The 57,671-nt window shown below is 39.7% G+C and carries 42 protein-coding genes and 1 other RNA gene (2 of these 43 running past the window's edge); 17 read left to right on the forward strand and 26 right to left on the reverse strand.

Annotated features, from left to right (window positions below; all coding sequences use genetic code 11):
• A protein-coding gene (locus tag HCN54_RS07030; protein WP_167597133.1) for an alkaline phosphatase D family protein crosses the window boundary here: on the reverse strand, window positions 1–697 show its 5' portion. It extends 311 nt beyond the left edge of the window; the window shows 697 of its 1,008 coding nt (coding positions 1–697); the start codon lies at window positions 695–697; its stop codon lies beyond the left edge, outside the window.
• 73 nt (window positions 698–770) lie between these two features.
• On the opposite strand from HCN54_RS07030, the gene HCN54_RS07035 reads away from it, so the two are divergent.
• The 4 genes from HCN54_RS07035 (at window position 771) to HCN54_RS07050 (ending at window position 4,220) form a co-directional block, all read left to right on the forward strand.
• Window positions 771–1,787, forward strand: coding sequence for a DHH family phosphoesterase (locus tag HCN54_RS07035; protein WP_167597134.1), 1,017 nt, complete (start codon window positions 771–773; stop codon window positions 1,785–1,787).
• Window positions 1,780–2,334: a gliding motility-associated peptidyl-prolyl isomerase GldI gene (gldI, locus tag HCN54_RS07040; RefSeq protein WP_167597135.1), complete on the forward strand. Its 555-nt coding sequence runs from the start codon at window positions 1,780–1,782 to the stop codon at window positions 2,332–2,334. The genes HCN54_RS07035 and gldI overlap by 8 nt, the downstream gene beginning before the upstream one ends.
• A gap of 2 nt (window positions 2,335–2,336) precedes the next feature.
• Window positions 2,337–3,515 carry a peptidylprolyl isomerase gene (locus HCN54_RS07045; protein ID WP_167597136.1) on the forward strand — a complete coding sequence of 393 codons (1,179 nt, stop codon included), beginning with the start codon at window positions 2,337–2,339 and terminating at the stop codon, window positions 3,513–3,515.
• Between the two features lie 204 nt (window positions 3,516–3,719).
• Window positions 3,720–4,220 carry a DUF4168 domain-containing protein gene (locus HCN54_RS07050; RefSeq protein ID WP_167597137.1) on the forward strand — a complete coding sequence of 167 codons (501 nt, stop codon included), beginning with the start codon at window positions 3,720–3,722 and terminating at the stop codon, window positions 4,218–4,220.
• A 69-nt stretch (window positions 4,221–4,289) separates the two neighbouring features.
• On the opposite strand, the gene HCN54_RS07055 is transcribed toward HCN54_RS07050, so the two are convergent.
• The gene (locus HCN54_RS07055) at window positions 4,290–5,756 is read right to left on the reverse strand and encodes an aminoacyl-histidine dipeptidase (protein ID WP_167597138.1); all 1,467 of its coding nucleotides are present in this window, start codon (window positions 5,754–5,756) and stop codon (window positions 4,290–4,292) included.
• A 150-nt stretch (window positions 5,757–5,906) separates the two neighbouring features.
• On the opposite strand from HCN54_RS07055, the gene HCN54_RS07060 reads away from it, so the two are divergent.
• Window positions 5,907–6,191 (forward strand): 4a-hydroxytetrahydrobiopterin dehydratase, encoded by a 285-nt coding sequence (locus HCN54_RS07060; protein WP_167597139.1) that lies wholly within the window; start codon window positions 5,907–5,909, stop codon window positions 6,189–6,191.
• Between the two features lie 96 nt (window positions 6,192–6,287).
• Entirely contained in the window at window positions 6,288–7,019 is a 732-nt protein-coding gene (locus tag HCN54_RS07065; protein WP_167597140.1) for a YebC/PmpR family DNA-binding transcriptional regulator, read from the forward strand.
• Between the two features lie 70 nt (window positions 7,020–7,089).
• On the opposite strand, the gene rny is transcribed toward HCN54_RS07065, so the two are convergent.
• From rny to HCN54_RS07085, 4 genes are all read right to left on the reverse strand, one after another.
• On the reverse strand, window positions 7,090–8,658 hold the full coding sequence (gene rny / locus HCN54_RS07070; protein ID WP_167597141.1) for a ribonuclease Y: 1,569 nt from the start codon (window positions 8,656–8,658) through the stop codon (window positions 7,090–7,092).
• Window positions 8,659–8,704: 46 nt separating this feature from the next.
• Window positions 8,705–8,813, reverse strand: a non-coding RNA gene (gene ssrS / locus HCN54_RS07075) — 6S RNA.
• Window positions 8,814–8,865: 52 nt separating this feature from the next.
• Complete coding sequence (locus HCN54_RS07080) at window positions 8,866–9,156, reverse strand: cell division protein ZapA (RefSeq protein WP_072981913.1); 291 nt, start codon at window positions 9,154–9,156, stop codon at window positions 8,866–8,868.
• Window positions 9,157–9,171: 15 nt separating this feature from the next.
• Window positions 9,172–9,462, reverse strand: a complete 291-nt coding sequence (locus HCN54_RS07085) for a hypothetical protein (RefSeq protein WP_072981911.1) — start codon at window positions 9,460–9,462, stop codon at window positions 9,172–9,174.
• 283 nt (window positions 9,463–9,745) lie between these two features.
• Here HCN54_RS07085 and HCN54_RS07090 point away from each other — a divergent pair, with 283 nt between their 5' ends.
• Window positions 9,746–11,437 carry a M23 family metallopeptidase gene (locus HCN54_RS07090; RefSeq protein WP_167597142.1) on the forward strand — a complete coding sequence of 564 codons (1,692 nt, stop codon included), beginning with the start codon at window positions 9,746–9,748 and terminating at the stop codon, window positions 11,435–11,437.
• 37 nt (window positions 11,438–11,474) lie between these two features.
• Complete coding sequence (locus HCN54_RS07095) at window positions 11,475–13,895, forward strand: carboxypeptidase-like regulatory domain-containing protein (protein ID WP_167598848.1); 2,421 nt, start codon at window positions 11,475–11,477, stop codon at window positions 13,893–13,895.
• Here the strand turns inward: HCN54_RS07095 and HCN54_RS07100 are convergent.
• Entirely contained in the window at window positions 13,892–15,037 is a 1,146-nt protein-coding gene (locus HCN54_RS07100) for a cysteine desulfurase family protein (protein WP_167597143.1), read from the reverse strand. The two genes, HCN54_RS07095 and HCN54_RS07100, sit on opposite strands and share 4 nt — an antisense overlap.
• 108 nt (window positions 15,038–15,145) lie before the next feature.
• Between HCN54_RS07100 and HCN54_RS07105 the strand changes: the two genes are divergently transcribed.
• Window positions 15,146–16,084 (forward strand): hypothetical protein, encoded by a 939-nt coding sequence (locus tag HCN54_RS07105; protein WP_167597144.1) that lies wholly within the window; start codon window positions 15,146–15,148, stop codon window positions 16,082–16,084.
• A gap of 134 nt (window positions 16,085–16,218) precedes the next feature.
• Here the strand turns inward: HCN54_RS07105 and HCN54_RS07110 are convergent, their stop codons facing one another.
• The 13 genes from HCN54_RS07110 to tilS all read right to left on the reverse strand — a co-directional run bounded on the left by HCN54_RS07110 (window position 16,219) and on the right by tilS (window position 35,647).
• Window positions 16,219–16,410, reverse strand: coding sequence for a hypothetical protein (locus tag HCN54_RS07110; RefSeq protein ID WP_167597145.1), 192 nt, complete (start codon window positions 16,408–16,410; stop codon window positions 16,219–16,221).
• Between the two features lie 181 nt (window positions 16,411–16,591).
• Window positions 16,592–17,329, reverse strand: a complete 738-nt coding sequence (locus HCN54_RS07115) for a toll/interleukin-1 receptor domain-containing protein (protein ID WP_167597146.1) — start codon at window positions 17,327–17,329, stop codon at window positions 16,592–16,594.
• Window positions 17,330–17,477: 148 nt separating this feature from the next.
• Window positions 17,478–18,347 (reverse strand): biotin-dependent carboxyltransferase family protein, encoded by an 870-nt coding sequence (locus HCN54_RS07120; RefSeq protein ID WP_167597147.1) that lies wholly within the window; start codon window positions 18,345–18,347, stop codon window positions 17,478–17,480.
• Window positions 18,340–19,065, reverse strand: a complete 726-nt coding sequence (gene pxpB / locus HCN54_RS07125) for a 5-oxoprolinase subunit PxpB (protein WP_167597148.1) — start codon at window positions 19,063–19,065, stop codon at window positions 18,340–18,342. Before pxpB ends, HCN54_RS07120 begins: the two co-directional genes overlap by 8 nt.
• On the reverse strand, window positions 19,056–19,805 hold the full coding sequence (gene pxpA, locus HCN54_RS07130) for a 5-oxoprolinase subunit PxpA (RefSeq protein ID WP_167597149.1): 750 nt from the start codon (window positions 19,803–19,805) through the stop codon (window positions 19,056–19,058). The genes pxpB and pxpA overlap by 10 nt, the downstream gene beginning before the upstream one ends.
• Window positions 19,802–21,025, reverse strand: coding sequence for an Nramp family divalent metal transporter (locus HCN54_RS07135; RefSeq protein ID WP_167597150.1), 1,224 nt, complete (start codon window positions 21,023–21,025; stop codon window positions 19,802–19,804). Before HCN54_RS07135 ends, pxpA begins: the two co-directional genes overlap by 4 nt.
• Before the next feature lie 240 nt (window positions 21,026–21,265).
• Complete coding sequence (locus tag HCN54_RS07140; RefSeq protein ID WP_167597151.1) at window positions 21,266–24,136, reverse strand: M16 family metallopeptidase; 2,871 nt, start codon at window positions 24,134–24,136, stop codon at window positions 21,266–21,268.
• 155 nt (window positions 24,137–24,291) lie between these two features.
• Entirely contained in the window at window positions 24,292–25,830 is a 1,539-nt protein-coding gene (locus HCN54_RS07145; protein WP_167597152.1) for a YifB family Mg chelatase-like AAA ATPase, read from the reverse strand.
• A 93-nt stretch (window positions 25,831–25,923) separates the two neighbouring features.
• The gene (locus HCN54_RS07150; RefSeq protein WP_167597153.1) at window positions 25,924–27,657 is read right to left on the reverse strand and encodes an FAD/NAD(P)-binding protein; all 1,734 of its coding nucleotides are present in this window, start codon (window positions 27,655–27,657) and stop codon (window positions 25,924–25,926) included.
• 99 nt (window positions 27,658–27,756) lie between these two features.
• Complete coding sequence (locus tag HCN54_RS07155; RefSeq protein ID WP_167597154.1) at window positions 27,757–29,625, reverse strand: alpha-amylase family protein; 1,869 nt, start codon at window positions 29,623–29,625, stop codon at window positions 27,757–27,759.
• An 859-nt stretch (window positions 29,626–30,484) separates the two neighbouring features.
• Window positions 30,485–32,329, reverse strand: coding sequence for a CocE/NonD family hydrolase (locus HCN54_RS07160; RefSeq protein ID WP_167597155.1), 1,845 nt, complete (start codon window positions 32,327–32,329; stop codon window positions 30,485–30,487).
• Window positions 32,330–32,343: 14 nt separating this feature from the next.
• Window positions 32,344–34,344 carry a protein-disulfide reductase DsbD family protein gene (locus tag HCN54_RS07165; protein ID WP_167597156.1) on the reverse strand — a complete coding sequence of 667 codons (2,001 nt, stop codon included), beginning with the start codon at window positions 34,342–34,344 and terminating at the stop codon, window positions 32,344–32,346.
• Complete coding sequence (gene tilS, locus HCN54_RS07170; protein ID WP_167597157.1) at window positions 34,337–35,647, reverse strand: tRNA lysidine(34) synthetase TilS; 1,311 nt, start codon at window positions 35,645–35,647, stop codon at window positions 34,337–34,339. Before tilS ends, HCN54_RS07165 begins: the two co-directional genes overlap by 8 nt.
• Before the next feature lie 424 nt (window positions 35,648–36,071).
• Here tilS and HCN54_RS07175 point away from each other — a divergent pair, with 424 nt between their 5' ends.
• Window positions 36,072–37,787, forward strand: coding sequence for a SulP family inorganic anion transporter (locus HCN54_RS07175; protein ID WP_167597158.1), 1,716 nt, complete (start codon window positions 36,072–36,074; stop codon window positions 37,785–37,787).
• Here the strand turns inward: HCN54_RS07175 and HCN54_RS07180 are convergent, their stop codons facing one another.
• On the reverse strand, window positions 37,788–38,741 hold the full coding sequence (locus HCN54_RS07180) for a lipid A-modifier LpxR family protein (protein WP_167597159.1): 954 nt from the start codon (window positions 38,739–38,741) through the stop codon (window positions 37,788–37,790). It lies immediately after the preceding gene.
• 99 nt (window positions 38,742–38,840) lie between these two features.
• Here HCN54_RS07180 and HCN54_RS07185 point away from each other — a divergent pair, with 99 nt between their 5' ends.
• The 6 genes from HCN54_RS07185 to cydB all read left to right on the forward strand — a co-directional run bounded on the left by HCN54_RS07185 (window position 38,841) and on the right by cydB (window position 44,669).
• The gene (locus tag HCN54_RS07185) at window positions 38,841–39,311 is read left to right on the forward strand and encodes a DUF1572 domain-containing protein (protein WP_167597160.1); all 471 of its coding nucleotides are present in this window, start codon (window positions 38,841–38,843) and stop codon (window positions 39,309–39,311) included.
• Between the two features lie 30 nt (window positions 39,312–39,341).
• The gene (locus HCN54_RS07190) at window positions 39,342–40,223 is read left to right on the forward strand and encodes a sterol desaturase family protein (protein WP_167597161.1); all 882 of its coding nucleotides are present in this window, start codon (window positions 39,342–39,344) and stop codon (window positions 40,221–40,223) included.
• 88 nt (window positions 40,224–40,311) lie between these two features.
• Window positions 40,312–41,649: an MBL fold metallo-hydrolase gene (locus HCN54_RS07195; protein WP_167597162.1), complete on the forward strand. Its 1,338-nt coding sequence runs from the start codon at window positions 40,312–40,314 to the stop codon at window positions 41,647–41,649.
• A 7-nt stretch (window positions 41,650–41,656) separates the two neighbouring features.
• Complete coding sequence (locus HCN54_RS17615) at window positions 41,657–42,094, forward strand: methyltransferase family protein (RefSeq protein ID WP_167597163.1); 438 nt, start codon at window positions 41,657–41,659, stop codon at window positions 42,092–42,094.
• 145 nt (window positions 42,095–42,239) lie between these two features.
• Entirely contained in the window at window positions 42,240–43,622 is a 1,383-nt protein-coding gene (locus tag HCN54_RS07205; protein WP_167597164.1) for a cytochrome ubiquinol oxidase subunit I, read from the forward strand.
• 9 nt (window positions 43,623–43,631) lie between these two features.
• Window positions 43,632–44,669: a cytochrome d ubiquinol oxidase subunit II gene (cydB, locus tag HCN54_RS07210; RefSeq protein WP_072981868.1), complete on the forward strand. Its 1,038-nt coding sequence runs from the start codon at window positions 43,632–43,634 to the stop codon at window positions 44,667–44,669.
• A gap of 117 nt (window positions 44,670–44,786) precedes the next feature.
• Here cydB and HCN54_RS07215 read toward each other — a convergent pair whose 3' ends face one another.
• Entirely contained in the window at window positions 44,787–46,367 is a 1,581-nt protein-coding gene (locus HCN54_RS07215) for a glycoside hydrolase (protein WP_240924956.1), read from the reverse strand.
• Window positions 46,368–46,581: 214 nt separating this feature from the next.
• Between HCN54_RS07215 and HCN54_RS07220 the strand changes: the two genes are divergently transcribed.
• On the forward strand, window positions 46,582–50,637 hold the full coding sequence (locus HCN54_RS07220; RefSeq protein ID WP_167597165.1) for a hybrid sensor histidine kinase/response regulator transcription factor: 4,056 nt from the start codon (window positions 46,582–46,584) through the stop codon (window positions 50,635–50,637).
• On the opposite strand, the gene HCN54_RS07225 is transcribed toward HCN54_RS07220, so the two are convergent.
• The 4 genes from HCN54_RS07225 to HCN54_RS07240 form a co-directional block, all read right to left on the reverse strand.
• Complete coding sequence (locus HCN54_RS07225; RefSeq protein WP_167597166.1) at window positions 50,634–54,008, reverse strand: VCBS repeat-containing protein; 3,375 nt, start codon at window positions 54,006–54,008, stop codon at window positions 50,634–50,636. The genes HCN54_RS07220 and HCN54_RS07225 overlap by 4 nt on opposite strands.
• Before the next feature lie 229 nt (window positions 54,009–54,237).
• Window positions 54,238–55,488 (reverse strand): DUF4998 domain-containing protein, encoded by a 1,251-nt coding sequence (locus tag HCN54_RS07230; RefSeq protein WP_317172010.1) that lies wholly within the window; start codon window positions 55,486–55,488, stop codon window positions 54,238–54,240.
• On the reverse strand, window positions 55,469–56,674 hold the full coding sequence (locus tag HCN54_RS07235; RefSeq protein WP_167597168.1) for a DUF4959 domain-containing protein: 1,206 nt from the start codon (window positions 56,672–56,674) through the stop codon (window positions 55,469–55,471). Before HCN54_RS07235 ends, HCN54_RS07230 begins: the two co-directional genes overlap by 20 nt.
• A 17-nt stretch (window positions 56,675–56,691) precedes the next feature.
• On the reverse strand, window positions 56,692–57,671 hold the end of the coding sequence (locus tag HCN54_RS07240; RefSeq protein ID WP_167597169.1) for a RagB/SusD family nutrient uptake outer membrane protein. It continues 988 nt past the right edge of the window; 980 of the gene's 1,968 nt are visible here — the last part of the coding sequence; the start codon falls outside the window, past its right edge; its stop codon occupies window positions 56,692–56,694.

Here is a 57,671-nt window from a genome sequence, read left to right on the forward strand (position 1 = left end):
TCACCTCTTTAGGCAGGTTTCCCCAAGTTTCAAAACCGTGTTGAGCGCTCAGCAACTGAATACTGCTCATTATGATTGTAAAATCCGTGGACTCGGCGAGTTCCTCTTTAAACCACTCCCATTGCGCTGCACCTAAAATGGTTCCTCTTTTAATTTTTCGATACCGCTTTTCGGGATTGGTTGAAGGTGCTAAGTCGGTTCTAAAATACCGTGTATCAAGTACAATAATTTTGATAGTTTTACCGGCTTTAACAAAGGTTCTGGCGGCATATACGCCTTCTCTGCTACGCGCAGGTGCATCTTTAGAAGTTCCTATGAAATCTAAGAACAACTGCTGACTTTGCTGCTTTTTAGCGTAGGCAGCTCCACCGTCATTAATGCCATAATCGTGATCATCCCACGTGCCCATAACCGGTAGCTCTTCAATAAAATTGCGGTATGCAGTATTGGCTAATTGTTTAGCATACATCGCTTTCATTTTATCCATATCTTCAGTATCTGCATAGATCACATCACCACCCCAAATAAACAGATCAGCGTTGCGAGCATTCATATCTTCCCAAAATGGATTGGGCAAATCAACCTTATTACACGAACCAAATAGAATTTTAAAATTAGTGCTCGTTTGTGCCAAAAGCGCGCTGTACAAATTGAAGCACAGCATCAAAGCAAAAAATGCTTTTATTTTCAATCTCATAATATTTGTGTTTGGCCCAAAAATAAGGCATCTCACATTAAGCCTAGATGAAGAAATTGTATATTCGCCTCCTATGAAAGCATCAGAATTAGCTGTTCTTAAAGAGCTATTGGCTACGCCAAAAAAAATTGTGATTGTTCCCCATAAAAATCCAGACGGTGATGCTATGGGATCTACACTGGCACTCTATCAATATTTAGTAAAAACAGGACACAAAGCACACGTGGTCTCGCCTAACGATTATCCTAAATTTTTAAAATGGCTCCCGTACGAGGATACGGTGGTCAAATTCGATCTTCAGAATAAAAAGGCGGTACGGCTCATCAACGAGGCTGATCTTATATTCACATTAGACTTCAATGCCCTTTCACGAGTTGCCGAAATGGAACCTGCCTTACAAAACTCAAGTGCCCAATTTGTGATGATCGATCATCATCAGCAACCTGATGATTATGCTGTTGTAACTTATAGTGACACCAGTGTTTGCGCTACCTGCCAGATGGTTTACCATACCTTTGAGATGCTTGAAGTAACTGATCTGATCGATGCTGATATGGCCACGTGTTTATACACAGGAATTATGACCGATACAGGCTCATTTAGATTTCGTTCTACCACGGCTACAACGCATCAGGTTATCGCTGCTCTTATCGCTAAAGGCGCAGATAACGCATTGATCCACGAGAAGATATATGACGCCAATAATTTCTCCCGAATGCAATTGCTGGGTACTGCTTTGACAAACCTGCATCGTCTTGAAGAATACCATGCGGCCTATATCACGTTGTCGCAAGAAGAACTTGACGCGCACGATTTTCAAAAAGGAGATACTGAGGGTTTTGTAAACTACGGCTTGTCGCTCGAAAACACGGTGTTAGCATTAATCTTTATCGAAAATAAGCAGGAGGGAATAATTAAGATCTCTTTGCGTTCTAAAGGTGATTTTTCTGTGAATTTAATGGCACGTGAACATTTTGAAGGTGGTGGGCATACCAATGCCGCCGGTGGTAAAAGTGATCGCTCATTAGAAGATACTGTTGCTTATTTTATTAGTATATTACCTCAATACAAAGAAGCTCTTAATGAATAGATCAATATGCGCACTACTGCTGATTCTTTTTGTGATCAGTTGTAAAACTCCAGAAGCCAGGAGACCGGTGAGCCATTCTTCAGGCTCCTATATTGACGCTTCTATTGCGCGCAACAAAAAATTGAATAAAGCAGAAGAAACAGCCATCAAAGAGCTGATGGCTCAAAATCCTGAAGTTGAATATTTCGCTTCTGATAAAGGCTTTTGGTATTATTACAATTCCAGAGATACTACCGCATTGCCCACTGCGCAAACCGGAGATTTGGTAACTTTTGATTATGAGATCAATGCTCTTAACGGCGCTTCAATTGTTTCTAAAGCAGAACTAGGCACGCAGACTTACCAAATAGAACAAAGCAATCAAGAACTTATTTCAGGCCTTAAAGACGGCTTAAAGCTTATGAAAGAAGGTGAGACTGTGACTTTTTTGCTTCCTTCGCATAAAGCTTTTGGGTACTATGGTTTTGAAGATAAAATAGGTTCAAACCTTCCTATTCAAACCACCGTTACCCTCAACGATATTAAACCCGGAAATTCTGAAAATTAATTATGAGGAAAGCCCTTCTTTTTACATTCTTAATTCTTTTTGCGCTTGTTTCTTGTTCTGATGAGCAATACCCCGATCTTGATAACGGTTTGTATGCCGAAATCAAAACCAATAAAGGCACTATGGTTGTTCAGCTTTTTTACGATCAGGTGCCGGCGGCAGTGGCCAACTTTGTATCTCTTGCTGAAGGAAACAATCCGCTTGCTGATTCTATTTACAAAGGGAAACCGTATTATGATGGCATCAAGTTTCATCGAATCATCAAAGATTTTATGATTCAAGGCGGAGATCCCAACGGAACCGGTAGTGGCAGTCCCGGATATAAATTTCATGACGAATTTAGTCCTGAACTCAAACACGATACCATCGGCGTTTTATCTATGGCTAACTCGGGCTACGGAACCAACGGAAGTCAGTTTTTTATCACGGATGCCCCTACTCCACACCTTGATGGTTATGATGCTGAAAATAACCTTAAGAATTGTGAGAATCCTCAAATAGGCTGTCATACGGTATTTGGCCAACTTGTACTTGGTTTTGATGTTTTAAAAGCGATCACCGAAGTTGAAATGAAAGATGCGCGCCGCGGAAAACCTATGCGTCCTGTTACGATGGAATCGGTACGTATCATTCGCAAAGGGAAAGATGCAAGACACTTTGAAGCTCCTGAAGTTTTTACGGAAGAAATTGATAAACGCGCCGAAGAACTTGCCGAAGCCGCACGAGCTAAAGAGCAATTGAAAGAAGAACAACGCGCCCTTTTTGAAGAACAGCGTCAACAGGCGGATACCTTAGAAAGCGGACTAGCGATCTTTATTTCCGAAAAAGGAAGCGATGAAAAACCCAAACGTTCGCAAATGGTCAAAGTAAATTATGCAGGATATTTTGAGGATGGCGAACTCTTTGACAGCAGTATGAAAGCTTACGCTGAAAAATGGGATATGCAAACCCGCCCTAAAGAAGAAATGTACGGTCCTACTGAAATTCCATATGGTCCAGAAGCTCAGATGATCGCCGGTTTTAAAGAGGGTGTGCAACAACTCAACTACGGGGACAAAGCTACATTGTTCATTCCTTATTATTTAGGCTATGGTGAACGCGGATATCGTATTATTCCACCAAGGACCAATCTCGTGTTTGAGATCGAGTTGGTTGATGATCGCGAAACTGAAACTGAATAACTAATAAACCGCCTGAATTGGCGGTTTATTTATGAGTGCTATCCGCGATTGTCATCTCGCAAAATTGTTAACTTTCCTACCAAATGTTAATACAAGGGGCGCTTTCTGTTAAGCTCTTCTAAAAAACTAGCTTCTTTTCCTTAAATGCGATGAATTGGCAACACCTTTGCCTATACTTGTTTGTTCATATAAAAAGAAACAACAATGATTACATTCAAAAAGAATATTATAACACTAGCATTAACCGGGGCGCTTGTAGGTGGTTTAAGTACCGCAGCAAAAGCACAACAATTACCGGCTGCTGCTACTGCTCAAGCACAAACTTCGATCAGTACTGCTGAGCTTACAAAATTTGCTGATGCATTTCAAGAAGTACAGGTAGAGAATCAAGCCGCGCAACAGGAAATGATGGGCATTATAAAAACTGAAGGTTTAGATGTACAACGTTTTACCGAAATTCAAAAAGCACAAATGAATCCGGAAACTGAGGTAGAAGCAACAGATGAAGAGTTAAAAAAGCACGCTGCTGTACTTGCCGAATTAAAAAAGATGCAACCTGCATTAGAGACTAAAATGGCGGGCATCATTGAAGAGCACGGTTTAACTTTAGATCGTTATAAAGCCGTAGCAATGGCACTTCAGCAGGATAAAGAACTTCAGAAGAAGTTTCAAGGAATTATGATGAAGAAACAAACAGAAGGATAAATTCTGAACTGCATAAAATGAAAAGGGAGCTGAAATTCAGCTCCCTTTTTTTTATCTCAAAATTTCCGACTATTTCTTCACCGGAATATCTTTTAAAATTTCCTGCACAAACACCCAGAATTTCTGTACTGAAGAAATACTTGCACGTTCATCAGGCGAGTGCGCTCCGCGTATGGTAGGACCAAAAGAGATCATATCCATCTCCGGATAATTTTGCCCTAAAATTCCACATTCTAAGCCGGCGTGACAGGCGGCAACGTGAGGAGCTTCGTTATTTAAATTTGTGTATTTTTCAACCAAAACCTTTAAAATCGGACTGTCCATATTAGGCTTCCACCCCGGATATTCTCCTGACAATTCCACCTCACATCCTATAAGTTCAAATACACTGCGAATGGTATTGGCAAGATCTGTACGCGAAGATTCTACAGACGATCGCGTCAAACATAAAACCTCTATATTTCCATCCTTTACATTTACGCGCGCTACATTATTAGATGTTTCTACCAGACCCTCAATATCAGGACTCATACGGTAAACACCGTTCCAGGCCGCTTGTAAAGCTTTTAACAAACCTTCTTGAACCCCAAGATTCATAACGGTTTCTGGTAACTCTTGAGCTTCTAAAGTAACAGTTAAATTAGGTTCTAAGGTTTTATATTCCTCTTTAAGGGTTTCGGTAAATTCTGCAATATCTGCTTTAAACGCTTCGGTATAAATTTCATCAATACAAAATACAGCGATGCTTTCTCTAGGGATTGCATTACGCAGCCCACCACCGTTTATTTCAGCAATCTGCAATCCATAGTTCTCAAAACCGTCAAGCAAAAACCGATTCATAAATTTATTGGCATTGCCAAGACCTTTAATGATATCCATCCCAGAATGGCCGCCTTGCAATCCATTAACCGTTAATTTAAAAGCTGTTTTTCCTTTGGCAACCTTTTCTTCGCTATACGTTCGCGTAGCGGTAATATCAACCCCTCCGGCACAACCTACGCCAATTTCGTCATCTTCTTCGGTATCCAAATTGAGTAAGATATCACCTTGCAATACACCCGCTTTAAGGCCCATCGCTCCGGTCATTCCGGTTTCTTCATCAATCGTGAATAACGCTTCAAGCGCAGGGTGTGGGATATCGGTGCTTTCTAAAAGAGCCATAATGGTCGCAACACCTAGACCATTGTCGGCTCCTAGTGTAGTACCTTCGGCCTTCACCCAATCACCTTCTACTTTCATCTTGATTCCTTCGGTATCAAAATCAAACTGCGTGGCATTATTTTTTTGATGCACCATATCAAGATGCGATTGCATCACCACCGTCTGCCGATCTTCAAATCCGGGTGTGGCAGGCTTTCTGATGATCACATTTCCTACTTCGTCTACAAAGGTTTCCAAGTTCAATTCTTCGCCAAAAGACTGCATAAATGCGATCACACGAGCCTCTTTTTTAGACGCTCGGGGTACGGCATTAAGGTCTGCAAACTTCTGCCAGACTGCCTGTGGCTCTAGCTGGTGTATATCTTTATTTGTCATAATAATCTGTTTTTGCAAAGGTACAGGATAAGCATTCTTCCGCTTTTAAATTCTACTGGTTTTTAAGCGAAGTTTTAAACGTTAATCTTGGTTAAATCCTTTAGCAGCGCGTAAACTCTAATTAACTTTTACCAACTAAAATTTATACCGATGAAAAAATTAGATGAACGAAGCATAAAAGAGCGATTAGACAAATTAGAAGGCTGGGAATATAAAGACAATGCCATTCATACCTCTTTTGAATTTGAGAATTTTAAAGAAGCCTTTGCAACTATGACCCGCATCGCTTTTGAAGCAGAATTACAACAACATCACCCAGAATGGACTAATGTTTACAATACTTTAAACATATCGCTATCTACCCACGATGCCGGCGGACTCACAGAAAAAGATTTTAAGCTTGCGCACACTATTGAAGCATTGTTAGGCAATTAAGCAATATGGTGCGTTTCAAGGTTCATTTTAAATCTATAAATAGACTTTTGGAAATGCTGAATTTTGTTAAATTTACCGCCTTTAAAAATCCGAATTATGGGAAGAGCATTTGAGTTTAGAAAAGCTCGTAAGATGAAGCGCTGGAGCGCAATGGCAAAAGCCTTTACACGAATAGGAAAAGATATTGTAATGGCCGTTAAAGAAGGCGGTCCTGATCCTGATTCTAACTCTCGCTTGCGTGCCGTTATACAGAATGCCAAAAGTGTGAATATGCCTAAAGACAATATCGAGCGCGCGATTAAACGTGCCAGCGATAAAAGTCTAGGGGATTATAAAGAAGTGCTTTTTGAAGGATACGCGCCTCACGGAATTGCTATTCTTATTGAGACAGCTACTGATAACAATAACCGTACGGTAGCAAACATTCGCTCGTATTTTAATAAGTGTAACGGAAACCTAGGTACTTCAGGTTCGGTTGAGTTTATGTTTGATCATACGTGTAACTTTAGAATTAACGCAGAAGGTGTTGATGCTGAAGAACTCGAACTGGAATTGATAGATTACGGTGCCGAAGAAGTTTTTGAAGACGAGGACGGAATCATCATTTACGGTCCTTTTGGAAGCTTTGGAGCGTTACAGGCCTATCTTGAAGAAGCCGGCCACGAAATCCTTTCTAGTGGCTTTGAACGAATTCCTCAGGTAACAAAAACCCTTACGCCCGAAGAGGCAGGAGATGTTGAGAAGCTTTTAGAAAAAATTGAAGAAGACGATGACGTACAAAACGTATATCACTCAATGGATGAAAGCTTTTCAGGAAGTGAAGAATAAAAAGATTTCAATTTGAACGAATAAAAAAGGAGCCCATTGGCTCCTTTTTTATCTCTCTATTTCGCGGTTTTTATTTCGCAATATTCACCGCTCGAGTTTCTCTGATCACGGTGATCTTAACCTGACCCGGATAGGTCATATCGGTTTGAATTTTCTGTGAAATTTCAAAAGACAACGCCGATGCTTTCTCGTCGTTTACTTTTTCGCTTTCAACGATTACACGTAGCTCTCTACCCGCTTGAATCGCGTAAGCCTTCTTAACTCCAGCAAATCCAAAAGCGATATCCTCAAGGTCTTTTAAACGCTGAATATACGAATCTAACACCTGACGTCTCGCTCCAGGTCGGGCACCACTGATCGCATCACACACCTGAACAATAGGCGCTAGTAAGGTTTTCATTTCGATCTCGTCGTGGTGGGCTCCAATAGCATTGCACACATCAGGTTTCTCACCGTATTTCTCTGCCCACTCCATACCTAATAGTGCGTGCGGCATTTCACTTTCAGTTTCCGGAACTTTACCAATATCGTGCAAGAGTCCGGCGCGTTTGGCGAGTTTAGGATTGATACCTAATTCTGCAGCCATCGTAGCACAAAGTTTTGCTACTTCCCTACTGTGTTGTAATAAGTTTTGTCCGTAAGAAGAACGGTATTTCATTCTACCCACAGCTTTGATCAATTCTGGATGTAATCCGTGAATACCTAAATCAATTACCGTGCGCTTACCTACTTCAACAATTTCTTGCTCTATTTGTTTAGTGGTTTTCTTTACCACCTCTTCAATGCGTGCCGGGTGAATACGACCGTCGGTCACTAATTTGTGTAAAGAAAGTCTCGCTACTTCCCGACGCACACTATCAAAGCAAGAAAGTATGATCGCCTCTGGAGTATCATCAACAATGATCTCAACTCCGGTAGCCGCTTCGATCGCACGAATGTTTCGGCCTTCACGACCAATAATTCTACCTTTTACATCATCACTTTCTAAGTTGAATACAGAAACACAGTTTTCTACTGCTTCTTCAGTACCAATGCGTTGAATGGTATTGATGATGACTTTTTTAGCATCTTGCTCTGCGGTAAGCTTAGCTTCTTCCATAGCATTCTGAATAAAGGCCATCGCATCACTTTTAGCCTGATCTTTAAGCGATTCAACTAACTGTTCTTTAGCATCATCTGCAGAAAGTCCGGAAATCACCTCCAGCTGCTGTACCTTACTTGCGTGTAGTTTGTCTATATCTGCCTGACGTTTATCAAGATATTCTAAGCGGTCGTCATAGTCTTTTACCTTAGCCTCAATCTCTTTGTTCAGCTTTTTGTTTTTGGCAAGTTCGCTGCTTACTTGAGACTCCTTATCTCGAGTGCGTTTTTCGGCATCGTTTATTTTCTTATCGCGTGAAAGAATCACTTTTTCGTGCTCAGATTTAAGCTCGATAAACTTTTCTTTAGCTTGAAGGATCTTATCTTTTTTAAGAGACTCTCCCTCATTTTTAGCCTCCTTTACAATATTAGCAGCTTCTTTTTTTGCGTTGCTAACGATTTGCGAGGCATTATTTTTCTCTAGCAATTTTGCTAGTAAAAATCCCAGTGTGCCTGCTATTAAGATGACACCTACGATTATTAGTACAGTATTTCCCATTGAGTTAGTATATATAAAAAAAGCCTACAATGGAAGTGTTTTGAGTAAACTCCTTAAAATAAATCATAGGACTAACGAGCTGATCAAGAATCCGTTCAAAGACGGCGCGCTTTTACAACTCAGACTCATCCCTCTTAAAGAATATAGTGTTGAGTTTACCAAAAAATATAACCAATGTAGGCAGTAAGTATTCTATTTTAAAGAACGTTAGGATAGCTGACTTTTAACGAGCAACTCTAAATTTTTAAGTTGTTCGATGGCTTCAGAATGTTGTCCTGCGCCGTCCATATCCTGTTGTATAGCTTTTGAAGCGAATTGCAAGGCACACATGGCCAATACATCTTGCTTATCTCTAACAGCATAACTTTGCTCAAACTTTTTAATCATAGCCTCAATTTCCTTTGCCGCTTTACGTAAGCCTTCTTCCTGTTGAGGTTTTATAGTTAAAGGATAAACCCGGTCTGCTATAGACAATTTAATTTTTAAATAATCAGACATGAGATCCTTTTAAGTCTAATCTGCAAGTTGCGCGATACACGCGTCAAGTTCTCGCATCATAGCATTTATTTTGAGCTTGGTTTCCCGTTTATATTCGTTACTGCCCAGCATTGCATTAGCAGCTTTGAGTGTACTGTACTTTGCTTCCCAGTTAGCAAGAACCTCATTTAATTCTTGTTGTTCTAGCTTGAGTTTCTGATTTTCAGCCTCTAAAAGCTCGTGATTACGTTGAAGCTTTTGGTAGCGGTGCACCAATTTGCTCATAACATTTTGCAATGCATCAACACGCTCCAACAGTTCACTCATAACCTATATTTAACAATGCTTAGTCACACAAAGTTAACATTCGCGCACTAATATCCCAATACAATCTATTTTATTTTTAATAGGTATATAGCTGACAATAATGTTTAGGTATTTAAATTTTTGGCTTTGAAGTATTTAGATATTCAAGACTTAAACTAAAGATTTAATCCTTAGATCAAGACACATTCAACCTTAAAAATTGCTGTATTACCGGCACAATATTCTACCATAAGCAAGCGCTAATCATTTAAAGTTCGCTTCAAATAATTATCTTAGCTTTTCTATGAAAAAATCACTTTTATTCCTTTTTGGTATCGCGGCAAATGTTTTGTTTGCTCAAAACGAACTTCCGCAGGATGCTTTCATTAAACCTTTAAAAATACCTACCGTTTTTGCGGGAACTTTTGGCGAGCTCAGAAGTAATCATTTTCATAGTGGTCTTGATATTAAAACCCAACACCGAACCGGTCTTGAAGTGGTCGCCAGCGCCTCAGGGTGTGTGAGCCGTATTAAGGTTTCGCATTATGGTTATGGCAAAGCTTTATACATCACACATCCTAATGGTTATACCACTGTTTATGGACACCTGAGCAAATATGGCCCTGCGATCGAAGCTTATGTCAAACAAAAGCAATACGAAGCTGAAAATTATGAGGTCGAATTATTTCCGAATCCTGATGAGCTTGTGGTCGCGCAGGGTGATTTAGTAGCTTATAGTGGAAACACTGGCGGCAGCGGCGGCCCACACTTGCATTTTGAGATTCGAGATAAAAATGAGCGCCCCTTGAATGCCCAGCTTTTTGGCATTCAAGCGCCCGATCATCGAGACCCTATTCTTAAAGATCTAGTGGTATATACCTTGTCTGATTCCAGCCACGTAAATCAATCTCAAAAACGTCAGGAATTACGCTTTACCAAACAACCTGACGGCACTTTTTTAGCTGAAAAAATACGTGCTTATGGTCAGATTGGTTTTGCCTTAGGAACCATCGATCAGCAAGACGGAGCTAATAATAGCAACGGGATCTATTCCATTGAAACCAGCTTTAACGGCGAAAAGTATTTGGAAGTAAAAATGGACCAATTCTCCTTTGCTGAAACACGCTACCTTAACCGAATGATTGATTACGAACTTTATGAAGGTGACCGCAAACGGGTGCAAAAACTTTTTATAGAACGCAACAACCCTTTGAGCATTTTTACTTACGAGAAGAACAAAGGTGTGATCGACCTTACCCAAAATGGAAATGCTTCGGTGTATACCATTAAAGTTAAAGATATTCAAGGCAATACATCAACGCTTGTGGTTCCCATTACTATTGCTAAAGAGCCCATTCTTACGCCTAAAGAAATCAAAACGACTCCATATTTCGTGGAAGCCGACACCTACAAGAATTTTGAAGTTGGTGATTGGGAGGTTTTTATTCCGGAAGGTGCGTTCTATGATGATTACTACTTAGATATTACTGCGAATACCGACGCACTACATCTGGATGAAGATCTGATTCCGGTACATAAATACATACGCCTGGCTTATGATGTTTCTGCCTTTGCCGTTCAGGATCGTGAGAAGCTTTATATAGGACGCGTCAATTACCGCGGACTGCTACGCTACGAAGGAGCACGCCTGGAAAATGATCATCTTACCGCCTCCATAAACGCATTAGGTGATTTTAAAGTCGGCATAGATACCAAACCTCCTAAAATTCAGTCTTTAGATTTTTCTGACGGAAAATGGATTTCTAATTTAAACGAAATCAATTTTAAAATTATTGATGAAGATACCGGTATCAAAAGTTACCGGGCGACCATCAATGGTAAATTTGCTTTGATGGAATATGAATACAAAAAGAATCAGCTTACCTATTCTTTTGGCGATGGCATAAGTGTGAGCGGCGCCCACGAATTCAAACTGATCGTCACAGATAATGTAGGCAACAGCACAACTTTTGAAGCAACCTTCTACCGAAAATAATCTATTGAGAACCACTAGCCTTTTTTGCGTGCTTTGTATGTTGCTATCCGTTTCCGGGATGGCTCAGCAAGCGATCGTACGCGGAGTGGTTTTTAATGAACAGCAAGTTCCTCAAAGTGGCGTTAACATAACGTGGTCTGGTGGCGGAACGCAAACGGACGAATCGGGCTTTTATACTTTGAGCATTCCTGCGGAAAAAACAATTCAACTTAGCTTTTCTCATATCGCTTATAAAGCGATCAAGGTGCAATTTAATCTGAAAGAAAACGAAATGGTTGAATTCAATCCTGTTTTGAATGCTAAGGTCGAACAAATAAGTGATGTGGTGATCACTGCCAATACTACTGATCAACTCAGCGGAATCACCAGTCTTACTCCCGAAACGGTACGTAAAATTCCAGGAGCAAATCCGGGTATAGAAAATTTACTTCAGGCACTGCCCGGCGTGAGCAGCAATAACGAACTGAGCACGCAATATGCGGTACGTGGCGGAAACTATGATGAAAACCTTGTTTATATTAATGATATCGAAGTATATCGCCCTTTTCTGATTCGATCAGGACAGCAAGAAGGCTTAAGCATCATCAACCCCAATCTTGTGCGCGATATAGATTTTAGTGCAGGAGGTTTTCAGGCAAAATATGGCGACAAGCTTTCATCAGTACTTGATATTACCTATAAACGACCGGTAGAATTTGCAGCTTCGGTAGATGTAAGTCTCCTTGGTGCAAGTATATCCGCAGAAGGAATTAGTAAGAATAAAAAGTTTACGGCTATTGGCGGTGCGCGATATTGGGACAATAGTTTGCTGGTTGACGCTAAACAAACACAAACCAATTACAGACCTAGATTTACCGACCTACAAACGTATCTGACCTATACATTTAATCCAAAATTCAGTATTGATTTTTTAGGAACGGTAGCCGTGAACGGCTATAATTATGAGCCACAAACCCGGCAGACCAACTTTGGTACGCTTGCAGATCCTGTTGCTTTAGTCGTCGTTTACAATGGTCAGGAACAGGATCGTTACGAAACCTATTTTGGAGCGCTCTCTTCTACCTATCAACCTAACGAACAGTTAGACTTAAAATTCACTGCCTCTGCATATCACACCCAAGAACAAGAACATTATGATATCGCCGCACAATACGCTCTGGGAACACCTAATACCACAATTGGCAATGCAAATGCAGGCGAAGTTGATTTTATCCGAGCAATAGGTGCACAACTCACCCACGCCCGCAATGATCTGGATGCGCTCATTTTCAACCTACAGCATAAAGGCCAATTTATTAAAGATGAACATCAGCTGGATTGGGGATTAAAATATGCACACGAAAATATCAGAGACCGCTTGCAAGAATACGAGATCATTGACTCTGCCGGTTTTTCTGTGAGACCGCCGTTGGAAGAATTTGTCAATGAGCAACCTTATGAACCCTTTGATGCGCCTCTGGCGCCATTTACTTCTAGAAGGGCTCAAAACAGCGTGAGTATCGATCGCGTGATGGGCTATTTACAATATTCTAAACGAATTAATTGGTCTTCTGCAAAGGCTTGGTTTAATGCCGGTATTCGTAGTCAATTCTGGACGGTGAGTGGTTTAGGTATTGCTTCGACTTCACAGCAAGTGGTTAGTCCGCGGGGGCAATTCAGTTTAAAGCCGAATTGGAAAAGCGATATGCTTTTTAGACTTGCAGCAGGAATTTACCACCAACCTCCCTTCTACCGCGAACTGCGTGATGATCAAGGACAGGTAGTTCCTGATGTTGAAGCACAGCGCAGTGTGCATCTGGTGCTAGGAAACGACTGGAGTTTTGATATGTGGGGACGTCCTTTTACGCTGACCTCTGAAGCCTATTTTAAAAGTTTAGACAACGTAAATACGTATACCTTAGAAAATGTACGTATCAGGTATCGGGCAGCAAACGATGCGGAAGCTTATGCGTATGGATTAGATGTTCGGCTATCGGGTGAATTTGTTCCAGGAACTGACAGTTGGATCAGTCTCGGGTTATTAAAAACTGAAGAAAACATCCAAGATCGGGGCTATATCGCCAGACCTACCGATCAGCGTTTTAAAATGGCTTTTCTGTTTCAAGACTACGTGCCGCGTATTCCGGATATGAAATTGTATTTAAAAATGGTGTATCAAACCGGTTTGCCGGGAGGTTCTCCCAGTTATGCAGATCCTTACCTGTACCAGACCCGCTTGCCTTTTTACTTCAGGTCTGATGTTGGTTTTTTATATACGATCATCAATTCAGAGCGGAGTTCGTTACGTAACAGCTTTATAAAAGAGCTGAGTACAGGTATTGAGATCTTCAACATTTTTGACCGTCAGAACAGCATCACGAACACTTTTGTACGAGACGCTGCCACCCGCCAGCAATATGCTGTCCCTAATTATTTGACGCCTCGGGTTTTTAATATTCGGCTGAGCGCGCGTTTTTAAGCGATAAAATCTTTTAACGTAGCCACGACATAATCAACCTCTTCTTTGGTGTTTTCGTGGGAAAAAGAAAAACGTATGCTGGGTTTTTTCAGCTTGTCTTCTGTTAAGAATGCGTTGAGCACGTGACTGCCTTGATCGCTTCCACTCTGGCAAGCACTACCTTTAGAACACGCAATTCCCTTTAAATCCAATTGAAATAAAAGCATCAAGGCTTTATCTTCAGGTACCGGAAGACACACATTAAGCAAGGTGTACGTGCTTTTTGAACCATCGTGACAATTTCCATTAAAATGCACATCAGGAATATGTACTTCTAATTGCTCTTTAAAATACCACTTCAATTTTTCGATATACGCACGCTCTTCTGCGAGGTTTTCCTGTGCTTTGATCAGTGCGGTTTCCATACCTGCGATGTTGTGTACCGGCTCAGTTCCTGCGCGGCTTCCACGCTCCTGACCACCACCAAAGATCAAAGATTTTACCTTAGAATTTTTCCGAAGAAAAGCAAAACCTACGCCTTTGGGTCCGTGAAATTTATGTGCGGCTGCAGCGATAAAATCTACAGGTATTTCGCTTAAATTAAGATCAAAATGCCCCACAGACTGCACCATATCACTATGAAATAACGCATTATGTTCTTTAGCCAGTTTAGCCACCGCCTCAAGATCTAGCATATTACCGATCTCATTATTTATGTGCATTAGGCTTACTAATGTTTTCTCCTCAGTGCCCGCAAGCAGCTCTGTAAGATGATCAAGATCTACGCTTCCGCACTCTTTGATGCCCACCATAGAAACCTTAATGTCATAAGCGAGTTGTAGATGCTCAACCACGTGAATTACCGCATGGTGCTCGATAGGACTTGTGATAATGTGACGTACCCCAAGATCGCGCACAGCGCTGTTGATGATCAGGTTATCAGCTTCGGTACCACCAGAAGTAAAAACGATCTCACCCGGAGTTACGTGCAGATAATTAGCAATGGTTTTACGCGCTTGCTCTATAATTGACTTTGCTTTGCGCCCAACAGCGTGAGTTGATGAAGGATTGCCCGGCACTTCACGCATCACTTCGATCATACGCTCTAATACTTCGGGACGAATAGCGGTGGTTGCCGCATTATCAAAATAAACCTGTGACATTTTTACAATTTAGAGGCACAAAATTAAATAGAATAAAATTATTTAGTCCGCTTAACCGTTAGTAAAATGCATTTCTGTTATTTTTGCCCAAAATCGTGTATTGCTCTTATGAAAAAGATACTGCTTCTCTTTAGTTTAATCGCCTTAAATTCTTGTGATGACGGTGATATTATCGTTTCTTCTTTTGATTTTTCTGAACAAGATGTAGATTATTGTTCTACTGTAGATGATACCGAATCAGAGACCGTAAATTATATCTTTTATAAGATCAACTCTGACACTAACGAGGCGATCGCTTTTAGAATAAGTACAGACGAACCAATTTTAACCGAGTTAAGTAACGAAACGGCGTATACCTTTAACTTAGGAAGCAGCTCTAACACGTTTGTATCGTACCGCATCTTTAATAATCCCGTGACTTCAGACTATTTCTGTAATGAAGTACCACCTTCTCAACCTAGCGTTACTGAAGAATACATAAGTGCAGAAGGAACCGTTACCATTGTAACCGAAGGGGAGTATGATGATGACGATGATATCGATGCCGAGTTTGAAATGACTTTAAACGGGGAGACTGATCTTGACGGCGACGGAATCCCAAACTATTATGATTTTGACGATGATGGTGATAATGTACCCACCAACCAAGAAGGTGTGGTGTTAAATGAGGATAACTCGATCAATATGGAAGAATCGCTGGACACCGACGGTGACGGCATCCCTAACTTTATGGATCCTGATGACGACGGCGATGGTGTGCTTACCATTAATGAAGATGTTGACCGTGATCTCAATCCTAACAATGATGTAACTGATGTATCTATTGGCCCTGATTATTTAAATGATAACATCGCTATAGATTATAATGTAAATGCATTTAGAGAGCATACGTATAACCTAAATAATATCACACTCACCATCAACTTGACAGATCTGGTCTTTATTTCTCAAAACGGAGAAGCAACCATCAGACAGGAAGAATTATTATTTGGAGAATATAGCGCTCCAAGTGAAACAACGCAAGTAACACCTGAGTTTCCTGAGTAGGTAAAAGAATCAATATTATAAAAAAAACAGAAAGCCGAGTATAAATACTCGGCTTTCTGTTTTTAAACGAGTTTGGTAAAGACTTTTATTAATCCACTAGAAAGGAGCTAATTTTTCTATTGTAGCAATAGTAATTATTCACTTAAATGCTCTTGACTGATAAATTCTTCTAAAATTGGTTTTACTTTATCTAGATCAAAAGCTCTTATCTTCAAACGCATTCTACTCGGTGTTCCTCCTACGAAATCTGCTAAATTCCCAAAATTAAAATCATTCTGAACGATACCATTAACCTCAATAGTTTCTAGATCATTTTTAAGCTTCATTACCAATGATTTAGCTTCCTAAAAAAATCAATAAACTCGTTTTCAATATCTTATTCCTAAGTTATTATAAAACTATTTTTTAAGGTCAATGCTACACACCTGTCATCAGTGAGTGACTTTTAAACAAATGGTCTAGTCTAGTCTAGGGCTTTTCATAGGATTCATTGTTGTGTGTAGTTTTTTAAGCCAAATCATTTTCAATTGCATAATGCTTTCCTTTGTCTGTCAAGTATATATCGCCATCAGAATCCAAAGTTATATAACCGTGGTCTACTGCTTCACTAATTAATAAATCTAAGTATATTCTAGATAAGCTAGACTCTTTAAGAACATTGGCATAGTAAGCATAATTGTCAGTCGAATAGTTAAAATATTTTACCAAAATTGATATTAATTCCAACATACCATCATTTGATTTTTTTTCCAACAATGGACTTTCGGTTTTAAATGGATTATTACCAACTTTCGGTTTTTTTAATAATGGACTGTTGTGGACAGTCCTTATTAGTTCATCAAAGCTGTATTCAAATTGAGAGCTTTTTGAAAAGTCTAAATAAAGTTTTGTTTTCAAAAAAGTCGGAATCACTGAAGTTCCTGATTGTCTAATTATCGGAATAATTTTATTCTGGTCTATATTCTGTAGTAAGTTTGAGGTTATAATCATTTTTTCATATCCAACACCACCTTTTCCTTCATTTGCTTTTTTTACATAAACTTCAGAACAAATCATTAAGATATAATCGGAATTTTCAAGATTTGTTTCCATAAAATGCGGTAAATCTCCACCTGGCATCAAGTCCCATTGGTCAAGAATGGCGTCTATTCCATTATTTCTCATTTTTGTCGCTAGTTCATTAACCCATTTCTTATGGTCTAAACTATCGTGAGAATATGAAACAAATACTTTAGGTATACTCATAGTTCTTTTAAATTACACACAACTTGTTATATCAAAACTAAATATATCAATATCCCCTCAAAATTTACGGGACACCTACACTTTTTCTTGGCGATTTGGGATTTTTGTTAGCGTTATAATAAGCTATATGATTAAAATCTAAAGCAGCTTAAACAAACTGGTTTTTAAGCGTTTTGCGTTTAAACGAAACGGCTTCTCCGGGTCGTTTTTGAGCGAGTTGGCAAATACCAAATGCGCTCAACTGTAACACTCTGGGATAGCCTCCGGAAACCTGACAGTCCCGCATCAACGCGATAAGGCTTCCGTTTGGGGTAAGTTGCACCGTTCCCGGTAAAACCGGCCCCGTAGTGATGCCTTTCAATGTATTATTAAAAGTGTTTTCAAATGGGATCGCCATCCGGTTACTCTTAGAACTCAGCGTAAATGACCTCTCAAAAAGCTGTTGTTGCTCCTCGGTGCTCAACAGCTCAAACTCCGGCCCGGGATAGGCTTCTATTGCGGGACCCCAAAGCTGGGTGTCTTCAAAATTCACACGAGATAAGGCTTTAGCCGTTACTACTTCATCAGCAATAGCCAAAGACATCTCTTTTTCAAGCTTAGCAGCCGTTGTAAGGCCGGGATACTGACTTCGGCTACCCAATACGCTTTCGGTTTGAAAACCTCCGGAAACGGCAAGATAGGCTCGTAAACCTTTGTGAAGTCTGCCAAATTTGAGCACGTCACCTTTTTGTACGCGATAGCGTTTAGCTAAGCTTATGGTTTGGTCGTTGAGTAAAATATCAAATTGTGCTCCGCAAACCGCAATATAGGTTTCGCTGGTGAACTCCAATACCGGACCGTTCATCAGGATTTCGAGCACAGCAGCGTTGGGATCATTATTAAGTAACAAATTGGCTTTTCCGGCAGAGAACGAATCCATCACCCCGCTTTGTGGCACACCATACTGCGCCACGCCGTGTCTTCCGGTATCTTGAAGGGTGGTATAAAAACCTGGTCGTAGTACGTGTATGTTAGCCATGAGTTGGAGTTAATTGATAGGTTCTTGCTTGAACTTCCTGTTGAATTTCGTCATACCTCGTCTTAGAAACCGAATAGAACTGAATGCGATCTCCCGGCGCAAACGGACAGGGTGGTTCGCTTTTAGGATCGAATAAAGCTACCGGGCAATTCCCGATAATTTGCCATCCCGCCGGACTGCTGTTTGGGTAGATTCCGGTTTGGTTTTCGGCGATGCCCACTGCACCTTTTAAAACCGATGCGCGCGGCTCAGATTTACGTGGCATTATGAGGCGCTCGTCCATTCCGCCGAGGTATAAAAATCCGGGTAAGAAGCCTATGAAATAAAGCGTGTATTCCGGGGCAGTATGCAAGCTGATGACTTCGTCAATCGTCAAGGATTTTTCCTTTGCCAACAACTCAAGGTCGAGACCAAATTCAGCATCATAACATACCGGCACCCGATACAGTTTTGAAGCGACAGTCTCGAGTGGTATATTTTGAAAATCAAGCGTTTTTAAGCGCTCAAAATCGCTATAAACAAATTCTATTGAATTAACGTAATTTATTAATATTGAGTTGTATGTATTTGTTATTTCAACTTTATGTTTAACTATATTTGATGCGATGTATTTTTTTATTGAAAGCAGAAATTTCAAGTTTTTAGGCGAAATTTTAAAGTCCCATTGCAGGAGTATCGCCTGTTCACCAAGTCTGTTTATTCCGGGTTTTACGTGCACGATACGGTAGTTTTTTTAATCTGATTGTCGTCTAATTTTTGATTCAAAAGCTGAAGCAATTCCACTGCTTTTGGCGTGTCGCCGTGAACACAAATGGTATCAATTTTCACTTTCAAAATACCACCGTCAAGAGTCTTAATTTCGTTGTGTTGAACCATACGTAAAACGTGGTTGATCAAGGTATTTTCATCGATGATCACCGCGTGGTCTTTTTGACGAGAGACCAAGCTTCCGTCAGGTTCATAATTACGATCGGCAAATGCTTCAAAAAGCAACTTCAGTTTTCCTGTTGCCGCACGGGTCATTTCAGAATCAAAAGGTACATATACCGGGATTTTAGGATAGGCTTCAGCCAAAACTTCCGTCAGAAATTCAGCATATTCCATTTTTTGAGCACACAGATTATACAAGGCGCCGTGTGCTTTGATGTGATGCAAGGGCACTTGATGTTTCAAACACGCTTGATTCACTCTGGCAATTTGTTCTAAAACAGAATCTTTAAGTTCTTTAAACGAAAGCTGCATTTCCTTCCGCCCAAAATGCTCCCGATCAGGAAAAGAAGGGTGCGCTCCTACTCCAACCTTGTGCTGTTTTCCAAGCTGAACCACTTGGTCTATAGTTTCTAGATCACCGGCGTGCCCGCCGCAAGCCAGGTTGCACGAACTGATAAGCGGCATCAATGCGGCTTCATTGCCAATACCCTCACCTAAATCACAGTTAAGATCGATACTTGTTCTCATAAAAGTCCAAAAACGCTTAGAATTGCACGCGCTCCTAATATAAGGGTTACGATCAAGATGCACACGCTTATTACATTTTTCAGCTTGGAGTTCTGGTAGCTTCCTAAAAGCGTACTGCGATTGGCCAACCAGATCAAGATTCCAGCAATTACGGGTAAAAGAATACCGTTTGCCACCTGCGCAAACTGAATGATCTCAATAGGTTTAATTCCAAAAGTAGCCACGCCCACGCCGAGTACTAAAACGAGTATCCAAACCAATCTGAAATTTCGTGATTTGAGATCACCTCCCAGATTGAGGCATCCTTGCGCCACATAAGCCGCTGCAAGCGGTGCTGTGATCGCAGAAGTGATTCCGGCGGCAAAGAGTCCTAATCCTATACAATACCGCGCAGCGCTGCCGTAAAGCGGTTCTAAGCTTTGTGCGAGTCCGCTGGCGCCATCTACTTCTTGTCCGCTTAAAGCTGCAGCAGCAATGATCACACTCATAGATACGAGTCCGCCTAAGATCACTGCAACAATCGTATCTTTTTTTGCTGCGGAAAGTTCAGATGTATCCTTCCATTTTTGATTGACCAAAGAAGCGTGTAAAAACAAATTATACGGCACTACTGTAGTTCCTACCAATGCAACGATCATTAGAATACTTCCGTCAGGAAATTGCGGAATCAGGGCTCCTTTGAGCACCGTTAGGAGTTGAGGACCTGTGAGTATCGCAGTGATCACAAAAGATAAGCTCATCAAGATTACCAGAAGTAGAAAGACTTTTTCAAGCACTTTGTAGTTTCCTATGTAAAGCAGAATAAAGGCAATAGCTCCTATAAGTAAACTGTATCCGTTTATAGCATATCCCGCAACTTCAAGAGTGCCGGGGCTTCCTAAAGCCTGAAGTCCTAAAACGCCACCGCTTATATTTCCGCCTTCATAGGCTGCGTTACCTACGACTATAGCTGCCAAAACAAGACCTAAAACCGTTTTTCTAAGAATACCGCCGGGCAGTTCATCACGCAGTACTTGCGACAGGCTTTTTTGCGAAATCAAACCAATACGGGAAGCGGTTTCCTGTAGAATAATGGTCGCAATGATGGATAAGGTCATCGCCCACAACAGGCTAAAACCAAACTGAATGCCAGCAAGGGTACAAACGGTCACCGTACCGGGGCCGATAAACGCCGCTGCCACTAAAGCGCCGGGGCCAATGTTCTTAAAAGGATTTCGCATAGATCTTGTTAAATCCTAAATATAAAAACATCTGTTTTGATTTCGGCACAAACCTTTGGCTAAAGTGAAAACCATAATACTAGGCTAGCAGATAAAGAAATTGAATACTCCTCTTAACTTCAACGATAATTTTGCTAACAGATGTCTGGCTAACACTAACGAGAATCTTTGATGCAGGACAAAATAAAACCCGCTAAAGCCTGGCCTTAGCGGGTTCTAATTAAAGTAATTATAGAAGGTTTACTCCTTTATTTCTTCAAGCTTAACTTCATTCCCCTCTTTGTCGAGAAGCATTACTTCGTCAAAGCCCATATCTTTAAATTGCTGATACTGCGTTGCCGCATCCCCAACAACCAAGTACGCCATTTTAGACTCATCCAAGTATTTATTGGCTAAAGCTTTGTGCTGCTCTAAGGTCATATTCTTGATCGTTGCTTCTTCATTCTCAATATAGTTAGGATCTAGGTCGTAAGCACTACGCTCTTGTAACATTCCTAAAAGCGAACCTTGAGTTTCAAAACGACGCGCATTAGACTTGATCAAAGCGTTTTTAGTAAACTCAAGATCTTCGGGTGAAATCCCGTCTTTATATTTCTGAATTTCATCTCTAAAGATCGAAACTGATTCACCGGTGGTGTTGGTTCGTACAGAAGAAGATGCTGTAAACGTACCGGGAATTTTACTTCCGCTGAATCCAGAACGTGCACCATACGTATATCCTTTTTCTTCACGAAGTACCAGGTTTACATTACCGCTGAACGAACCTCCTAATTTGTAATTCATCACCTCAGCAGGATAGAAATCTTTATCGGTACGTGGCATAGAGATATAACCAATATTGATCACTGACTGCTTCGCATTAGGAACATCTACAAAATAAAGCGATGCTTTATCTCTGTTGTTCTCTACCGGGAATTCCGGAATCGTCACTTCTTTAGCCTCCCAGTTCTCTTTAAGACCTTCTAAGGAAGCCAAAGCCTGACTTTCACTAATGTCTCCCACTACGTGGAAACGACTTACACTAGGTGAAAAATAGTTGTTATAGTAGTCTTTTAAATCTTGCATCGTGATCGCCTCAACAGACTCTACAGTTCCTGAAGTAGAATACGCCAATGGATGATTTTCTCCATACAGACGTTTGCTGTACACACGATTTGCGATCACATTAGGATTTGCATCAGAACGCTTAATTCCGTTGATGGTGCTTGTTTTAATACGGGCAAATTCTTTCTCGTCCCAACGTGGCTCTAGAAGAATTTCCTGAACCAAAGCCATCGTCGCATCAAAGTTACGCGCTAGCGTATTTCCTCTTAAAACAATAGATTCGTCCGTGGTGTACATATTTATGCTCGCTCCAAGACGGTCAATAGCTTCTTCTAATTCTAACGGAGTTTTGGTTGCTGTACCTTCCATAAGAATATCGCTCATCAAGTTAGCCACTCCATTTTTGTTTAGATCATCTAATAAATGCCCTCCTTCGATCACAAGGCTGAAGTTTACCAGCGGAAGTTCGTCTTGAACAATCCCATATACTTCCATCTCATTAGGCAATTCGGCTGTCCAGCTATCCGGAATATTAAGTTTAGGAGTTTCACCCATTGCAGGTGCAACCGAACGATCAAACTTAGAAGGTGTTTTCTCGATCTCAACGTCTGCATCAACAATTTCGGTTTCTACATTTTCGGTGATCTCTTCTTCAACAACTTCTGCTTTTTCTGAATTTTCAGCGATCAGCTCCATTTGTCCTTTTGGTACAAAACTGGTCATTACATACGGTTTGCCTTTTACGTATTTTTCATAAACACGCATTACATCTTCTGCAGTAACCGCTTTGATATTCTCAATATCATCCTCGATAAATCCGGGATCTCCGGTAAACACATCGTACTGCGCCAGTTGGAAAGATTTACCTAATACACTGCTAATGCCATTATAAAAATCAGTTTCTAAACCTGCTTTAATACGCTCGATATCTCCGGCCTTCACGCCTTCTTCTTCAAACAGCGCAAATGCTTTGTTGATTCCGGTTTCTACACTGTCCAAATCAACGCCGGAATTTGCTGTTACCGAAATTCTGAATTTTCCTGCGATTTGATCAGAGCCATTCCACGCGTAAGGTTGTGAAGCCAACTCCATATCCTCTACCAGCACGCGGTATAATGGTGCCTTTTTTCCGTCTGAAAGAATTTCGCCTAAAAAGTCTAAAGCATACGCATCGTCTGTATATTGCTCAACTGTAGGCCAAACCATATTCAGCTGCGGTGCGGTCGCAAAATTATCTTCGTGATAAAAACGCTTGGTCTCGTCTAAAGTCACGTTCTGAACGGGTAAAGGCTCAACTTCTTGCCGTTTTTTAATTTCACCGAAATACTTTTCTACCAACTCTTTGGCTTTGCCTTCTTCAAAATCTCCGGCAATAACTAGTGTAGCGTTGTTAGGACCGTAGAATTTATCGTAGAATTCTTTTACATCTTCTACCGTAGCGTTTTGTAGATCTTCAAGTTCGCCAATGACCTGCCAGCTGTACGGATGCCCATCAGGAAATAAATTCTTGTCAATCACCCAACTGGTGTGCCCGTACGGATTGTTATCCACACGTTGACGTTTTTCATTCTGAACCACTTCTTGCTGATTCGCAAAAGCCGACTCGGTAACGGTATTGATCAGGAAGCCCATACGGTCAGACTCTAGCCACAATACCGTCTCCAACGCGTTGTTAGGCACCACTTCATAATACACTGTCCCATCTTGCCAAGTACCACCATTTAAGGTACCACCGGCATCTTGAATCGTTTTAAAGAATTGATCTTGCGGAACGTTTTCTGATTCCTGAAAGAGCATATGCTCAAATAAGTGTGCAAATCCCGTGCGCCCTTTTTTCTCGCGGTTAGATCCTACGCCGTACTGAATGGCTACAGATACAATAGGATCACTTTTGTCTTGATGAAGTACTACGTTTAACCCATTCTCGAGTTCGTACTTCTCATAATCGATTGATAGTTTGGCCTCTGCGACGTCTTTATCTCCTGCTTTTTTGTCGTCACAAGAAACAAAAGTTGCCACAAACAATGACAGCATCAGTGCCATTGGTGTCCATCTTGTTTTAATCATAGATGTTCGTTTTTTGATTAATAAAATTGATTAGCATTCCTAAAACTGTTAGAAAAGACGCAATATTTTAGCCTAAGTTACAAAACTGTTAGGGTTTATTTAACGAAATCAAAAAACTGATGCATTTTATTGAATGACTAAGTTTGTTTGAGCGCTTATCCCAACCATCCATCACGATCTAAGCTTCGATACTGAATCGCTTCTGTGATGTGATGCGCTTGTATCTGCTCTGAAGCATCTAAGTCGGCAATGGTGCGCGAAACCTTAAGAATACGATCATAGGCACGTGCAGAAAGATTAAGCTTTTCCATCGCGTTTTTCAATAGGTTTTTTGAAGTATCATCTAAAGCGCAGTGCTGTCTAATTTGTTTAACGCCCATCTGCGCGTTGTAATTGATGCTTTCGATTTCGGTAAATCGGCTCGTTTGTAATTTGCGTGCTTCGGTGACTCGTTTTCTGATCGCAACACTACTTTCCGCTTTGCGCTCTTCAGAAAGTTTATCAAAAGGCACAGGTGTCACTTCAATATGAATATCAATACGATCTAACAAAGGGCCGGAAACTTTGCTCAAATAGCGTTGCATTTCGGCTGGCGTACTGCTCACCGGAGCACTGGGATCGTTAAAATAACCACCCGGACTGGGATTCATACTGGCGACCAACATAAAACTACTGGGATAGGTCACCGTAAACTTGGCACGAGAAATCGTGACTTCGCGATCTTCCAGCGGTTGCCGCATCACTTCAAGAACCGTACGTTTAAATTCGGGTAATTCATCTAAAAAAAGGACACCATTGTGCGCCAGAGAGATCTCTCCCGGTTGTGGATACGCCCCACCGCCCACGAGGGCGACGTCTGAAATCGTGTGATGCGGACTTCTAAAAGGTCGTTGTGCCATCAAGCCCACGTGCTCCCGCATTCTACCCGAAACACTGTGTATTTTAGTCGTTTCAAGCGCTTCACGCAAAGTCATTGGCGGTAAGATAGAAGGCAAACGCTTTGCAAGCATCGTTTTTCCCGCACCCGGTGGACCAATTAAAATTATATTATGACCACCGGCTGCGGCGATCTCCATACACCGCTTTATAGACTCCTGCCCTTTTACATCACTAAAATCAAATTCAGGATGTTCTAAGGCGTTGAAAAATTCGTTACGGGTATCAACAATTGTGCGTTCTAAAGGCGCATCATTATCAAAATGATCAATCACCTGTGCAATAGAATCTATCCCATAAACCTCAAGATCTTTGACTATCGCCGCTTCCTTGGCATTCTGACTGGGCAGTAAAAACTTTTTAAACCCTTCTTCCTGCGCTTTGATCGCAATAGGTAAAGCGCCGCGAATGGGCTGCAAACTTCCGTCTAACGAGAGTTCGCCCATAATGATATATTCTTCTAGGTTTTCTGCTTTTATTTGTCCGCTTGCCGCAAGTATACCTATTGCGAGTGTAAGATCATAAGCGCTCCCTTCCTTGCGAAGATCGGCAGGCGCCATATTCAACGTGATTTTCTTTCCGGGAATTTTAAAACCGTTATTTTGAAGGGCCGCAGCAATGCGGTAATTGCTTTCTCTAATCGCGTTATCGGGCAGTCCTACCAAATGATAGCCAATGCCTTTGTCAATATTTACTTCGATCGTAATTGTAGAAGCCTCAACGCCAAAAACCGCTGAACCATAAACCTTTGTAAGCATAATTTTTTAGTTGGTTTTCTAAAGAAACAATATTATTTCCAACTTTTGAAATTAGTTTACTGGTTTTTAGTGGTTTATGTCAATCTGTCTAATCTAATTTCCATTCAGCACACCTTCGGCCCACTTACGAGCTGGTTTTCCGAAGCATTCGATCAAGTCATCTACCCCCACAACACTACCTTTTGCCAGCCGGCCTAACAACGCTATATTTTGGTGCGTATTTCCGCCTTTACTAATAATGCGACCATCTTCTAACGTATGTAATCCCAATTTATAGCTCACCGCATCCACGCGTTTATCAGTTCTGAGATGCGCTATTAAAGGACTACTCACTTTGGCTAATTGCGGCGCATCGATTACCGAATTAACCATCACCTGAACCACGATAGTTTTTCCATCCTTGCGCAATTGCCAACCTTCAGGCACTAAGCTAATTTCAGGATCTGCTACAAAATCAAGATTTAAAACTCCGGCTTTTACCAAAGCTATGAGTTGCTGCAAGCTTTTTACCGGTGGGCCATAAGAATAACGTTTACTGGCTTCAATGTACTTTACCACATCAACCATTGCGTCATCGCTAATATTCATATACGTGTAATCGTGATACAAAACTCCTAAAGTAAAACGCCACACCTGACCTAAACAGTAATCCAAGCTAATTTCGGTTTTGCCGTAAGCCATATGTAAGTACAATAGCATCGCCTCGAGCGTATCTTTTTTAGTGCTTACCAATAAAGTATGCTCGGAGTCCGGCTTTTTGATCACTTGTAGGGTCAATTCAGTCAAGTCATCAGCAGATAAATCTGTGGCTCTCGCTTTGCTTCCCAGTCTCTTGTAAACGGAACTGGTGATCTGCGCAATAGCTTCTATGAGGAAGGAAGCATCACTGATAGTTGATGCATTCGCTTCAGCTTGTTCGACTGCCTGAATGAGAAGTTTTAATTCTTCTTCGAAAGGTTTAAACCAAGAATCAATTTCACCCGAAAATGGTTTAGGCACCGGTGGCAAACCATTTAAAGAAAAAGCCACCAATTCACGTGGCGCTTCCTCTGAAGGAAAATAGTTGAGCTCAACAGAATCAGCAATAGGTACAAAACTTCCGCCAAAACCTATACTCAATGCTCTCACCTGATCTACCATAGACAAGCCAAAACCACGCAGCGCGATTTTAGTTTCAGGAGTTATCGCATCGGTTTCTAAAGCACCCACGGGATAAGGGTCTTTATACAGTTTCAAGTTATAATGTTTGGCGTGAGCATCCCATAATTGCAGCTGCTCAGAGTCGTACGTAGGCTGATGACCAATGGTAAGTACAATTTCATCAACCGTATGCTGTTGAGCGTCCTTGGTAATAATAATTCCGCTTTGCTCGTTAGCATCAATTTGAACAATTTCAGCGGAAAACAGTTCAGCTCTATTTTGACCCTTCAGAGCGTCATAGATGGTCAGAAATCGTTCATATAAATAAATACCCAACTTAGAACGCGCAGGAAAATGATCTTTTGATGCGTTTGCCGGAGCATCTTTTCTATCAGTCAGCCAATCTGCATAACCTGGAAATTCAGGAATAAAAATAGCACCGATATTTATTGCAGGTCTACCGGCCAGATCGTTTGATAAATTACGTTCATGAATGTTTGATAAATTGGTCTCCACTTGATCAGGCGTCCAGATTTGACCCGCCCCGGGATAGGGCGAAGCTTCAAACAATTTGACATGTAAGTCAAGGCTTGATTTGCTATTACTTTTGACTAAAAAAAGACTTTCAAGCGCGGCCAGCCCACGCGGACCAACTCCTACAATACCTATCGCATATGGTTTTGACACAGATTTTTTGTTTTAAAGCTTAATGCCTAAAATTAAAACTATAAATCTTAGTATTCCGTTAAGCCTGAAGCATAAGCCCTTAAGCTTATCATAAAGTTGTTATTCTAGTTTAAAAACAAAGGATTGAAGTGGTTTGATATCTACGCGCATCGTTCCTGCTTGATTTTGAACTTGAAGCGTAGCTTGCTCTTCATTATAAAGTTGATCTGTTGCTTTATACGTCCCGTCGTTGAGGTTCCATTGTTTAATAATATCCTGCGGAATTTGTAATTCAAAACCAAAAGTATCCTTAGCATCAAAATTGGTAACAATGATGAGTTTATCAGTGTCAGACCAGCGCACAAAGGAATGCACCCGATCATTATACCATTCGGTATGCTGGCGGTTATGCCATTGAATATCAGCATACTCCCCCATTATCGCCGAATTTTCTAAACTGAAATTCAGCAAGCGTTTATAAAAATCCCTAAGCTCTTTTTCTTCCGGAGTAGACTGCCCGCCGTCAAAGTTTTTGTCATTGACCCAACGCACTACACTAGGCACGCTTCCGTAGTCAAAAATTGAAGTCCGTGTAGGATCGCCAAAGCCCAGGTCTTCAAGTGCCGGCTCACCCAATTCCTGACCAAAATAGATCATTGTTGGAGCCGTACTGATCAACGCCGAAACAACCATCGCAGGTTTACCTTTTGCTGCATCTCCTGCAAATGCATCACTGGCTATGCGCTGCTCATCGTGGTTTTCCAGAAAGTGCAGCATATTATGTTCAATATCTTCCTGATACTTCAGGATTGGTGCGAAATGGTCTGTGCTTCCGTGGCCTTGCATCACGTGCTTTATCGTGTCATAAAGCTCCACTTTGTCGTATAGATAATCCATTTTTCCTTTAAATATATACTCGCGATACAACTGTGGATTATACACTTCGGCCATTAGAAATGCATCAGGACGCTCCATTTTAATAGCAGCATTCATATAACTCCAGAATTCTACAGGAACCATTTCGGCCATATCATAACGAAATCCGTCTACACCTTTGCTCAGCCAAAACAAGGCGATCTCTTTAAACTGTTTCCAAGAAGCCGGAATGCCTTTGTCTTTCCAAAAATTAAAATGCTTTTGATGATCCCAATGCCCGGCATCTTCTGGCAACGAAGCAAAATCTTTATGCCCTTCTGGACTCACGCCATAGTTTATTTTTACGGTCTCGTACCAATCATTCTGCGCAGGTTGCGCATCTCTTGCTCCATTACCTGTCCATTTTGCTGGAGACTCTGTAAACTGTGCATCCGCACTTGCCGACTTTTCGCCTAAAGGCACATATCCATTTTCCCATTGCGGAACTTTAAAATCAGTTCCCGGGATGTAGTAAAAGTTATTATTCTTGGCATATGCCACCGAAGTATCATCATTCGCCCCAAAAGGCACAGTATATTCCGGAGTGTTTAAACTTTCATATTTGCGTGCCACGTGATTGGGGACGATATCTATGATCACTTTTAAACCTGCTTGATGCGTACGATTTATGAGTGCATCAAACTCTTCAAGCCTATTTGCAGGATTTACAGCCATATCAGGATCAACCTGATAATAATCCTTTACCGCATAGGGTGAGCCGGCTCTGCCTTTTACCACATCAGGATCATCGTTAGAAATACCGTATTGCGTATAATCAGTGATTACCGCGTGATGCGGAACTCCGGTATACCAAATATGCGTTACGCCAAGCTCTTTAATCTCACTTAAAGCTTTGGCGGTAAAATCTTCAAATTTCCCTACACCATTTTCTTCGATGGTACCCCAAGGTTTATTGGTTGTGTTCGTGTTGCCAAACAATCTGCTAAAAACGTGATAAACTACTTTTTTCTTTGGGTCTGTATTCTGCATAGGCTCTTTTATGTGATTAGACTTGTTCTGTGCACAGCTTGTTAGAAGTATTCCAAGGCTAATTAAAAGGATATTTTTGATCATCCAACTAATTTAAAGTTATAATTAGAAAACAAATTTTATAAGATTTAAAACTAACATAAATTTAATTGCCCGCCTAAATCGATTAACCTGATTTCAGCGGTAAAAAAAGGGGATATTTCCCCCTTTTGTCACAAGTAAATTATAGATACTTTTATCTCGTATTAATAATTAAAGATTAATACCGTTTATAATCTAATTATTAGGGGAATTAAATTTTAAACGCATTAATGATTTAGGGGTGAAAGGCACTCTGCGCGAGCAGGGTGTTTTTCTTTTTTACACCATTTGTAAAAAATTGAAAAATTATAAAACGATTTAGTTATATTTTAACAGAAAGAGTTGCAAATTAATTTTGTAGTTTTACGATGTCATTGACAATTTAGGGGTGAAAGGCACTTTGCGCGAGCAAGGTGTTTTTCTTTTTTAGGCCTATTTCTACGCTGTAAAATTTGCTATTCAACACCTTAGGGCGCAAAACAATTTCTTGTACAAATCCCCTATTCAATTTGATTCTTCTCTCTTTTCCTGAAAGATAAGTTGAAGCGATCCCTGCGGATGAGAATTCTTTTTCTGAGGATTAAAAAAATGAGGTAGCCTAACCAACTGAAAATAGCTACTAAAAATAACCACAGCCATAGCTCTTTTACTGATTTGAACTTTTTATAGCGCAACTCGAGTAACACAAGGATTACAAAAAGAATTCTTAGATAAACCAAAAGGTAACTTTTATATGCATGTATTTACTACTGCAAGACTAACATTTTTAATACGCATTTTAAGTATCAATGTTTCAAAATATAAAAAGCGCTCAAATCGTTTACCTGATCTGAGCGCTTTTACAACAAGTTTAGTATTTGAATTACTTTAAAACCTTAAACTGAATTTCTGAATCTCCAAAAACAGTGTGTGTCTGCTTTTGAAAATCTTCCGCTTCTGCTTTATAGATATTAGGTACAAAAGTTTGTGGGTTGCGATCGATTAGCGGAAACCACGTACTCTGAATTTGAATTTGCATTTTATGTCCTTTTAAGAAGGTATGGTTTACCCCTTGTAAGGTCAGATCTACTTCGGTTTTTTGATTAGGTTCAAAAGCTTTAGGTTCACTAAAACTCTCACGGAAACGTCCACGCATTACTTCACTACGCACCATCATCTGGTAATTATCCATTTTTAGGTAGTCTTGAGTTTCAGGATAATCCTCTGCTCCTGCAGGATACACATCTACCAGTTTTACTACCCAATCTGCATCAGTACCTGTGGTAGCCACCTGAAGTTTAGCCAGTATTTCACCAGTGATCGTCATATCATCCTCTAAAACTTCGGTTTCATAAACTAAAACGTCTGGTCTGCGCGCTGCAAATCGCTGATCGTCGGTCATGTATTTTCTAGGAGTGAATACCATTTTAATATCTTCAGAATACGGAACCGGCTTAGATGGATCACTTACAAAAGCATTTTCAAAATCTGCCGAAGCGCTCTCAGTAAGTTTTTGATCTGCTCCTAAATAAAAACTTTTAGTTTCTGCTGCTTTTGGAGGCCATTGCGCGTAGCTATCCCACTCACGTGAACCGCTGTCATACATAGAAGCTTCAGGGAAATCAATCGCTACTTTACCGTCATTTTTCAGGAAATGGTTGAAAAATACCGTCTCGTAATTTTGCTGAAAATCTCTTGAAAGATTATCTCCAAAATATACATTCCCTATAGCTTGGCGCTCACTTGAACGCGCCCAATCTCCATGACTCCACGGCCCGTAAACCAAGATATTATAGTTATCACTGGTCTCCTCGATCTTTCTGTAGGTGTTGAAAGGTCCATAAAGATCTTCGGCGTCAAATAGTCCGCCTACAACCATTACGGCAGGCTTGATATCATTTAAATGCTGAATGATTCCGCGGCTTCTCCAGAATTCATCATAATTAGGATGGTCTTTAATTTGCTGCCAGAATACATTGTCTTCTTTGTAATACGCATCTAAATTGGTTAACGGACCTGCATCTAAGAAAAACTGATATTGATCTTGCGTAGGAAGATCAGGAAACGCATACCAAGGCTTGGTTACCGGTTCATCTTTCATATAGCCGAAAAGCGAAATCGCTCTCCAGTAGCTTTCTAGAAACGCTCCGTTATGATGGAAATCATCAAAGAAAAAATCTGAAATACACGCTTGTGGAGAGACTGCCTTGAGCGCAGGATGCTCACTCAGCAAAGAATACGTCGCATAAAAACCTGGATATGAAATTCCCCAAGTCCCTACATTTCCGTTGTTATTGTCTACATTCTTTACAAGCCAATCAATCGTATCGTAGGTATCGCTGGCTTCATCAACTTGTTTTCCTTTTTTATTCGGAATATACGCGCGCATATTGTCGTAAACGCCTTCACTATTCCAACGGCCACGCACATCTTGCTGTACAAAGATGTTACCTTCTTCAACCATAAACTTATTAGGTCCTATTCTGCCTTTATAGTTTTCTTCACCATACGGCGCACAGCTATAGGGCGTACGCATCATCAATATAGGATACTCTTGTGACTTGTCTTTTGGCGAATAAATAGTCGTATGCAAAAGCACGCCATCGCGCATTTTTATTTTGACTTCTTTCTTGTCGTAATGCTCGCGCACATATTCTTCGGTTTGTGCTTGTATGCAGCTCACGAAAAGCAAAAGCACCGCAAATACTAGATTTTTGACTTTTTTCATTTAGTAGTGTTTATTTAATCATTGAATTTAGAGATTCCATCTTCGAGCCAGGCTTCAAATTCATCTACATCTGGCGTGTAGCCCACAGGCGTGTTAAGTTCGTATTCATTATGGTTTAGCAACACATAATACGGCTGCGCATTGATCTGATATTTTTCAATCTGAAAATCGCTCCATTTATTTCCCACGGTTTGAATACGTTTGCCGGTAACTTCGCTTACATACTGTTCTGCTTCGGGCAGTTCTTCCTTTAGGTCTACAAATAACGAAATAAGGACCACATCGTTCTGTAATTTTCCAAGGATTTGCGGTTCGCCCCAAACGCGCTCTTCCATCTTGCGGCAATTAACACAGGCTTTTCCGGTAAAATCTATTAGTACCGGTTTATTTTCTGCTTTGGCATAGGCCATTCCTGCATCATAATCAGTAAACGTTACCAATTGATAAGGACCAAGTTCGGCTTCTTCTGGTAGTTCTCCTTCGGTTAAACCGGCAACACTTCCTTTAGAATATCCCACACCATAAGGCGATTCACTATAATTTAATGGTGGCGGAAATCCGCTGATCAATTTTAAGGGTGCACCCCACAAGCCGGGAATTAAGTATAAAGTGAATGATAACACAAAAAGCCCTAAAATCAAACTTCCGGAAGAAATATGCGTCAACGGACTGTCGTGCGACAATCTGATTTTCCCGAAAAGATAAAACGCCATAGCACCAAAAATAGCAATCCAAATCGCTAAGAATACTTCGCGCTCTAAAATATGTGCCTGCAAAACCAAATCAGCATTGGATAAAAATTTAAAAGCTAAGGCGAGCTCCAAAAAGCCCAAAACCACTTTTACTGAATTGAGCCAGCCTCCTGATTTGGGTAAAGAATTCATCAACCCGGGGAATAAGGCAAACAAAGCAAACGGGATCGCGATAGCTAATGAAAACCCAAGCATTCCTAAAATGGGCGCCAGACCACCTTCTGAAGCGGCTTGTACTAATAAGGTTCCTACAATGGGTCCGGTACAACTAAAACTTACAATGGCTAAAGCCAAGGCCATAAAAAAGATACCTATTATTCCGCCGCGATCTGCTTTGCGGTCTACGGCATTAGCCCAAGAATTGGGTAACATAATTTCAAAAGCACCAAAAAACGAAATTGCAAAAACTACGAGAAGTAAAAAGAATAATAAGTTGAACCAAACATTGGTTGATAAAGCGTTTAAGGCATCTGCGCCAAAAATCCCGGTAACCAATGATCCAAGCAATACGTAGATTACCACGATGAAAATTCCATATAAAATGGCATTTCTACGACCCACTGCCAGATTCTTGCTCTGTTTAGTAAAAAAGCTTACTGTCATAGGAATCATCGGGAATACACAAGGTGTGAGCAGCGCCAAAAATCCGCTGGCAAACGCAACGAAAAAGATCGTCCATAGATCTTGTTTTTCTTCTTTTTTTACAACCTCTTTAACCGGTTCAATCTGTTCAACTTCTTTTTGAATCTTACCATACGCCTGAAAATCATTGAAGTCTTTAAAAACCTTTCCGTTCTCTTTAACGAGGTCAAAAACTATGTATTTTTCTTCGTTGATACACACTTCTTTACACACCTGATATTTCAAGATCAGCTTGATATATTCAGTAGTTTCTTCAGCTATTATCTTTTGAGAAAGCTGCGCGGTTTCTGAGAAAAATGTTTCATCTACCTCAAAGATCTCACTGTAAGCTGTTGTGGTCTCACTTTCTACCGTGGGTCCTTCTAAGGAATAAGCTTTACCGGCTTCGAGGAACTCTAATTCTAAAGGTAAAGATCCGCCGGGATCTGTGAACTGCGAATACACATGCCATTCGGGCTCAATGCTCGCATTTAACAACAGGGTATATTCTGATTCACTTGTTTTATCTACTTGAGCCGTCCATTGGGCCGGATTTTGTGCTCCGGCTGAAGGTCCAAAAGCTTGTGCATTTCCTGTGAGCGAGATCAATAGCGTTACAAGAAGAAAGCCGTATTTAATCATAGTATGCGGTAATTTTTAAAAATTGAGAAGTATTAGGGGTTACTTTGTAGCGATCGTCAGTTCGTGCTCCAACGACCCAGATGATGTCTTGGTCGTTACACAGAAGCCAAACTGACTCTTTATCTAGAGTCGAATATTTTAAGTCTTTAAAGAATTTACTTAACTTCTTTTTGCCTTTTAAGCCAAATGGATGAAACCAATCGCCTTCCTCCCATTTTCTTAATTTAAGCGGAAAATCTAATTGGTCTTTATCAAAAATAGCTTCGGTTGCCGTTGTTTTTGAAAATTGATCTACAGCTTCTTTTTTGATCTTTAGATTGTCAAGAACAAGGTTTGCGTCTTGTTCATTCCATAAAACAACTTCATGTGTTTTTTTGTGTTCTGTAAGTAGTAACACCTCGCGATCTTTTATAAGACGGTGATTTTTTGCGGAAACATATTTACCGGGTTCGGCATCTAGTAAATCATAAATATCATCCCAAGCCGTAAATTCAAAATCCTTAAGTAATTGATACAAGACCGCCTTGGTATTTGGCGTCTGCTTCAGCTTCTGAATATTTAATTCGTAGCCTTTAAAAGACTGATTTACGATCTGAGAAAACAGCATTGCCGTGTAATCTTCAAGTAGCAAAGCAACTTCTTTTAAATGCTGTTGACTCTTTTGAAACTGTGTTAAAAATTGGGGTGCCGCTTCTTCTATTGCAGGGATAGCGTGATGTCGTAAATGATTGCGCAAATATTTATCTGAAGCATTGCTGCTATCTTCTCGCCACTTGATTTCATTGGCCTCTGCATACGCTAGAATCTCTTCTCTGCTGAACGGTAACAAGGGACGAATCAATTGCTCATTATGCGCTGTAATACCGGTGAGTCCATCTATTCCTGAACCTCGACTTAGGTTGATGAGAAAAGTCTCAAGATCATCTTTTGCGTGGTGTGCAGTAGCGACATACGATAACCCGTTTTTTTGACAAAGCTCCTCAAACCAATGATACCGCAATTCGCGCGCTGCCATTTGAATGGAAACCTTTTGATCCTTAGCATACGCTTCGGTATTGAAACTTTGAAGATGCAACTTAACTTGTAATGCTTCAGCCAGCTTTTCAACAAAAACCGCATCTGCATCGCTCTCGCTTCCGCGCAGCTTAAAATTGCAATGCGCCATCTCAAAATCAACATCACAAGCTTTTAATAAATAGGCCAAAACCACACTGTCTAATCCCCCGCTTATCGCTAACAAAACCGAAGTTTGTTTCAATGCATTAAACTGAGATTCTATATGCTGTTTAAACCTTTTGATCATAAAAACACGTGGTGTTCTCGCTATACGCTTTTAAAATTTCAAACCAAATCAGCGACGTTCACCAGCCATTAGTTTCGCATAAAAGTAAAATGTTTTACTAGTACGCATTTTCTAGGTGTTTGCGCTCTTGATTATCGAGTAAATATACAATTTAAGGCCTGTTTTGCAGCAAAGCTCAGCGCAAGTTTATTTAGTTTCTATTTAACATGGAATGGAAGCCGAAGCGGTTATTTGATACGCTTAAAATTGTATTTTTAATCCTGACGCTTTGTAACAAGAGTTACGAGCACATCAAAAGCTACGGTCTATATTTGCCGATAGTAAACCTCGAGGCAAGGCCGAAGGCACACGATGAAATTAGTTTTTAACATTGAACTACGTCTCAAGTCAGTATCGCTTAGGCTATGGTTCTAAAATTGAATATTTGAAGAAATTCTTCCCCATATTTGACTGGTTACCAAACTACAAGAAAAGTTATCTGTCTGGTGATATTTCAGCAGGAATAACCGTTGGAATTATGTTGATTCCGCAGGGAATGGCATACGCAATGATCGCCGGGTTGCCTCCTGTATTTGGGCTCTATGCAGCTCTTTTACCTCAAGTCATTTATGCTTTAATGGGTACTTCACGTCAAATCGCCATCGGTCCTGTGGCGATGGATTCCCTGATTATCGCTTCAGGATTGGGAGCGCTTTCGCTTAGCGGGATTGATGAATACATCGCGATGGCAATTTTTCTTGCATTATTTGTAGGGATCATTCAGATCCTGATGGGATTTTTAAAAATGGGTTTTCTCGTCAATTTTTTGTCTAAGCCGGTGATCAGTGGTTTTACTTCGGCAGCTGCATTGATTATTGGTATCACGCAACTTAAACATTTGCTAGGCATCAGCGTCACCAGCAACAGGACCTTGCCAATTATAAAGCAAACGTTGGAACAACTTGATCAGATCAATCCGGTTGCAGTGGTTGTTGGACTTACAGGAATTGGCATTATGCTCTTGATCAAACGTATTAATAGCCAGATTCCGGCCGCTATTGTGGTGGTGGTTTTTGGGATCACTCTGGCCTATTTTACCCCGCTAACAAATTATGGTTTGCTATTAGTGGGGAGAATTCCGCAAGGACTACCCGGCTTTGATATTCCCACAGTGCCTTGGGAAGATCTCGGTCAGCTTTTTACACTTGCCCTGGCGATGTCTCTTATTGCCTTTATGGAAGTTGTTTCCATTGGTAAAGCTTTAGAAGAAAAAGTCAAATCCAATACGATAAAGCCCAATCAAGAACTTATTGCATTAGGAACCGGGAATATAATCGGTTCGCTATTTCAATGTTATCCCACCACTGCGGGTTTTAGCCGGACCGCTGTAAACTTTCAAGCCGGTGCAAAAACAGGTGTTGCGGCATTCATAAGTGCCAGTCTTGTTGCACTCACATTACTTTTTCTCACACCGGTGTTTTACTATTTGCCTAATGCAATTCTGGCTTCGATCATTATGCTTGCGATCACCAGTCTGATCGATTTAAAATATCCAAAGGAGCTCTATAAAAACCAAAAGGATGAGTTTTTTCTATTAGTCACTACATTTATCATTACGCTATTTGTAGGTATTCAAGAGGGAATCATTCTTGGCGTTTTGTTCTCGCTGCTGCTAATGGTTTATCGAACTTCAAAACCACATATGGCTGTTTTGGGTCAAATTAAAGGCACTACTTATTTTAAGAATATCAACCGTTTTGCAACCGATATTATTGACCGAAAAGACATCCTTGTCGTGCGTTTTGATGCGCAGTTATTCTTCGGAAATAAAGATTATTTCTATAAGGAGTTGAAAAAACACATTAAAGCTAAAGGACCGGACCTCAAAACGATCATCATTAATGCCGAAGCGATCAATTACATTGACAGCAGTGCGATTTACATTTTAAAATTTGTGATCTTAGAACTGCGTCAAAAGGAAATCACGCTGATGATCGCCGCTGCCACAGGCCCTACACGAGATATCCTATTTAAAACCGGAGTAACCGAATTACTAGGTGCCGAAAACTTATTTGTTCGTGTTGTGGAAGCTGTTGAATTTATTGACGGCGTACATCCGCGTACCGAAATTGAAGATCGCGTCTCTCGACAAAAATTCTAACTAATTAAACTTATAGGTACCGGCCAGAATAGCAAACCGGTGCGGTTCATTTCCTTTTATTTCACCTTCGGTATAATTCCATTTTAGACCTATAGCATAGCGTTTCTGTGAAAAGAACACACCAACGTGTCCATTTAAAATACTGTGATTTACCAAGTTTTGCGGAACTACATTTTCGCCTTGCGCATTAGCATTTTCAACAGTCGCATTAAATGCTGAAAAATTCATATTAAAACCGGCTTCGATAAAAATTTCGGTTTCACCATTACCTAGCAAACTCTGTTGCCGTGCCACAGAACGCCCAATTGCATTAAACTGCCCAAATCTAAAATAAAGACCTTGCTCAAAAAAGGTAAATATATTTCCCGCGGAAATTCGGCTTAAACTGTACAGGTTGAGCCATTTTTCAGTAAAAATATCCTGAGCGTAATTCGCCCTCAAATTAAAACCAAACTGATTCGGAATCTGGTCTTCCCATTGATCAACAAAAATATCCTTAGAAAATTTTTGATGAATAAAATTCTGAATATCGCCAGCGTGAACAGCTGGTCCTAAAATTCCCAAGTCAACTTTTAACTGTAAAAACGCATTTTCAAATCCGTAGTTATTCGCATAATCTATATAGCCCCAACCGGCATAGGGCTGTCTGGTTTTTACAATTTGATAGGTACGCGCATAATCTGGAGTGTATGCTTGAATATGCGCCGCTATATAATTACTGAATGCCTTTTTATTCGGAAAAAGCTGAGTGATTAAGTTGGTTTGTTTGGGTCGCCAACCAAAACCTAAATGAATTCCGTATGTATAATGCCAATCTGTACGGGTGCCAAAAATCGTAAAATCATTATCGTGACCTGCCAGGACTTCGTATTTATAGGAGGTGTATTGCTGTGCATTAAGTAGAAAAGGAATTATAAGAAGCCACAGGGGAATACCGATTTTAACAATCTTCATTGGTCTAAACTAAACAGTTTTAAATTTAAACATAACCGCTTTCATAGGAATGTCAAGATTTGATTAAATTTAAAAAGCACAATTCCATTCTATAAAACTATGTCACAAGCAGCAGCTCTGGCGCAAAGACTACAGGAAGTGATTCTTGATGGTACCTGGATCGCCAACACAAATTTTAAAAAGGAATTGAATACGACCTCATTGGCGCAAGTTTCAATACCTATTAGATCGTACAATACTGTAGAGGTTCTTTCACAACATATTCATTATTATATCTCAGGTGTAAAGCAGGTTTTTCTTGGAGGTGAACTCAGCATCAGCGACCGATTTAGTTTTGATTTTGAGCCTTTACAAAATAATCAGGAATGGCACAATTTTCTAGCACTTTTCTGGAAAGATACCGAAGAACTGATCGCATTAATCCAACCGCTTAGCGATGCCCAACTAGACGCTATTTTTGTAAAAGAAGCATACGGAACTTATAAACGCAATATCGAGGCGCTTATTGAACACAGCTATTATCATCTGGGACAGATCGTACTGCTGCTAAAAACCGAAGCATCAACGTAATTTTAAAGCCTTAAAACCGACCTAACATACGTGGGAAAATATCTAAAGATCATACAGGATTCTTTTACGGGTTATTTTAATTACCTGATAGAAGAGATCACTAATCCCGGGTGGACCAACTATTTCTACTGGCTGCTTGGATTGTCTTTACTTGTTTTTGCTTTGGAGATCATTATTCCCTGGCGAAAAAAACAGCCTGTTTTTAGAAGGGGTTTTTGGCTTGATGCGTTTTATATGATCTTCAATTTTTTTCTCTTCTCTTTAATTGGTTATAACGCGCTTTCTAATGTAGGTGTTGAACTCTTCAATGACTTTTTAGGACTTTTTGGAATAGATAATCTGGTTGCGATCGAGGTTCAGGACTTTCCCGTGTGGGCGCAACTTTTAATCATGTTTATCATCGCTGATTTTATTCAGTGGAATGTACACCGAATGCTGCATCGTGTGCCGTGGTTGTGGAAATTTCATCAAGTGCACCACAGCGTAAAAGAGATGGGTTTTGCTGCTCAATTTCGGTTTCATTTTGTAGAAACTTTAGTTTATAAAAGCGCGCAGTATATTCCGCTGGCGATGATTGGTTTTGGGATCGAACAATTTTTTGTGGTGCATATGTTTTCGGTGTTCATCGGGCATTTAAACCACGCCAATCTCGATTGGAGTTACGGTCCGCTAGGTTATGTGTTGAATAATCCGCGTATGCACATTTGGCATCACGCTAAGGCACTTCCACCGGAGCATAAGTACGGAATGAATTTCGGTTTGAGTTTGAGCATTTGGGATTATCTTTTTGGTACCGCATACGTTCCTAAAAGCGGAAAAGATATAGAGATAGGTTTTGACGGCGATGAGCGCTTTCCACACGATTTTACGGGACAACTCACCTACCCTTTTAAAGAGCATTCTACCAAATAATTGCAGTTTTAGTATTCAAAAGCTATTGTATCAAAGGTTACACCCGGAAGCTGTTGCCTTTTTTATTTTTGAGTAAAATAATTGACCTATGATTGTTAAACAGTTTGAATACCAACCTTTAGCACATTTTTCTTATGCGATTTTAAGCGAAAACAAGATTGCTTTAGTAGACCCGGAACGTGATCCTGCGCAATACTATGCATTTGCAGAAGAGCACAATGCACAAATCGTAGCTGTTTTTGAAACACATCCACACGCCGATTTTATTTCTTCACACCTACAAATTCATAAAGAAACAGGCGCTACTATTTATGCTAGTAAATTATTAGGTGCAGACTATGCGCACGAGCATTTTGATGATGGTGACCTTGTTGAGATGGGTGAAATTCAATTTAAAGCTGTCAACACGCCCGGGCATTCTCCCGATAGTATCACGATAGTTGCTTCAAACGAAAATGAAACTGCTCTTTTTACAGGAGATACTTTATTTATAGGGGATATAGGTCGCCCTGATCTGCGAGAAAAAGCAGGAAAAATGAAAGCTAAACGCATAGACCTCGCAAAGTCTATGTATAAGACGATGACAAGTGCTTACAACGAATTTAGCGATGATGCGGTAGTTTATCCCGCGCACGGAGCAGGTTCGCTTTGCGGAAAAAACATGAGCAGCGATGGCAGCAGCACACTTGGTGAGCAACGTGCCACTAACTGGGCTTTTAAAGAACAATCTAAAGAAACTTTTGTAAATCATTTACTGGATTCTCAGCCGTTCATACCGCATTATTTTGGTTTTGATGTAGATATCAATAAAACCGGAGCGCAAAACTTAAATAGCAGTTTGGCTGATATACCGCTAAAGCTTTACGAAACGCGCTTAAATGGTGATGCATTAGTCATAGATACCCGTTTAGAAGAAGATTTTAAGAAGGGTCATAAGCGCAACAGTTTAAACATTATGGCGACCAAACCAGAGCATAAATTTGAAACTTGGCTAGGTGCTATTGTAAAACCTGAGGAAGAATTTTGCCTTGTTGCTAACAGCGCCGCACACGCTGAAACATTGCTGGATCGTGTAAGCAAAATAGGTTACGAGCATCAAGTTAAAATGGTCTATACACTTGGTGAACAGGATTGGCTAAAAATGAAAGATCTGGACCTTGAAGACTTCAAGAAAGCCCCAAAAGCATACACCATTGTTGACATTCGAAATCAAAGTGAAACGGAGGCCGGCAAATTCTTTGATCACGCCATCACGATTCCACTGAATGAATTGCGCGATCGTTACGAAGAGATTCCGGTAGATAGGCCTATCGTGGTGCACTGTGCCGGTGGTTATCGTAGCGCAGCAGGAAGTAGTATTTTGGCAATGCATATTGATGAAGTTACCGTCTATGATCTAGGAGATGCAGTAAAAGACTTTCAATAGAATTTAAATGAAAAAGGCATACAATATTTTATTGGTAACACTGCAAATCATAATAATGTGTGCCTTTTTCTTTCCAATGAGCCTCCTAAAATTTAGATTACCGGAAGCCTTTAACTACGGTGCTTACACGTTATTTGTTCTCGGAGTGTTGTGCGTTCTCATTGCCCTTTATCAATTACGACATCAATTATCTCCCTTTCCTAGTCCGCGCAAAAATTCAAAACTAATTAACTCCGGAATATTTAGATATAGTAGACACCCTATCTATTTTGGAATTTTACTTTCATATTTAAGTCTATCCATCCTGTTTGAAGATGTATACAAGCTCGTTTTGACAGCTGTTCTTTACCTCTTCTTCTGCTGGAAATCTACTTTTGAAGAAAACTTACTCATGGAACGCTTTCCCAAATACAAGATTTACAGAAAGAAAACCCCCAGGTTTTAAGTCCTTTTAATTTCAAAAAAAATGAAAGAACTTTAACAAGAAAACCTAGTGTTTTCAAGCTTTCAACCCAAGATTGGATTGTAAATTTATATCAGAATAAAAGCTCGAAAAGCTATTATAAATCCACCTCCAAGAACTCATAAAAATGGATGTAGAACTTCTCGCCCGAATACAATTTGCCTTTACAGTAGCTTTTCACTATATCTATCCGCCTTTGAGCATAGGAATAGGCCTTTTAATGGTGGTTTTTGAAAGTTTATATGTTAGAACAAAAAAGGAAGATTATCATATTCTCGCAAAATTTTGGACTAAAATCTTTGCGCTCACCTTTGGAATCGGTGTCGTTACCGGTATCGTAATGGAATTTGAATTTGGCACCAATTGGGCAACCTATTCACGCTATGTAGGAGATGTTTTTGGTAGTGCGCTCGCTGCCGAAGGTATTTTTGCCTTTGCTCTTGAAAGTGGTTTTCTTGGCGTTTTACTTTTTGGCTGGAACCGCGTAAAACCATGGGTTCACTTGGTTTCAACGATCGGCGTATTTCTAGGTTCTATGTTTTCTGCAATATGGATCGTAGTCGCAAACAGTTGGCAACAAACGCCGGCAGGATATCACATTGTTGGAGAAGGTATGCAAGCCCGTGCAGAGATCACTGATTTTTGGGCAATGGTTTTCAATCCGTCGAGTGTAGAGCGTATTTGGCACGTTTGGCTAGGTGCTTTCCTTGCGGGAGTATTCCTCATTCTAAGTGTGCACGCCTATTATATCTTAAGAGGACGTTACGTGAGCATTTCAAAAAAAGCATTCAAGATCACACTCGTAATCGCAACCATTACTTCGCTTGCACAGCTTGTAGCAGGGCACGCTTCGGCGGAAGTTGTAGCAGAACATCAACCGGCAAAATTAGCTGCACTAGAAGGACATTATGACGAAAGCGCTACGGCTGATATGTATTTGTTCGGTTGGGTAGATCAGGAGAAGCAAGAAGTGACTGGTTTAGCGATTCCCGGCGGACTTTCTTTTTTATTAGATCAGGATTTTGAAGCTCCAGTAACCGGTTTAAATGCTTTCCCCGCAGATGAGCGCCCTTCTCAGGTAAATGCTGTTTTTCAGTTTTATCACCTTATGGTTGCCATCGGTATGTTTTTGATCGCACTTACCTTATATGCATCGTTTTTACTGTGGAAAAAGAAATTATTTACTAAAAAATGGTTGCTGTGGGTTTTTGTATTTACTGCACTGCTTCCGCAGATCGCCAATCAAGTAGGCTGGTTTTCAGCAGAAATGGGAAGGCAACCTTGGGTTGTGTACGGTTTGTTGCGTACCAATGAAGCTTTTTCACAGGCAGTCACAGCAAATCAAGTATTATTTTCGCTCATTCTATTTTTTGCGGTGTACGCCCTACTCTTTTTACTTTTTGTATATCTGCTGAATAAAAAAATAAAACACGGACCTTATGAAGAGGCTAATGACGAGGATGACGATCGACCGTTAACTAAAGAGATCAGCGAAGTAGTAACAGGATAACAGAATAGTATGGAAACAATTTTAGGTATAGATTATCCCACCTGGTGGTTTTTAGTAATTGGTGGTTTATTCTCAGGCTATGCGATTTTAGATGGTTTTGATTTTGGCGCCGGGGCTTGGCATTTATTCTTTAAAAAGGAGTTGAATCGCCGTATCGCGCTTAATGCCGTTGGTCCTGTTTGGGATGGTAATGAAGTTTGGCTAGTGATTGGCGGCGGAGCCTTATTTGCTGGGTTCCCAGTGATGTATGCTACACTTTTTTCTTCATTGTATATCCCGTTTATGCTGTTTTTGATCTTTATTATTTTCAGAGCAATTTCCATTGAATTTAGAGGAAAAGAAGAAATGCTTTGGTGGCGAAGACTTTGGGATGTGAGTTACAGCATTTCAAGTATTATGCTTGCATTTTTGTTAGGCGTTGTTTTAGGAAATGTGCTGCAAGGTTTTGCTATAGGTGAAAATTATCAATACACAGGATCAGGCTTTTTTGAATTTTTGAATCCGTACGCGATAATGACCGGTGTTACGACACTCGCCCTATTTATGGCGCACGGAGCGATTTATCTTTTACTTAAAACCGAAGGAGCAATGTTTGATCAACTTACAAATCTGCTGCAAAAAGGAATGATCTTTTTTATGGTAAGCTTTGCGATCACTACGCTTTATACGCTGCTTTATATTCCGCATCTATCTGATGATTTTAAAAGTGCGCCTATTCTATTTGCCGTGCCTGTGCTCACCTTTTTGAGTATTGCTAACGTACCGCGTTTGGCGAGTAAAAAGAATTATAAACTGGCATTTTTCTTTTCGTCACTCACCATAAGTTTATTACTGGTTTTGGTTGCCGTAGAGTTGTATCCCAACCTGCTTTTTTCAACGGTTGATCCTAAATACAGTCTGGATGTTTATGAAGCTGCATCTTCTGAGCGCTCTCTGGGAATTATGCTCTTATTTGTAGCTATTGGAGGCCCCTTAGTTTTGGGCTACACTTTTTTCGTTTATCGAACTTTCAGAGGAAAAGTCAAACTAGACGATCACAGTTACTAAACGCATCTGAATAAGAATTAAGCGGATTTTATAGCATAAAAAAAGCCCCTGTTAACGGGGCTCTTTGCTGCTCAAGGTATAAAACACACTTACAATTAACCTTTAAACAGTGTCTTGTTAATTTTTGGTTTCGAGTACTAGGGTAACTACCGCTTTTTTGGGAATCTCAAATCCGTTTTTGGTTTGTATTGGCGTCAATTCAAGATTTGCATCTGCTGAAGTTACATAACTTTTTGCGTCATACGATTCGGTATAGTTGGCTAGTGTAATTGCTTTATTTGTATTGCTATCGTTTACAAAAACAAGAACGGTTTTATCTTTTTCCGGACTTCTAAATGCGGAATACAAAAAGTTCTCATCCAGCGTATTTGCTTCAAGATCTTCAATGCGAATACGTGTATATCCCGGGCGAATGAATCTGCTATAATTACCAAGCGCCCATAGCATTTTACTCTCTAGAACCGCACCGTCATTTTTATTTTTATCAATGTAAATCAAGCCATCTTTATAATCATATGGGGAAATAGCCGTCCACCAATGCCAGGCACTTGCGTTAGCCACAACAATATCGGTATTGATTACTTTGGCCATATACAGCGCCGAAGTCATCCCAAGATCCCTGCCGTTACCTTCAATCTCGCCCGCATTATCGCCAAGAATACAATATTCACTCATCCAAAAATGAAGATCAGGAATTTTGTTTACTGCATTAAAAAGGGTTGTACGCTGTTTAACCAGACTTTCAAAAGGTGAAGTCGTAAAATAACTATGCGCAGAAACAGACCTGCTCAGGTACTCAAGATCGCCTACATATTCGCTAGAATTTTCATCAAAAAAGGTTTGGATCACATCTGCTCTACCTGCTTTGTTTCCGTTTTCAAAAAGGTAATTGAGTTGCGCCGTTTCTGGAATATCAATCAAGGTATGTTGTAGCTTACGCGATTTCAATTCTTGATTGAGTGCCACAACCAAATCTTTAATCTGATCGTTCCAAAAAGGAGTGCCCTCCTGACCACCATCCGCCCAATCCCATTGCGGTTCATTTACCGGACTGATGTAATCAACCTCAAGTCCCATAGTATCAAATCCTTCGGTCACATCTGCCAGGTATTTAGCAAAGGCTTGGGTGTTAGTTGCCGCGAGATTACTTTCTTTTTTATTGCTGGTATATGCTTTTCCGTTATTGGTGAATTCAACCGGCGGACTGTTAGAAAAAAGAAGTAACTGCTCAACACCACGCTCTTTTGCCGCTTTAGCAAACCAAACTTGTCCGCTTTGCTTGCTCCAATCGTAAGTTCCTTCTTGAGTAAGAAAACTTTCGGCTCTGCGCCATTCATCGCGAATCCCACTAGACTTTCCTTGCTCTGCGCTTCCGGCTCCTAAATTCAATCTCCATAAGCTAAGACCTATTCCTTTAGGATTTCCCTCTTGATCCATTTGCGTACTGAATAAGAGATCAGCTATTTGCTCGCGTTTATGTATAGGCCAATTTTTTCCAACAAATTGTACAGACCACGCATCTGAAGCACCAAAATTGTCAATCCTTTGAAAAGTTGCTTCGGGATTCAGATGAAGCTGAACTGTTTCTTCAACAGATCCTGTAGCTTGATCATTCTTTTTAAGCTTAAAACTTGCAAAGGCAATAATTCCGCCTAGCGCGAACACACAAAGTACTATTTTAACAAATTTAAGCTTCAAAACAGGTTTTTAAATTTTAATATCCATTCGGTATTCAAAAGTGATTTTAACTACTACTTTTGTTGCATACAATTTTCACTATTTCGATTGAGTAAGATGCGGTATAAATTGGTTGAAAGTGCGGTGCTAATTGTTCAACATAGATAAACACTGGGATGAGGCATCCCTTTTTTTTACTTTGTTTAAAGTTTACACACACAAATATGATTTTTGCATGAGAGCAGTTTTACTAAGTGTTCTGATTTATTTAGGTTTTCAACTTTCTGTATGCGCGCAAAAGGACGCTTTAGAATATAGTGATCTGTATTTCTATCAAATAAACTCCAGCGATGGTCTGTCTAATAATGTCATCAATGATATCACTCAAGATTCTTTAGGCTTTTTATGGATCGCAACCTATGACGGTTTAAATAGATATGACGGGACGCAGTTTCTAAAATTCCGAAAGAATATTGCAGATGAAAAAACCGGAGTCTCTAATAATTACATTCAAGAATTACAGCTTTTAGATAACAACAGGTTGCTTATTGCAACCGATGCAGGTCTTAATATCTACGACTTGACCACAGAAACTTTTAAAGTGCTTACCACCACCGAAGGTTTATTGAACAATAGCGTGAGTGCTTTGACATTAAATGACAAACAGCAACCTATCATTGGCACCTATCGCGGAGGAATTCAATACCTGTCTTCTCTAGCATTTGAAACCATAGGTTTGAGTAAAGACGGTGAAGCCTTATCTTCTAACGAAATTTCGTCAATCGCAGCACAAGGTGACTCTATATTGTGGGTAGGAACTTACGATAAAGGACTCAACAAAATCACCCGTAAGCAAGGAATATACACATCTGAAGTTGTCGATATTCCACAATTAAAAAACGCTACCGTTTATCAAGTATATATTGATAGAGCACAAAATCTCTGGGGCGCGACCAATAAGGGTCTAGTCGTGATCACTCCTACTGGAGACTATAAATTTTTAAATAAAGGAAACACATTAACCACAGGTTTGAGTGATAGTGATATCTTGTCTATCGTTGATGATCAACACGGAAATCTTTTTGTAGGAACACGGTATGGCGGTTTGAATATTTTAAATAAGCGATCATTGTTAACTGAAAATATTCCTCTGGATATCCAGTGGTATCAGCCAACTAATGACGGGGCTAGTGTTTTTGACAGATCTGTTACCAGTCTTTTTATCGACAAAGATCAAGGCTTGTGGATAGGTACTCCTACCGGATTAAACTACACGAATTTAAAGGGTGAATTTGCCAAAACCATAAGTGAGAATGGCAGCTACCCCTATACGATTAGTGACGATCGCGTGAGTGCTATCGCTGTAAAATCTAATACGCAAGTCTGGGTAGGTACAGATGGCGAAGGTCTGGATCTGTATGATCTCAACACGGGAAAGCTTAAAACCTTTAGTTCGTCGAGTACTTCTGCTAATCCACTTTCCGGAAATAGTATTCTCGCGTTGTTGCCAGATGGTGATGAGCATATTTGGGTAGGTACTTATCAAAAAGGATTAAATTATCTCAATCATAAAACCGGTGAGTCGACGTATTTTCTTCAAGGAAGCCAGCAAGACGGTAACGATGTGCGAACCTTATTCAAAAGTAAAGATGGTACCCTTTGGGTTGGAACCAATCGCGGCGGACTTTTTAAATATGACGATTCTCTAGAAGACTTCACCTATGTTTCTGATCTAGAAAAGCTAGACATTCGGGATATTGAAGAACAGGACGGGTATTTATGGTTGGCGACTTTTGGTTCAGGACTCATCAGGTATAATCCATCAGACGGAAGCGCTATTTATTACAACAGCGATAATATCAAGAACCTAAACACCAATATTTTTTTCACCTTAGAAATTGTAGACGATTCAACCATTCTTTTAGGAACGCGTTATAACGGTCTTAAAATCTTTGATCCCAAAAATGAAACAGTTAAAAGCTACAGTGAAAATGATGGCTTGAGTAACAATACCATAAACAGCTTGTTGCTTCAGCAGGATCAATTTGTATGGATTGGTACCTACACCGGTATTGACCGTTTTGATCTGAAGAACAATGTGTTCAAAAACTTTACAGCGCTACGTAATGTACAAAATGAAGGTGTTGGCCCTATAGCTTCTACAACTGACGGAAAAGTTTTTGTGGGTGGATTAAAAGGTCTTCAAGTTATTGATGTAAGCGAACTTGAACGCTTAGAAGGTGATCAAAACATTGTCTTTAAACAGCTCAATGTACTGAACAAAGTAATTACTCCCGAAGAAAATTCGGTTTTACAAAAAACAATTACTTACCAAGATGCGTTAGAATTTGACTATTTTCAGAACGCCTTTTCTGTACATTTTACCGCATTAAAATACCCATTGGGGAATACGCTTTCTTATTCGTATAAACTTGAAAACTACAACGACTTCTGGATAGACACACAAGAGGGAATTGCCAACTTTACAGGAGTTCCTCCCGGTGATTATATCCTCAACGTAAAAACCGAATCAAGCTCTGGTAAAGAAATACTCAAAACGCTGGCAATAACCATACATCCTCCATTTTGGAAAACACCCCTAGCCTACATTATCTATATTTTAGCACTTGTGCTTATCATTTATCTGATCTCGCGCTATTTTTCTGAACGTTTAAAACTCAAAAACAGATTAATTCTAGAGCAGCAGCAGCGGCAATTAGAGCACGAACTCAACGAAGAACGTTTGCGTTTTTTTACCGCTTTTTCGCACGAATTAAAAACACCGCTCACATTGATTCTTGCTCCGCTTGATAATTTGATTACAGATGCTAACAATCGCAGCCTCAAAAAACAATTGAATATCATTAACCGAAACGCAAAAAAATTATCTGCTGCGATCAACAAATTGTTAGAGTTTAGAAAGTCTGAAGAAGGCTTGAGCAGACTTAATTTGAGCGATCATAATCTTTCGGCGAATCTTAAGAAATGGGTTAAAAACTATGCTCCTCTGGCGATTGATAAAAACATCACAATCCGCACGTTTATTGAAGAGTCTGAACAACGTTATCTTTTTGATATCGAAAAACTCAAGGTCATTATAAACAATTTGCTGTCTAACGCTATAAAATATTGTGATGATGACGGTACCATTGAAGTGCATTTATACATCAATAAGTATACGCTAGATATTTCTGTAAGTGATAATGGTGCAGGGATCGCCCCGCAAGAACTAGAAGAAATTTTTAGCTGGTACTACCGTTCTGAAACGGCAATTCAAAAAAGCGGAACCGGCATTGGTCTCGCGCTTTCCAAACGCTTTGCTGAATTGCATAACGGAAGTCTAAAAGTAACCAGTACACCCCACGTAAAAACAACCTTTATGGTTGAAATTCCGAAGTTAATTCCTGAATCGGAAACTATTTCTACGGCAACACCAAAAGAGGAAACTTCAGTAGAGACCAAAGATTTACACTTAGCTACGGAGATTGTAAATGCCGAAAAAGATAATACCAAGTCTATTGCTTCCGCTGAAAACAGGGCTTTAGTTATGGTGATCGATGACAATCCCGATATTCTTAATTTTTTAGATGAAATTTTAAAAGGAAATTATGATCTCGTCTTTGCGAATAATGGTGAAGAAGGTATCAAAAAGGCGCAAAAATTTGTTCCTGACCTTATTATTTCAGATATCATGATGCCCAAAAAGACCGGGATCGATCTTTGCCGTACGTTGAAAAATGATCTTGCGACAAGTCATATTCCTATTATTCTACTTACGGCAAAAGGCAATTTGGAAAGCTTAAAGACGGGGTATGAAGAAGGCGCTGATGATTACATCTCTAAACCTTTTCAGCCTCAATTATTAAAAACAAGGATCTCAAACCTTTTACGCAATCGCGAGGCAGTTCAGCGCTTTTTGCAAACCAAAGAAACGAAGCAGCAGCCAGAAGAAAGCAATTCCCCCGCACTGAACAAGGAAAAAGAATTTTTAGCAAAACTAGATGCGATCATTCACGCGAATATTGGTAGTGAAAACGAGAATGTTTTTGATATCGCCAAAGAGCTTGGAATGAGCCGCACCTCACTTTACCGAAAATTGAAATCAATTACCGGTTACAGTATCAATGAATATACGCGTAATTTAAAACTGGAAAAAGCCGCTGACTTGATCGAGAATCAAGAATACTCTGTTTCTCAAGCGGCTTATGAAGTTGGTTTTAACAGCCCAAAATATTTTAGAAAGATCTTTAAAGAAATGTATGGCAAATTGCCCTCTGAGTTTAAATCTTAGTTGTTTTCTGAAAAGTGATGCAAACTGGCTGAATCATTATTACGAGTAACCAAAAGTTTCTTTGCTCCCGAGGCAAAATGCAGTGTATTAAGGTCGCGAATATCACCTCGCAAATTTAATTGTGCAGTTTCTTCAAGTGAAAACCACTTTCCATTTTTAAACTGTAGTAAGCTACCAAAGGAAGCATCCATCTGTCCTAAGCTTATTTTAAACGGAAAGAAATTACCCGCTGCCAAGACTTCCTTTATACCATCATTATTAAAGTCTTCTATAATAAAATCTTGCACTACTGAAGTTTGTGCTGCTTTGGGTAATGGCTGCAAATCAAATGAACCCTTACCGGTATTTACTAACACCGAAGAACGCAATTCATTAATATCAAGAACAAATCGGGGTTTGATTTGTGCCACTTCGAGTAATTCTTCTGTAGTGGTTTTAGCATAATCTTCGTAGTACGGAAAGTGCTTTTTCAGTCCGGGAGCTTGAGCTAGAAGTTCGTCACGACCGGCTAATGGATAATTCTTATGCTGAATATAATACGATAAGATAGGATCAATACGACCATTATTATCAATATCCTGAATATAATAGCGCATTGGTTCTTCTACCGAAGCTTTCAATTGCGAATTGAGCCCCATATTTCCCAATAAATAATCTGTGTCTCCATCATTATCAAAATCAAAAGGAACAATGCAAGTCCACCAACCTGTGCTGTTATTTAGGTTGTAATCATCACTTCTCGACAGATTTCCATTAGTATTGAGAAGGATCGTAACCGGCATCCACTCTCCTACAACGATGAGGTCTGGTAAACCATCTTTATTAAAATCATCCCAAACGGCATCAGTAACCATCCCTAGGTTTTCTATATCATAATTGCGTTTTTCTAGAAAGACAACCCTTTGCTTATTACTCGTATTTTCAAGCAACATACTTTTAGGATTCATAGGATAATTCTTTCCGCTTATTCTACCACCTACAAATAGGTCCAGATCTCCATCATTATCAAAATCCGCAGCTTTTACGGTTCCTCCGCTAAAACGCATATTGGGTAAGGCATCTTTCGCTTCAGAAAATTTTGCATCGCCATCATTAAGATACAACCGATCTTGATAGAAATCATTTCCATTAAATTCTTCATTTCCTCCGCTCACCACATATAAGTCTAAGTCACCGTCTCCATCAGCGTCAAAGAACAAGGATGCTAAATCTTCTTGTGTTATTGCTTGAGGATCAAGCCAGGGTTGATTGTTATTAAAAATCTCCACCGTACCATCAGATTTCCCTAGATATAATACTGCCGGTTGATCTTTTGCTGCTTCAAAATAGATATCGTCGTTACCATCGTTATTGAGATCTGCAACACTCGCATTACCGCCCAGCATGGAGGCTCTATAGAGAATTAAATTCTCACTATTAAAGTCTTGGTACGCATTTTCTTGATGGGTATAGCTTAGCTTAGACGCCACAGTTAAATCTTTCAAAATGGTATTCGCTTCTTCTGAAACTGAATCAACATTTGCACGTGCATCCTTCTCCTCAATGACTAGTCTTTGATCTACTTTTACATTTTGAAACGTTGAAATTTTTCCACCGGGCCATGTGATTTTAAGTTCCTCAATGAACTGATTATCTCCTAAACCAATGGTCAACACCGGTTCTACCGAAGCTTGATATCCTCTGCCGTAATAGGCCTCTTGAAAAATGCTTGTGCTATCATTCAATTGAAGCAAAATTTTTGCACCTAGAGCCTTAGTGTTTTTGGAAGCACCTTTAAGCTCGATCTTCAAATAATGATGTTTGCGTTTTTCAGCGGTATTCTCATATAAATCTATCGGTGCGTTAAGGTTATTCACGATCAAATCGAGATCTCCATCATTATCAAAATCGGCATAAGCAGCGGCATTAGAAACTGTTTTCTTCTCAAAACCCCAAGCTGCTGTTTTATTTTCAAAATGCGCTTCACCCTTATTTTGATAGATATAATTTGATACTTGAGTAGAAGACATTTTACTCACCAAAAGTCCAATATCAACGTTAGTGTGATTTTGCTGTGCCTCACTGATCGCCTCATTTACGGTATAGTTTGTAAAATCGAGATTACTAAAATCTCTCAAATAACCATTAGTAATAAAAATATCTTTAAGACCGTCATTATCAAAATCAGCTAGTAAGGGTGCCCAACTCCAATCGGTATTAGAAATGCCTGAGAGTTGTGCCTGCTCGCTAAAAATCAAACTTGAATCTGCCGCAACACTTCGATTTAATTGAAGCGTATTGCGCATATATTGATGATGATAACCGCTATCAACAAGCGTGCGTTCTCTATTAAATTGATCAGGGCCTTTGAGCACTTTTTGACGGTAATTATCTTCGGGCAACATGTCAACTACAAATACATCAGGCTTTTGATCATTGTTTAAATCGGCAATATCAGAACCCATCGAAAATTTTGATAAATGCCCAAATGCTGACTTTGAAACTTCTTTAAAGCTTCCATCTTGGTTATTAATATAACAAAAATCCTGCTCTACATAATCATTGGTCACATAGATATCAGGATAGCCGTCATTGTTTAAATCGCTTATTGAAGCGCTGAGTCCGAAATTTATTCCAGTTCCCTTGATACCCGATTTTTCTGAAACCTCAACAAATGAGTTTCCTCTATTTTCAAAGAGTTTATTTCCGTAATAAGGATGTCTGATATTTCTCAGCGTTTTGACATTTAATAGCGTGTTATAAAATTTATTGGCGTGATTGAGTAGAAACATATCTAAGTCTCCATCTAAATCATAGTCTAAAAAATAAGCTTGCGTGCTAAAGGTTCCGGGTGCATCTAAACCATACTCTTTCGCCATTTCCTTAAAAACCGGAATACCTTCTGCGTTATTTCCATTATTGATAAATAAAGCGTTAGACCTTCCTTTGTATTCCTTTATAATAGGCTCTGTATGACCTTCCCCTTCTGCATTTCCGGAGTAGGATAAATAAATATCCATCAATCCGTCACCATTTACATCAGCTGCGGTAACGCCTGTTTTCCAGCCTTCTTTTTCATTAAGTTTAGCTGAATTTGTTACTTCTTTAAATTGCCACTCGCCAAGATTGAGAAACAGTTTATTCTTGACTTGATTTCCTGAAAGATATACATCGGCGTAACCATCGCTATTAAAGTCTGCAACCGCAATGCCGCCACCGTTATAGAAATATTCGTAGGTCATCACATTTTGCTCATCGGTCTCTGTGAGTGTATTTTCAAAATTCAGACCTGCCTTTTGAACATCAATTTCAGTAAAAAGCTTTTTTTCATCACAAGAAAACAGAAGAAAGCAAGTGCAAATAATTCCAAAAAAGAAATTATACCGTATCATGACCAGAGTAATTTTATATCTATATACTTTTGATTTTTATGGTGCTAGAAAGCTTATTCTTATTGCTTACTTTAAGCTGATTTTTTTCTTGAATAATTGTTCGAATAAAATAACTTGTTTACGACTACAAGATTATAAAATAATAGCTGCGTCATTCAGTAGTATTAAAATTAAATACCACAGAGTAAAAAAAAAGGCATCTAGGATGCCTCTTTTAAACTTGATTTATTTATTCGGCTACTATGATATCCCAAGATCTGATATTACAAAATCTTCCGGGAGTTTCACCCCATTGTGTTGTGATTTGACCAATGGTTATGGTCGCATCTTCTTCAAGAGTAAATTCTAATCTGTATGTATATTCACTACCAAGAGCGGAATTTATTCTTTTATAAGCAAGGACATTCTCAGCTGTTTCAATATCAGCTACGTCAGGTAAACTTTCACCTTTAGCAACTACAAAATAAGCCCCTCCTTCATCAGATAGTGCGTGATTTGTATCTCTTATCAAAACGTTTAAAATATATGATGCTGCTTGAACACCGCCTATATTTTGATAAATTTTACCATTAGTAATGGCAGGAGCACCCCATCCCGATTCTATATTGAAAATATTGCCATTCCACTCATCCCAGCCTCCGTGGCCGTTATGAATTTTAATAGGATCTGTAGTTGTCCAATCTTCTAAAATCCCCCATCTACCAGCTGTTGATACTGCCTTAAATGGAATTGCAGCATTAAGAATAACCGGTTTAGAAATAGGCGTAAAAGATATGTACTCAGTATAGAAAGTGTCAATTGCCGTTTCTTCTGGAATAAATACCGTACGGTACTTATAGGTAGACTGAGGTTTATAATCTAAAATTGATTTGAAGTCCTCTTCAATAGCCACAAATGTTGTCACTTGGTTATCAGACGTATTGGTGTAAATAATCTCTGTGCCGATGACTCCTGTTGTCAAATCCATCGATGCATATTCTATAGATAAACTATCCTCAATCAAATTATTTGCTACAACAGGGCGATTAAATAAAGTGTTCTGATAACGCTCGCCATAAACAACACCTGTAATATTTGAAGCCAGCGATTTATTACCTTGATCATCATAGGTACGCAACTCAAAATTATAGATATTTTCTTCTATTCCATCAATTATCACTTCAAGAGTATCAATACCCTCTGATCGAGTAACAGGTACTGCAACAGAGTCTCTTTTATCATTCCAGAATACTCTAAATTGTGTGATTTTAGGGTCTGCATTTATAATACCCTGTATCATTATTCTATTGTTACCAGAAAAGGTTTTCAACGAATCAATCTTCTCTGTATAACTAATTTCTCCACCTGCTGTAAACTCTTTGTAGTCGTCATATTCTTCGCTCGTACACGACCAATATAATGAGAGTATGCCAGCAAATGCAAACAGTATATATTTATAAATATTCTTCATTTTTCTGATTTTAAAAGTTAGAATTACCATAAACCTGTAGTTCTGAGATTCCCATAGAGTATGTTCCTGCCCAATTATCTATCATATGTATTCTTATGTATCTCACAGGCTCTGCATTTGGGTCAATATCCCAACTAAATCCACTATTAGCAGCTTCAAAATCTTCACTAGTACTTTGTCCATAAGGCAAGCCAGAAGGTTTGACTTGTTCATAAGAACCTAATAAAGTCCATTTATCTAAATCTCCCGTTGGTTCAAGCTCTGCAGAACCATAAATTTCAAATTCTTTCATACACACGTTATAGTAGTATTCTCTACCTCCATTGTAATATTCAGGGTAATCCCAGATTACAATACGACTTAGCTTTGTTAATTTTCCAATATCAAAACTTGTAATATGTGTGTCTTCTAGAAAGTTACCTTGTGTTAAATAACAACGTGGCCAATTAAGTATATCATTATCCCACATCCCACTTTTAGGGGTCGAATTGTGACCTGGTGCATCGTTAGGTAATCGTAAATCTCCATAATTTGATTTTGGGATGGCTTCTTCAAAAAGAGGTGTTATCGTCCTTTCTAAAGTATCTGTATAGTTAAGCCAGCGATCACGAATAGTAAATGCAAAATCTTTAGCAATAGTATCTAAACCACGTATTCTGCTTTTAATATCATTTGTAGAAGTATAGATACTGTTAGGACTCGCTACATAGTCACCATCTTCATTTTTATTTAGTACCAAAATAGCTAAGTCCATTCTCTCCGGGTTTTCAGCATTGATGTAAATTCCACCGAAAGCTTCTCCTACATCCAAGCTATTATAAACATCAAAAATGGGAGAAGGTAGTGGATTTACGGTTATACTCACTGGATCTGACTCTACCTCACTACGATTTACAGCTACCACATCAACATTTATATCATCATTTCCGGTGAAACCTTCTAACAGCATAGCGTTTGAGTAATATGAAGATTTAACTTCCATCTCTCGACCTGTTGGTAAAGTATAATTCGCTTTTATATAGAGTAAATCTTGATCTTTTGGTAAAGTGTATGTAAGACGCGCTTTACCTGGTAAATTTTCTACCTTAATATTACTTACTTGCTGTGGAGCTATACTGTTAGACTCCAAGGGTATTTGTTCTACTTCTTCAGAACAACTACATAGAAGCGTCAGCACGAAGGCAAAAGCTATCTGTTTTAAAATAATCGTTTTCATATTGCTAATTTTTAATATTACCATCCTGGATTTTGAACCAGATTTGTATTTCTTATCAAAGAAGTCTCACTTAGTGGCCAGAAATAATCTCTAGGGGATACAAAACTTTGCAGATGAATGGTACGCACTTGATAGTATGATGCTTCATCATCGCCAAATACATTCCAACCTTGAACATCGTCATTAAATTCTTCAACCGCTCTTTTCCACCTCAATAAATCCCAATAGCGCTGACCTTCAAATGCTAATTCTATCATACGCTCTTGTTGTATAATACTTCGTAAACCATCTTGTGATAAGGGTTTGTTAGGATTAACGGAATGATTAGCCCACGACTCAACAACTCCCTCTAAACCTGCTCTATCCCTAATAAGGTCTAAATAGTTATAAACATCTGAACTTGGACCTTGGGTTTCATTAAGAGCCTCTGCATATAAAAGGTATAACTCTGCCAAACGCATCTCTGGCCAAGCATAGTTTTCAAAACTACCGCCATCATTGCTAAAGGTCATTCTCCAATTAACTAATTTCTTACAATAGTACCCTGTCTCATTAAAAAAGAAAGGATGATCACTTCCTGAATAGTCACCAAATTTACCTTCAATATGCCATTTAGTTTCATCTCCTAATGCATCTCTCTTATACCAAGTACTACCATCAAAACCTAAATCAGCATAAAATCGAGGTTCTCTATCAAAATTTAATCTTGAAGTGCGATATCCCTCTTCGATATTAAAACGTTCTTCTGGAGTAGCCTCTCTTAGTTCTCTAATGTCATTAAAGTCATAATTACGATCTTCTGTAATAGGCACTCCGTTATCTGTATAAAACAGTTTTGCCATTGTTATGGTTGGAGACAAGACCTTACGTGCAACACGCGTATTATGACCTACCTGTAACGGTGCCATTGCACTGGCTTGTAGTCCATCTTCTCCAAGAGTTAGACTTTGTGTATTAGGCCATATAATTTCTATACTCTCTGGATCTGTAATAGCAT

Origin of the sequence: Leeuwenhoekiella sp. ZYFB001 (assembly GCF_011784865.1) — a bacterium.
In the GTDB taxonomy this organism is placed as follows: domain Bacteria; phylum Bacteroidota; class Bacteroidia; order Flavobacteriales; family Flavobacteriaceae; genus Leeuwenhoekiella; species Leeuwenhoekiella palythoae.

What these genes read in the sequence shown, in the direction of transcription:
- HCN54_RS17615 (WP_167597163.1), top strand. Translation starts at nt 41,657, where the DNA reads ATGAAAAAGGCATACAATATTTTATTGGTAACACTGCAAATCATAATA.
- HCN54_RS07065 (WP_167597140.1), top strand. Translation starts at nt 6,288, where the DNA reads ATGGGAAGAGCATTTGAGTTTAGAAAAGCTCGTAAGATGAAGCGCTGG.
- HCN54_RS07090 (WP_167597142.1), top strand. Translation starts at nt 9,746, where the DNA reads ATGAAAAAATCACTTTTATTCCTTTTTGGTATCGCGGCAAATGTTTTG.
- HCN54_RS07230 (WP_317172010.1), bottom strand. Translation starts at nt 55,488, where the DNA reads ATGGTAATTCTAACTTTTAAAATCAGAAAAATGAAGAATATTTATAAA.
- HCN54_RS07165 (WP_167597156.1), bottom strand. Translation starts at nt 34,344, where the DNA reads ATGATTAAATACGGCTTTCTTCTTGTAACGCTATTGATCTCGCTCACA.
- HCN54_RS07145 (WP_167597152.1), bottom strand. Translation starts at nt 25,830, where the DNA reads ATGCTTACAAAGGTTTATGGTTCAGCGGTTTTTGGCGTTGAGGCTTCT.
- HCN54_RS07220 (WP_167597165.1), top strand. Translation starts at nt 46,582, where the DNA reads ATGAGAGCAGTTTTACTAAGTGTTCTGATTTATTTAGGTTTTCAACTT.
- HCN54_RS07195 (WP_167597162.1), top strand. Translation starts at nt 40,312, where the DNA reads ATGATTGTTAAACAGTTTGAATACCAACCTTTAGCACATTTTTCTTAT.
- pxpA (WP_167597149.1), bottom strand. Translation starts at nt 19,805, where the DNA reads ATGAGAACAAGTATCGATCTTAACTGTGATTTAGGTGAGGGTATTGGC.
- HCN54_RS07110 (WP_167597145.1), bottom strand. Translation starts at nt 16,410, where the DNA reads ATGAAGCTTAAAAATGATCTAGAAACTATTGAGGTTAATGGTATCGTT.
- HCN54_RS07095 (WP_167598848.1), top strand. Translation starts at nt 11,475, where the DNA reads ATGTTGCTATCCGTTTCCGGGATGGCTCAGCAAGCGATCGTACGCGGA.
- cydB (WP_072981868.1), top strand. Translation starts at nt 43,632, where the DNA reads ATGGAAACAATTTTAGGTATAGATTATCCCACCTGGTGGTTTTTAGTA.
- tilS (WP_167597157.1), bottom strand. Translation starts at nt 35,647, where the DNA reads ATGATCAAAAGGTTTAAACAGCATATAGAATCTCAGTTTAATGCATTG.
- HCN54_RS07050 (WP_167597137.1), top strand. Translation starts at nt 3,720, where the DNA reads ATGATTACATTCAAAAAGAATATTATAACACTAGCATTAACCGGGGCG.
- HCN54_RS07120 (WP_167597147.1), bottom strand. Translation starts at nt 18,347, where the DNA reads ATGGCTAACATACACGTACTACGACCAGGTTTTTATACCACCCTTCAA.
- HCN54_RS07105 (WP_167597144.1), top strand. Translation starts at nt 15,146, where the DNA reads ATGAAAAAGATACTGCTTCTCTTTAGTTTAATCGCCTTAAATTCTTGT.
- HCN54_RS07135 (WP_167597150.1), bottom strand. Translation starts at nt 21,025, where the DNA reads ATGCGAAATCCTTTTAAGAACATTGGCCCCGGCGCTTTAGTGGCAGCG.
- HCN54_RS07100 (WP_167597143.1), bottom strand. Translation starts at nt 15,037, where the DNA reads ATGTCACAGGTTTATTTTGATAATGCGGCAACCACCGCTATTCGTCCC.
- HCN54_RS07115 (WP_167597146.1), bottom strand. Translation starts at nt 17,329, where the DNA reads ATGAGTATACCTAAAGTATTTGTTTCATATTCTCACGATAGTTTAGAC.
- gldI (WP_167597135.1), top strand. Translation starts at nt 1,780, where the DNA reads ATGAATAGATCAATATGCGCACTACTGCTGATTCTTTTTGTGATCAGT.
- HCN54_RS07235 (WP_167597168.1), bottom strand. Translation starts at nt 56,674, where the DNA reads ATGAAAACGATTATTTTAAAACAGATAGCTTTTGCCTTCGTGCTGACG.
- HCN54_RS07140 (WP_167597151.1), bottom strand. Translation starts at nt 24,136, where the DNA reads ATGATTAAAACAAGATGGACACCAATGGCACTGATGCTGTCATTGTTT.
- HCN54_RS07055 (WP_167597138.1), bottom strand. Translation starts at nt 5,756, where the DNA reads ATGACAAATAAAGATATACACCAGCTAGAGCCACAGGCAGTCTGGCAG.
- HCN54_RS07060 (WP_167597139.1), top strand. Translation starts at nt 5,907, where the DNA reads ATGAAAAAATTAGATGAACGAAGCATAAAAGAGCGATTAGACAAATTA.
- HCN54_RS07185 (WP_167597160.1), top strand. Translation starts at nt 38,841, where the DNA reads ATGTCACAAGCAGCAGCTCTGGCGCAAAGACTACAGGAAGTGATTCTT.
- HCN54_RS07045 (WP_167597136.1), top strand. Translation starts at nt 2,337, where the DNA reads ATGAGGAAAGCCCTTCTTTTTACATTCTTAATTCTTTTTGCGCTTGTT.
- HCN54_RS07080 (WP_072981913.1), bottom strand. Translation starts at nt 9,156, where the DNA reads ATGTCTGATTATTTAAAAATTAAATTGTCTATAGCAGACCGGGTTTAT.
- HCN54_RS07160 (WP_167597155.1), bottom strand. Translation starts at nt 32,329, where the DNA reads ATGAAAAAAGTCAAAAATCTAGTATTTGCGGTGCTTTTGCTTTTCGTG.
- rny (WP_167597141.1), bottom strand. Translation starts at nt 8,658, where the DNA reads ATGGGAAATACTGTACTAATAATCGTAGGTGTCATCTTAATAGCAGGC.
- HCN54_RS07155 (WP_167597154.1), bottom strand. Translation starts at nt 29,625, where the DNA reads ATGATCAAAAATATCCTTTTAATTAGCCTTGGAATACTTCTAACAAGC.
- HCN54_RS07085 (WP_072981911.1), bottom strand. Translation starts at nt 9,462, where the DNA reads ATGAGTGAACTGTTGGAGCGTGTTGATGCATTGCAAAATGTTATGAGC.
- HCN54_RS07205 (WP_167597164.1), top strand. Translation starts at nt 42,240, where the DNA reads ATGGATGTAGAACTTCTCGCCCGAATACAATTTGCCTTTACAGTAGCT.
- HCN54_RS07180 (WP_167597159.1), bottom strand. Translation starts at nt 38,741, where the DNA reads ATGAAGATTGTTAAAATCGGTATTCCCCTGTGGCTTCTTATAATTCCT.
- HCN54_RS07225 (WP_167597166.1), bottom strand. Translation starts at nt 54,008, where the DNA reads ATGATACGGTATAATTTCTTTTTTGGAATTATTTGCACTTGCTTTCTT.
- HCN54_RS07035 (WP_167597134.1), top strand. Translation starts at nt 771, where the DNA reads ATGAAAGCATCAGAATTAGCTGTTCTTAAAGAGCTATTGGCTACGCCA.